General features: G+C 47.6%; 50 protein-coding genes, 12 tRNA genes and 2 pseudogenes (1 of these 64 running past the window's edge). 39 read left to right on the top strand and 25 right to left on the bottom strand.

Annotated features, from left to right (window positions below; all coding sequences use genetic code 11):
• From CWE13_RS04350 to rsxA, 8 genes are all read right to left on the bottom strand, one after another.
• Window positions 1-299 carry the start of an amidohydrolase gene (locus CWE13_RS04350; protein WP_126806262.1) on the bottom strand. The gene continues 1,027 nt to the left of window position 1, outside the view, so the window shows 299 of its 1,326 coding nt (coding positions 1-299); it begins with the start codon at window positions 297-299; the stop codon falls past the left edge of the window.
• Between the two features lie 115 nt (window positions 300-414).
• Window positions 415-1,050, bottom strand: a complete 636-nt coding sequence (gene nth, locus CWE13_RS04345) for an endonuclease III (RefSeq protein ID WP_126806260.1) — start codon at window positions 1,048-1,050, stop codon at window positions 415-417.
• Window positions 1,051-1,114: 64 nt separating this feature from the next.
• A complete protein-coding gene (locus CWE13_RS04340) occupies window positions 1,115-1,813 on the bottom strand; it encodes an electron transport complex subunit E (protein ID WP_126806258.1) in 699 nt (232 codons plus the stop codon).
• Window positions 1,810-2,481 carry an electron transport complex subunit RsxG gene (gene rsxG, locus CWE13_RS04335; RefSeq protein ID WP_126806256.1) on the bottom strand — a complete coding sequence of 224 codons (672 nt, stop codon included), beginning with the start codon at window positions 2,479-2,481 and terminating at the stop codon, window positions 1,810-1,812. The genes CWE13_RS04340 and rsxG overlap by 4 nt, the downstream gene beginning before the upstream one ends.
• A complete protein-coding gene (gene rsxD / locus CWE13_RS04330; protein ID WP_126806254.1) occupies window positions 2,481-3,557 on the bottom strand; it encodes an electron transport complex subunit RsxD in 1,077 nt (358 codons plus the stop codon). Before rsxD ends, rsxG begins: the two co-directional genes overlap by 1 nt.
• Window positions 3,554-5,422, bottom strand: a complete 1,869-nt coding sequence (rsxC, locus tag CWE13_RS04325; protein WP_126806252.1) for an electron transport complex subunit RsxC — start codon at window positions 5,420-5,422, stop codon at window positions 3,554-3,556. Before rsxC ends, rsxD begins: the two co-directional genes overlap by 4 nt.
• Window positions 5,422-6,018 carry an electron transport complex subunit RsxB gene (gene rsxB, locus CWE13_RS04320; RefSeq protein ID WP_126806250.1) on the bottom strand — a complete coding sequence of 199 codons (597 nt, stop codon included), beginning with the start codon at window positions 6,016-6,018 and terminating at the stop codon, window positions 5,422-5,424. Before rsxB ends, rsxC begins: the two co-directional genes overlap by 1 nt.
• A complete protein-coding gene (rsxA, locus tag CWE13_RS04315) occupies window positions 6,015-6,599 on the bottom strand; it encodes an electron transport complex subunit RsxA (RefSeq protein WP_126806248.1) in 585 nt (194 codons plus the stop codon). Before rsxA ends, rsxB begins: the two co-directional genes overlap by 4 nt.
• Window positions 6,600-6,820: 221 nt before the next feature.
• On the opposite strand from rsxA, the gene CWE13_RS04310 reads away from it, so the two are divergent.
• Window positions 6,821-7,360: a phosphatase PAP2 family protein gene (locus tag CWE13_RS04310; RefSeq protein WP_126806246.1), complete on the top strand. Its 540-nt coding sequence runs from the start codon at window positions 6,821-6,823 to the stop codon at window positions 7,358-7,360.
• Window positions 7,361-7,525: 165 nt separating this feature from the next.
• Here CWE13_RS04310 and CWE13_RS04305 read toward each other — a convergent pair.
• From CWE13_RS04305 to CWE13_RS04295, 3 genes are all read right to left on the bottom strand, one after another.
• Window positions 7,526-7,602, bottom strand: a tRNA-Asn gene (locus CWE13_RS04305).
• 31 nt (window positions 7,603-7,633) lie between these two features.
• Window positions 7,634-7,710, bottom strand: a tRNA-Asn gene (locus CWE13_RS04300).
• Between the two features lie 715 nt (window positions 7,711-8,425).
• Window positions 8,426-9,616 carry a pyridoxal phosphate-dependent aminotransferase gene (locus CWE13_RS04295; protein WP_126806244.1) on the bottom strand — a complete coding sequence of 397 codons (1,191 nt, stop codon included), beginning with the start codon at window positions 9,614-9,616 and terminating at the stop codon, window positions 8,426-8,428.
• Window positions 9,617-9,855: 239 nt separating this feature from the next.
• Here CWE13_RS04295 and CWE13_RS04290 point away from each other — a divergent pair, with 239 nt between their 5' ends.
• The 5 genes from CWE13_RS04290 to CWE13_RS04270 all read left to right on the top strand — a co-directional run bounded on the left by CWE13_RS04290 (window position 9,856) and on the right by CWE13_RS04270 (window position 13,751).
• Entirely contained in the window at window positions 9,856-11,283 is a 1,428-nt protein-coding gene (locus tag CWE13_RS04290; protein WP_126806242.1) for an MATE family efflux transporter, read from the top strand.
• Complete coding sequence (uvrB, locus tag CWE13_RS04285; RefSeq protein WP_420837035.1) at window positions 11,252-13,294, top strand: excinuclease ABC subunit UvrB; 2,043 nt, start codon at window positions 11,252-11,254, stop codon at window positions 13,292-13,294. The genes CWE13_RS04290 and uvrB overlap by 32 nt, the downstream gene beginning before the upstream one ends.
• A 110-nt stretch (window positions 13,295-13,404) precedes the next feature.
• Window positions 13,405-13,480: transfer RNA gene (locus CWE13_RS04280), tRNA-Val, on the top strand.
• A gap of 60 nt (window positions 13,481-13,540) precedes the next feature.
• Window positions 13,541-13,616, top strand: a tRNA-Val gene (locus tag CWE13_RS04275).
• 59 nt (window positions 13,617-13,675) lie between these two features.
• A tRNA-Val gene (locus CWE13_RS04270) sits at window positions 13,676-13,751 on the top strand.
• A 74-nt stretch (window positions 13,752-13,825) separates the two neighbouring features.
• Here CWE13_RS04270 and CWE13_RS04265 read toward each other — a convergent pair.
• Window positions 13,826-14,218 carry an MAPEG family protein gene (locus CWE13_RS04265; protein ID WP_126806238.1) on the bottom strand — a complete coding sequence of 131 codons (393 nt, stop codon included), beginning with the start codon at window positions 14,216-14,218 and terminating at the stop codon, window positions 13,826-13,828.
• A gap of 238 nt (window positions 14,219-14,456) precedes the next feature.
• On the opposite strand from CWE13_RS04265, the gene gltX reads away from it, so the two are divergent.
• The 7 genes from gltX (at window position 14,457) to CWE13_RS04230 (ending at window position 18,059) form a co-directional block, all read left to right on the top strand.
• Window positions 14,457-15,881 carry a glutamate--tRNA ligase gene (gene gltX, locus CWE13_RS04260; RefSeq protein ID WP_126806236.1) on the top strand — a complete coding sequence of 475 codons (1,425 nt, stop codon included), beginning with the start codon at window positions 14,457-14,459 and terminating at the stop codon, window positions 15,879-15,881.
• On the top strand, window positions 15,881-16,528 hold the full coding sequence (gene can, locus CWE13_RS04255) for a carbonate dehydratase (protein ID WP_126806234.1): 648 nt from the start codon (window positions 15,881-15,883) through the stop codon (window positions 16,526-16,528). The genes gltX and can overlap by 1 nt, the downstream gene beginning before the upstream one ends.
• A gap of 181 nt (window positions 16,529-16,709) precedes the next feature.
• Window positions 16,710-16,785, top strand: a tRNA-Ala gene (locus tag CWE13_RS04250).
• A gap of 78 nt (window positions 16,786-16,863) precedes the next feature.
• Window positions 16,864-16,939, top strand: a tRNA-Glu gene (locus tag CWE13_RS04245).
• A 25-nt stretch (window positions 16,940-16,964) separates the two neighbouring features.
• Window positions 16,965-17,040, top strand: a tRNA-Glu gene (locus CWE13_RS04240).
• A gap of 27 nt (window positions 17,041-17,067) precedes the next feature.
• A tRNA-Glu gene (locus tag CWE13_RS04235) sits at window positions 17,068-17,143 on the top strand.
• A gap of 157 nt (window positions 17,144-17,300) precedes the next feature.
• Window positions 17,301-18,059 carry an SDR family NAD(P)-dependent oxidoreductase gene (locus tag CWE13_RS04230; protein WP_126806232.1) on the top strand — a complete coding sequence of 253 codons (759 nt, stop codon included), beginning with the start codon at window positions 17,301-17,303 and terminating at the stop codon, window positions 18,057-18,059.
• 147 nt (window positions 18,060-18,206) lie between these two features.
• On the opposite strand, the pseudogene CWE13_RS12605 reads toward CWE13_RS04230, so the two are convergent.
• Window positions 18,207-18,497 (bottom strand): annotated as a pseudogene (locus tag CWE13_RS12605) (2-amino-4-hydroxy-6-hydroxymethyldihydropteridine diphosphokinase); the annotation flags it as partial.
• Window positions 18,494-19,204, bottom strand: coding sequence for an arylesterase (locus tag CWE13_RS04220; protein WP_241973633.1), 711 nt, complete (start codon window positions 19,202-19,204; stop codon window positions 18,494-18,496). The gene CWE13_RS04220 and the pseudogene CWE13_RS12605, both read right to left, overlap by 4 nt.
• Before the next feature lie 48 nt (window positions 19,205-19,252).
• On the opposite strand from CWE13_RS04220, the gene CWE13_RS04215 reads away from it, so the two are divergent.
• Together CWE13_RS04215 and CWE13_RS04210 are read left to right on the top strand one after the other, a co-directional pair.
• Window positions 19,253-19,930 (top strand): ABC transporter ATP-binding protein, encoded by a 678-nt coding sequence (locus CWE13_RS04215; RefSeq protein ID WP_126806228.1) that lies wholly within the window; start codon window positions 19,253-19,255, stop codon window positions 19,928-19,930.
• Window positions 19,923-22,463: an ABC transporter permease gene (locus tag CWE13_RS04210; protein WP_126806227.1), complete on the top strand. Its 2,541-nt coding sequence runs from the start codon at window positions 19,923-19,925 to the stop codon at window positions 22,461-22,463. The genes CWE13_RS04215 and CWE13_RS04210 overlap by 8 nt, the downstream gene beginning before the upstream one ends.
• 154 nt (window positions 22,464-22,617) lie before the next feature.
• Here the strand turns inward: CWE13_RS04210 and CWE13_RS04205 are convergent, their stop codons facing one another.
• On the bottom strand, window positions 22,618-23,517 hold the full coding sequence (locus CWE13_RS04205; protein ID WP_126806226.1) for a TIGR01777 family oxidoreductase: 900 nt from the start codon (window positions 23,515-23,517) through the stop codon (window positions 22,618-22,620).
• A 173-nt stretch (window positions 23,518-23,690) separates the two neighbouring features.
• Between CWE13_RS04205 and CWE13_RS04200 the strand changes: the two genes are divergently transcribed.
• The gene (locus tag CWE13_RS04200) at window positions 23,691-24,779 is read left to right on the top strand and encodes an AI-2E family transporter (RefSeq protein WP_126806224.1); all 1,089 of its coding nucleotides are present in this window, start codon (window positions 23,691-23,693) and stop codon (window positions 24,777-24,779) included.
• Between the two features lie 17 nt (window positions 24,780-24,796).
• Here CWE13_RS04200 and trpA read toward each other — a convergent pair whose 3' ends face one another.
• Genes trpA through CWE13_RS04170 form a run of 6 tightly spaced genes read right to left on the bottom strand, consistent with a single transcriptional unit; the run spans window position 24,797 to window position 31,638 of the window.
• Complete coding sequence (trpA, locus tag CWE13_RS04195; protein ID WP_126806222.1) at window positions 24,797-25,630, bottom strand: tryptophan synthase subunit alpha; 834 nt, start codon at window positions 25,628-25,630, stop codon at window positions 24,797-24,799.
• Window positions 25,627-26,832, bottom strand: coding sequence for a tryptophan synthase subunit beta (gene trpB, locus CWE13_RS04190; protein ID WP_198677889.1), 1,206 nt, complete (start codon window positions 26,830-26,832; stop codon window positions 25,627-25,629). Before trpB ends, trpA begins: the two co-directional genes overlap by 4 nt.
• Window positions 26,833-26,845: 13 nt before the next feature.
• The gene (gene trpCF, locus CWE13_RS04185) at window positions 26,846-28,297 is read right to left on the bottom strand and encodes a bifunctional indole-3-glycerol-phosphate synthase TrpC/phosphoribosylanthranilate isomerase TrpF (protein ID WP_126806218.1); all 1,452 of its coding nucleotides are present in this window, start codon (window positions 28,295-28,297) and stop codon (window positions 26,846-26,848) included.
• On the bottom strand, window positions 28,294-29,298 hold the full coding sequence (trpD, locus tag CWE13_RS04180; protein ID WP_126806216.1) for an anthranilate phosphoribosyltransferase: 1,005 nt from the start codon (window positions 29,296-29,298) through the stop codon (window positions 28,294-28,296). Before trpD ends, trpCF begins: the two co-directional genes overlap by 4 nt.
• Entirely contained in the window at window positions 29,291-29,938 is a 648-nt protein-coding gene (locus tag CWE13_RS04175; RefSeq protein WP_126806214.1) for a glutamine amidotransferase-related protein, read from the bottom strand. Before CWE13_RS04175 ends, trpD begins: the two co-directional genes overlap by 8 nt.
• Window positions 29,935-31,638, bottom strand: a complete 1,704-nt coding sequence (locus CWE13_RS04170) for an anthranilate synthase component 1 (protein ID WP_126806213.1) — start codon at window positions 31,636-31,638, stop codon at window positions 29,935-29,937. The genes CWE13_RS04175 and CWE13_RS04170 overlap by 4 nt, the downstream gene beginning before the upstream one ends.
• Before the next feature lie 541 nt (window positions 31,639-32,179).
• On the opposite strand from CWE13_RS04170, the gene CWE13_RS04165 reads away from it, so the two are divergent.
• The 16 genes and pseudogenes from CWE13_RS04165 (at window position 32,180) to CWE13_RS04090 (ending at window position 46,229) form a co-directional block, all read left to right on the top strand.
• Window positions 32,180-33,058: a PHP domain-containing protein gene (locus CWE13_RS04165; RefSeq protein WP_126806211.1), complete on the top strand. Its 879-nt coding sequence runs from the start codon at window positions 32,180-32,182 to the stop codon at window positions 33,056-33,058.
• A gap of 68 nt (window positions 33,059-33,126) precedes the next feature.
• Window positions 33,127-33,747 carry an L-threonylcarbamoyladenylate synthase gene (locus CWE13_RS04160; RefSeq protein WP_126806209.1) on the top strand — a complete coding sequence of 207 codons (621 nt, stop codon included), beginning with the start codon at window positions 33,127-33,129 and terminating at the stop codon, window positions 33,745-33,747.
• Window positions 33,748-33,807: 60 nt separating this feature from the next.
• Entirely contained in the window at window positions 33,808-34,671 is an 864-nt protein-coding gene (locus CWE13_RS04155; RefSeq protein WP_241973632.1) for a segregation and condensation protein A, read from the top strand.
• Between the two features lie 5 nt (window positions 34,672-34,676).
• Window positions 34,677-35,282: an SMC-Scp complex subunit ScpB gene (gene scpB / locus CWE13_RS04150; RefSeq protein WP_126806207.1), complete on the top strand. Its 606-nt coding sequence runs from the start codon at window positions 34,677-34,679 to the stop codon at window positions 35,280-35,282.
• Window positions 35,279-36,136 (top strand): annotated as a pseudogene (gene rluB / locus CWE13_RS04145) (23S rRNA pseudouridine(2605) synthase RluB); the annotation flags it as partial. The gene scpB and the pseudogene rluB, both read left to right, overlap by 4 nt.
• A gap of 284 nt (window positions 36,137-36,420) precedes the next feature.
• Window positions 36,421-37,581: an agmatine deiminase family protein gene (locus CWE13_RS04140; RefSeq protein WP_126806203.1), complete on the top strand. Its 1,161-nt coding sequence runs from the start codon at window positions 36,421-36,423 to the stop codon at window positions 37,579-37,581.
• A 78-nt stretch (window positions 37,582-37,659) separates the two neighbouring features.
• Window positions 37,660-38,400: an SIMPL domain-containing protein gene (locus CWE13_RS04135; protein WP_126806201.1), complete on the top strand. Its 741-nt coding sequence runs from the start codon at window positions 37,660-37,662 to the stop codon at window positions 38,398-38,400.
• 50 nt (window positions 38,401-38,450) lie between these two features.
• On the top strand, window positions 38,451-38,960 hold the full coding sequence (locus CWE13_RS04130) for a regulatory protein RecX (protein WP_198677888.1): 510 nt from the start codon (window positions 38,451-38,453) through the stop codon (window positions 38,958-38,960).
• A gap of 138 nt (window positions 38,961-39,098) precedes the next feature.
• Window positions 39,099-41,705 carry an alanine--tRNA ligase gene (gene alaS, locus CWE13_RS04125; RefSeq protein WP_126806200.1) on the top strand — a complete coding sequence of 869 codons (2,607 nt, stop codon included), beginning with the start codon at window positions 39,099-39,101 and terminating at the stop codon, window positions 41,703-41,705.
• A 344-nt stretch (window positions 41,706-42,049) separates the two neighbouring features.
• The gene (csrA, locus tag CWE13_RS04120) at window positions 42,050-42,238 is read left to right on the top strand and encodes a carbon storage regulator CsrA (RefSeq protein ID WP_126806198.1); all 189 of its coding nucleotides are present in this window, start codon (window positions 42,050-42,052) and stop codon (window positions 42,236-42,238) included.
• A gap of 214 nt (window positions 42,239-42,452) precedes the next feature.
• Window positions 42,453-42,545, top strand: a tRNA-Ser gene (locus CWE13_RS04115).
• An 83-nt stretch (window positions 42,546-42,628) separates the two neighbouring features.
• Window positions 42,629-42,705: transfer RNA gene (locus CWE13_RS04110), tRNA-Arg, on the top strand.
• A 64-nt stretch (window positions 42,706-42,769) separates the two neighbouring features.
• A tRNA-Arg gene (locus CWE13_RS04105) sits at window positions 42,770-42,846 on the top strand.
• A gap of 155 nt (window positions 42,847-43,001) precedes the next feature.
• The gene (locus CWE13_RS04100) at window positions 43,002-43,283 is read left to right on the top strand and encodes an OadG family protein (protein WP_126806196.1); all 282 of its coding nucleotides are present in this window, start codon (window positions 43,002-43,004) and stop codon (window positions 43,281-43,283) included.
• A gap of 3 nt (window positions 43,284-43,286) precedes the next feature.
• Window positions 43,287-45,095, top strand: coding sequence for a sodium-extruding oxaloacetate decarboxylase subunit alpha (gene oadA, locus CWE13_RS04095; protein WP_126806194.1), 1,809 nt, complete (start codon window positions 43,287-43,289; stop codon window positions 45,093-45,095).
• A 3-nt stretch (window positions 45,096-45,098) separates the two neighbouring features.
• Window positions 45,099-46,229: a sodium ion-translocating decarboxylase subunit beta gene (locus tag CWE13_RS04090; RefSeq protein WP_126806187.1), complete on the top strand. Its 1,131-nt coding sequence runs from the start codon at window positions 45,099-45,101 to the stop codon at window positions 46,227-46,229.
• A 58-nt stretch (window positions 46,230-46,287) separates the two neighbouring features.
• On the opposite strand, the gene CWE13_RS12550 is transcribed toward CWE13_RS04090, so the two are convergent.
• Window positions 46,288-46,461 (bottom strand): hypothetical protein, encoded by a 174-nt coding sequence (locus CWE13_RS12550; protein ID WP_007421092.1) that lies wholly within the window; start codon window positions 46,459-46,461, stop codon window positions 46,288-46,290.
• Between the two features lie 4 nt (window positions 46,462-46,465).
• Complete coding sequence (locus tag CWE13_RS04085) at window positions 46,466-49,180, bottom strand: PAS domain-containing hybrid sensor histidine kinase/response regulator (protein ID WP_126806185.1); 2,715 nt, start codon at window positions 49,178-49,180, stop codon at window positions 46,466-46,468.
• Between the two features lie 87 nt (window positions 49,181-49,267).
• Here CWE13_RS04085 and gshA point away from each other — a divergent pair, with 87 nt between their 5' ends.
• A complete protein-coding gene (gshA, locus tag CWE13_RS04080; RefSeq protein WP_126806184.1) occupies window positions 49,268-50,848 on the top strand; it encodes a glutamate--cysteine ligase in 1,581 nt (526 codons plus the stop codon).
• A gap of 134 nt (window positions 50,849-50,982) precedes the next feature.
• On the top strand, window positions 50,983-51,567 hold the full coding sequence (locus tag CWE13_RS04075; RefSeq protein WP_241973631.1) for a transglycosylase SLT domain-containing protein: 585 nt from the start codon (window positions 50,983-50,985) through the stop codon (window positions 51,565-51,567).
• Between the two features lie 87 nt (window positions 51,568-51,654).
• Here the strand turns inward: CWE13_RS04075 and CWE13_RS04070 are convergent, their stop codons facing one another.
• Together CWE13_RS04070 and CWE13_RS04065 are read right to left on the bottom strand one after the other, a co-directional pair.
• Window positions 51,655-52,947 (bottom strand): HlyC/CorC family transporter, encoded by a 1,293-nt coding sequence (locus CWE13_RS04070; RefSeq protein WP_126806182.1) that lies wholly within the window; start codon window positions 52,945-52,947, stop codon window positions 51,655-51,657.
• An 83-nt stretch (window positions 52,948-53,030) separates the two neighbouring features.
• The gene (locus CWE13_RS04065) at window positions 53,031-53,822 is read right to left on the bottom strand and encodes a cytochrome C assembly family protein (RefSeq protein ID WP_126806180.1); all 792 of its coding nucleotides are present in this window, start codon (window positions 53,820-53,822) and stop codon (window positions 53,031-53,033) included.
• Between the two features lie 189 nt (window positions 53,823-54,011).
• Between CWE13_RS04065 and ffh the strand changes: the two genes are divergently transcribed.
• The 5 genes from ffh (at window position 54,012) to rplS (ending at window position 57,507) form a co-directional block, all read left to right on the top strand.
• Complete coding sequence (gene ffh, locus CWE13_RS04060) at window positions 54,012-55,376, top strand: signal recognition particle protein (protein WP_126806178.1); 1,365 nt, start codon at window positions 54,012-54,014, stop codon at window positions 55,374-55,376.
• A gap of 129 nt (window positions 55,377-55,505) precedes the next feature.
• Window positions 55,506-55,754, top strand: coding sequence for a 30S ribosomal protein S16 (gene rpsP / locus CWE13_RS04055; RefSeq protein ID WP_007421085.1), 249 nt, complete (start codon window positions 55,506-55,508; stop codon window positions 55,752-55,754).
• Window positions 55,755-55,779: 25 nt separating this feature from the next.
• Window positions 55,780-56,340 (top strand): ribosome maturation factor RimM, encoded by a 561-nt coding sequence (rimM, locus tag CWE13_RS04050; protein ID WP_241973630.1) that lies wholly within the window; start codon window positions 55,780-55,782, stop codon window positions 56,338-56,340.
• 11 nt (window positions 56,341-56,351) lie between these two features.
• A complete protein-coding gene (trmD, locus tag CWE13_RS04045) occupies window positions 56,352-57,116 on the top strand; it encodes a tRNA (guanosine(37)-N1)-methyltransferase TrmD (protein ID WP_126807300.1) in 765 nt (254 codons plus the stop codon).
• 31 nt (window positions 57,117-57,147) lie between these two features.
• Entirely contained in the window at window positions 57,148-57,507 is a 360-nt protein-coding gene (gene rplS, locus CWE13_RS04040; RefSeq protein WP_126806176.1) for a 50S ribosomal protein L19, read from the top strand.
• The last annotated feature ends 164 nt before the right edge of the window (window positions 57,508-57,671 follow it).

Below are 57,671 nucleotides of genomic sequence, written 5' to 3'. Positions count from 1 at the left end.
TGGGCGCCACGAAGTATACCAACAACACCGGTATGCGCGATGTCGGTGGTTACCTCTAAACCTAATGCACGCAAATGCTCGGCAACGATACCTGAAGTGCGAAACTCGCGATTACTTAACTCGGGGTGCTGGTGCAGATCACGGCGCCATTCAATTACACGTTGCTCTAATGCATCACTAATAGTGGCATGACGCGCAGAGGAGGTTGTATCGGCGGTAGTGTTTGTTGATTCAGCGTAACTCGTTGTGGCGAAAGGAATTGCCAAAAGTGCGATTAAACCAATAATTGTGAGCTTCATTGTGTTCACTCCAAATGTGTGGGGTTAAGCTCAGTATTGCAGTGCGCCATGGAGAGCGCAACATATTGGCGCTTTCTTCCTCAACGGCCGGTTAATGAACGATGCCTCGAGGCGTTTAAATATCGATTTTTTCTTTAAATTCGCATAAATCTTCAATAATACAAGAGCCACAACGAGGTTTACGCGCGATGCACGTGTACCGGCCATGAAGAATCAGCCAGTGGTGTACATCTACTTTAAATTCGGCCGGCACCACTTTTAATAATCGTTGCTCCACCGCGTCAACATTTTTGCCTTGCGCTAGCTTCGTGCGATTGCTGACCCGAAAGATGTGCGTATCAACGGCAATGGTGGGCCAACCGAAGGCTGTGTTGAGCACTACATTGGCTGTTTTTCGGCCCACACCAGGCAATGCCTCGAGTGCGGCCCGATCTTCCGGCACTACACCATTATGCTTTTCTACCAGAATTCGGCAGGTTTTAATGGTGTTTTCGGCTTTGGTATTAAATAAACCAATGGTTTTTATGTAATGTTTTACTCCATCAACCCCTAATGCCAGCATATCGACAGGGTTATTCGCTACAGCAAATAATGGCCCGGTGGCTTTGTTTACGCCAACATCTGTGGCTTGCGCTGAGAGTAACACCGCGATGAGCAACTCAAAGGGGTTGCTAAAGTTAAGTTCGGTGGTGGGATTTGGGTTGTTGTCCCGCAGCCGCGTTAAAATTTCGATACGTTTTTGTTGATTCATTCGCTGTTCTTTTCTTCAGGTGAATTTTCTTCAGGTGAATTTTTTTCAGATCAGCTTTGGCAGATCAGGATACGTGGGTTACACGAGCGCGTTGTGCTTTCTCTACCGGTGCCTTGGCTAGTTTTTCGCGCTTGCGGGCATCGAGCCAGTTTTTACCTGCAATTAAGAAGCCTAAGCCAATAAATGCTCCTGGAGGCAGAATCGCGATGAGTAGCGGGTAATCAAACTCAATAAGCTGCACGCGCAACGAACTTGCCCATTCGCCAAGTAATAATTCAGCGCCATCAAACAGGGTGCCTTGGCCGATCAGCTCGCGCATGGCGCCAAGTGCAACCAGAACCGCGGCAAAACCGAGCCCCATCATGAGGCCATCGAAACCCGCTTTATACCAATTATTTTTCGAAGCGTAGGCTTCTGCTCGGCCGATAATCGCACAGTTCGTTACGATCAATGGAATAAAAATACCCAGTGCCATATACAGCCCGTAAGTAAAGGCATTCATGGTGAGTTCTACTAAGGTAACAAAAGTAGCAATCACGATAACAAATACCGGGATACGAATTTCGTTTGGCACAAAGTTACGTACTAATGAAACCGTGATGTTAGAACCGACTAACACCAGCAGAGTAGCGATACCTAACCCAAGCGCATTCGTTATGGTGCCGGAAACCGCAAGCAGCGGGCACAAGCCTAGCAATTGCACTAACGCGGGGTTGTTTTCCCATAAACCATCTTTGCTTAAGGTATGAAACTCACTACTCATTCTGTTTGCTCCACAACATCGATTGCCGCGATTTCTGGGTTCTCTGCGTAACAGTTGGCAGGCGCATTAAATAGCGCTTGGCTATTTTCTTGCCCATACCAAACCGCTTTTCGCACCGCATTTACCAGTGCTCGTGGTGTAATAGTAGCACCCGTGAATTGATCAAACATGCCGTTATCGCGGCGTACCGCCCAGCGCGAATCGTTTTCGCTACGTACGCGCTCACCATCAAATGATAATACCCAATCACTTTTCTTCAATTCGATTTTATCACCCAAGCCCGGGGTTTCTCGATGTTGTAATACGCGTACGCCTTGTACCTGGCCGTTTACGTTTATGGCTACCAAAAAGTGAATATTGCCGCTATAACCATCGGTTGCGGTGGCACGAATAGCGAGCGCGTTGCTTTGGCCATCTAATCGTGAACGATAAATGGGTTGTTGCGGCGCGCCTAAGGCTTCAGGTGCGGCAATCAGCGTACAATCGGCGTAGAGGTCGTTATCATGCTGAGCTGCCGGAATGAGCGCGTTTAGGGTGCGCAATAATTCGCTACGTTGCTGTTCCTCGATGCGATCTGCGGTGAGGTATTGAGTAGCCACAACTAAGGAGGTGGCGGCAATCGCAAAGGCCCCGAGAATAAAGCCGTTTTTCTGCATATTTTTTAGCATCAGCTTTCTTCCTTACGATGGCCATAGGTAACTGGGCGCGTATATTGATCGATAACCGGCACACACAGGTTGGCTAAAAGTACTGCAAAGGCCACTGCATCGGGATATCCACCGTAGCTACGAATCACATAAATAAGAACGCCAATGAGTGTCGCGTAGATCAGCTTACCTTTGCTTGATGTAGCTGCCGAAACCGGATCAGTAGCGATAAAGAAAGCGGCAAACATAGTAGCGCCGCTGAACAAATGAATATTTAAGCCCGGTAAAAGATCGGGCGCGAAAATACTGCCGAGAATGGCACAAATGGAAAGGGCACCGAGCATCGCGACAGGGATATGCCATTGAATAACGCGCTGTTGTAAAAGCAGTAAACCACCAAGCAGGTAAGCAAAATTAACCCATTGCCACCCGGCTCCGGCGAAGCCTGTAAATTGCCGGTGCTGCAACGCTTCACTTAGCGTGGCGCCTTGGCTCAGTTGCGTTTTTACATGATCGAGCGGCGTTGCCATAACCACGGCATCAAGCATGGAACCGGTATCGATACGGCGCACCTGTTCGAGGCTAAAACCTTCATTGGTAAATTGAAATAGGAATAAATACAGAGAATCGATAAAGCCGGGCGCGTTTGATGCTAGCCCTGTTGGCGGCATCCAAGCGGTCATTTGCACTGGAAATGAAATGAGTAGCAATACATAGCCGGCCATCGCAGGGTTGAATATGTTGTGGCCAACGCCACCAAAAAGGTGTTTTACCACCACAATGGCAAAGAGCGTACCAATCACAATGACCCACCACGGAGCTAATGGTGGAATGCTTACTGCAAGTAATGCGGCGGTAACGATTGCGGTGTTATCTTGTAATCCCGAAGCAGGTGCGCGATCGCGTGCAATTAAGCATAAAGATTCGGCGGCAAGTGCTACTGCAATCGCCAACGAAAGTTGAAAAATAACGCCCCAACCAAAGAAGTAAAGTTGTGCTAAAAACCCTGGAAGCATAGCAAAAAGCACAAGCTGCATGAGTTTTGCAGTGGTGCGGCGTTGGTGATGATGCGGTGAAGAAGCAATATAGAAACTCATGAGTTTTCGTTACCTTTATTGTTCGTTGCATTCTGCTTATTTTCGCTATCGCCAATATTCTCGGCTTCGAGTTTCGCTAACCGTTCGCGCTCAGCTTTTTTCGCTTTCGCGCGCGCTACTGCCGCGGCCACCGCATCTTTTTTCTCGGTTGTGGCCGGTGTGCTCTCGGCGTTGGCATCGCGTTCTGCCTTTTTCGCTTTCGCGCGCGCTACCGCAGCGGCCACCGCATCTTTTTGCTCTGATTTTGCCGGTTCAACACCGCGATCCTGTTGCGCTTTTTTGGCTTTTACGCGCGCTAACGCGGCTTTCACCGGATCTTGTTCGCCATCCGTAGACGATTCAGTTTGCCGAGCTGCTTGCGCTGCTTGCGCTGCTTTCCGCGCTTCAGCCGCCTTTTTATGTTTCGCTAAGCGCTCTTCTTTTTCGCGCTCGAGCCGTGCTTGGCGTGCTTCAAAACGCTGGCGCGCAATTTCCGCTTTTTGCTGTTCAATGGCTTGTTCACGAATTTCGGCTTTTGCTTGCCGATAATACTGTACCAATGGAATTTGGCTTGGGCATACATAAGCACATGCACCGCATTCAATACAATCCGCAAGGTTATGTTGTTTTAAACCATCGTAATCTTTGGCTTTGGCTAGCCACTGTAATTGCTGCGGTAACAGGGAAGCTGGGCAGGCAATTTCACAGGCACCGCAGCGAATGCAGGCCATTTCTGCTTCGGCGGGAGCGAGTTCTTTTTGCGAGGGCGCCAGAATACAGTTGGTTGTTTTAATCACCGGAATTTGCAAGTTGGTTACTGTGAAGCCCATCATCGGGCCACCCATAATCACCCGCTGCTTTTTTTCTTGCGCCCTAAAACCTGATTGGGCTAATAAATATTCAATGGGGGTGCCTAGTAACGCCCACGCTGTGCCCGGTTGGTGCACTGCTTCACCGGTGATCGTGACTACGCGCTCTAATAATGGTTCGCCATGGTGAATCGCGCGCGCAACTGCAAAAGCGGTACCCACATTCTGCATTAGAATGCCGATATCTGCGGGCAATCCCCGCACTGGAACCTGTTTACCGGTGAGTATTTGAATCAACTGCTTTTCGCCACCGGAAGGGTAGCGTGTAGGTACTATTTTAAGTACCGCCGCAGCGCCTTTGAGTTCCGTAGTGTCAGTATCCGTTGCGTTAGAATCGTGAATTGCGGCGGCAAATGCTGCTGCGGCTTCAGGCTTGTTATCTTCGATTGCAATCACCAGTTGCTTCGCCGAGGTGAGCTTTTGCAGTAAAAGGCTTCCTGCCAGAATCTCACCGGCATGTTCACGCATAAGGCGATCATCGGAAACAATGTAAGGTTCGCACTCCACACCGTTAATAATTAATACATCGATATTGCGCGCACCAGCAACCTTCCGGGCCGTGGGAAAACCTGCGCCGCCAAGCCCGGCAATGCCCATGGCTTGCAAATGTTGCAGCACTTCTCGCTGGCTAATGGCATCGATATTGGCAATTGGTTGCCGGGGATACCAAGCGTCTTTACCGTCGGGTTCCAAGCATAAGGTAAGCCCGGTGAGCCCTGAAGGATGGTTCAACGGATGCTGCTGAATAGCCGTAATGGTCCCCGATGTAGAAGCATGTACTGGTAAACCATTATCAACGCCGGGAATGGTTAGAGGCTGGCCTTTCAATACATAATCGCCCACGGCAACACAAAGCTCACCTGGCTCACCGGCATGTTGACGCAGCGGAATAAACAGAACAGGTGGCAACGGAAAACGCTGAATCGCAGTCATGTTTGCAGGGGCTTTTCGCTCAGGCGGATGAATGCCGCCGGGGAAGCTCCACAGTTTGCTGGTTGCTGAAATATCAATCGCCATTAACTTGCCTTACTCGCCGATTCAGCAGATGCAGCTTTGCTCGCATCTATCACATTTACTGGTATCTGATCGAGCTGCCATTTCCAGCGCTCCGGTTTAGTGGCTACGGGCACCATATCAATACAATCAACGGGGCAAGGCTCAACGCATAAATCGCAGCCGGTACACTCATCAGCAATTACGGTGTGCATTTGTTTGGCGGCACCCAATATGGCGTCAACCGGGCAGGCCTGAATGCATTTGGTGCAGCCAATACATTCATCTTCACGAATTACCGCTACGGTTTTTTGTGCTTCTTCACCGTGCGCCTCGTCTAAAGGCTTGGCTTCGCGACCAAGTAAATCGGCGAGCTGATCAATAGTGGCTTGGCCGCCAGGCGGGCACTTGTTGAGTTCATCACCATTGGCGATAGCTTCAGCATAAGGGCGACAACCTGGGTAACCACATTGACCGCATTGGGTTTGTGGCAACAAGTTATCAATCTGCTCCACGATAGGATCGCTTTCAACGCGGAAACGAATGGCCGCAAAGCCTAAAATTAATCCGGCCACAAGTGCGATGGTGGCCAATGCCATGATACCGATAAACCAACTCATGACGTGGTAACCAACCCGGCGAAGCCCATAAATGCCAGCGACATCAGGCCGGCTAAAATCATTCCGATCGCAGCACCTTTAAATGGTTGTGGTACATCAGCGGCGGCTACACGTTCTCGCAAGGCGGCAAAGAGCACGAGAACTAACGAGAAGCCAAGGGCCGCACCAAAACCATATACAATTGATTGCACAAAGTTGTGTTGCTCATTCACGTTCAATAAAGCCACACCGAGGACGGCGCAGTTGGTGGTAATCAGTGGAAGAAAGATACCCAGTAACCGGTACAGGGTAGGGCTGGTTTTGTGTACAACCATTTCGGTAAACTGCACCACCACGGCAATTACGAGAATAAAGCTCAGTGTTCGCAACGACATTAAATTAAATGGTTGTAGAATATAATGATTCACCAAGTAACTACTCACCGAGGCTAAGGTGAGTACAAAAGTAGTGGCCAGCGACATACCAATAGCGGTTTCCAGTTTATTGGATACCCCCATAAATGGGCATAGGCCAAGAAACTGAACCAACACAAAGTTGTTCACTAAAACGGTAGCAACCAGAAGCAAGAGTATTTCTGTCATCTACAACCTTTTGCTGTATCTGTGCATCGAATGGAAAAGTATGGGGCTATTATCAGGGTTTACGCCCGCGGAAACAACTTACAGAATGTAGGTTTTTCTGGGTAATTAAGCCAAATCCGGTATTTTCCGTAGTAACTATGTAGGCAGCACTTACCGTTTCCAGTAAGATGTGAAATTCAATTCGTAGCCGGGAGGCCGGAAAAAGTGGTGAGGACTCTCGTTTGATCTCTATTTTTAAACGCCTGCGAGCGTTCGATGAAATGACATTTCATTGGTTGTTTCATACAACACGCTCGTTAAGAAAAAGCCGACTTGCCTTTTGGCTTTCACGAAGCGGTGATGGGCCATATTACGCATTGTTCGCTTTGTTAGCAGGTATTGCGGCTTTCGAGGGCAGCATTTTGTTCATTCAGCGCGCGCTACTAGCGTTTGCGTTAGAGATCCCTCTGTTCATTGCATTAAAGAATTTACTCCGGCGCGATCGTCCTATATTGCGCCGTAAAGAAAAAATAGTGTTAAAGCCTGCCGATCGATTTTCATTTCCATCAGGCCATTCCACAGCGGCATTTTTGTTTGCAGCACTGGTCATTGCAAGTTTTCCGGTATGGGCGCCTGTTTTTTACGGATGGGCTACTGCTGTGGCGATTTCGCGCGTTGCTCTGGGTGTACATTATCCAAGTGACGTTATCGCTGGCGCCATTCTCGGTACATCCATTGCAGCTTTCACGCTGACCTTACTGCCAACACCATTAACGGTTTAACCTCGCAAGTACAGAGTTTCTTCATATACCCCGTGTTTTTATTAACGTTGCAGTGAGCGGAATAATGCTGCCTAAGCGCAAACGAACTTATCGTGTGTGCGTTGTGGTAGTCGTTGCTGTAATGGTGATGCTTAGTGGGAAGGGTGTTGCCGAGATGGAGCTCAATGGCTCCCCAGGTTGGATTCGAACCAACGACACATGGATTAACAGTCCACCGCTCTAACCAACTGAGCTACTGGGGAATTGATATTGGGTATTGAGGCGTTAAGCAAGTGGCTCCCCAGGTTGGATTCGAACCAACGACACATGGATTAACAGTCCACCGCTCTAACCAACTGAGCTACTGGGGAATCGCTTAACGGGGCGAGATGTTAATGGCATGGGCTTACGCTGTCAATATAGAAGCTCAACAATTTTTAAAATCGAGGTCTATTTGTGCAGATTTTGAGCGTGTTGATTCTGTTTTAATCTTTGTTGCCCAAAAAGCAAAATATTAGTAGTTCTTTTCTGATTTTTGTGGTTCAGGTGTTTAACAAATTATCCACAATTGGGTTGATCGCTTGATACTCGTGGTTCACAGGATCTTATCCACTATTTCTGTGGATAAAGCTGTGGTTAACTCTGTGGGCGAGCCTATTTTACGGGGGTTATAGCGGATTTATGGCGTAGGTTAAAAACTGGCACGATTTTTATATCCGTTTATTTTCAACAAGTTATAAAAAATAGTTGCGAGAGGTTGGATTTTGCACAGGGTTGGTGCGTAATTCCAACAATATTCGCAAATGCTTGTGTATTACTTTCATTTATTTTCGCAGAAGAATGCTATATTTTCTGCATAGTTAACGCGGAGTGCTTACCAACTTGGTGGTGATTTATACTATCTGCTAAATATGACAGCTTGACTTAATTTGCAGTTTCAAGTTTTAAATTGGCTAATTTTGCGCCATTTTTTCGTAGTGAAAACGAGCGGTTTTGAGCATTTGCCTACACAAAAGCAAAAGGCGTTGGCGATATGAATCGCCAACGCCTTTTTAGTGATTGTAAGATACAACCGACGGGGTTCGTTTATTGGTAATCAGCGGCAAATTTTGCAATTCGCTTAACGGCTTCTGCTAACACTTCACGGCTGGCAGCGAAAGAAAGGCGGAAATGGCCCGGAGAGCCAAATGCTGAGCCTGGAACCAACGCTACGTTAGCCTCACTCAATAAACGTTCGCAAAGCTCTACATCGGTTTCTACGCCCACTTTCGCCATCAAGCCCTCGATATTTGGAAAAGCGTAGAAAGTGCCATCGCCAGCAATTACTTTTAACCCAGGAATCTGGCTTAAGCCTTCAACGAGTTTATCGTGGCGCGCGCGAAATTCAGTAACCATCTCACCGATAAAGCTTTGATCGCCATTTAAGGCAGCAAGCGCCGCATACTGAGAAATCGATGCCGGGTTCGATGTACTTTGCGATTGTACTTTCTTCATTGCTGCAATAATGGCTTTCGGGCCCGCGGCATAGCCGATTCGCCAGCCGGTCATCGCATACGCTTTAGATACACCCGAGAGTATTACGGTGCGTTCCATTAGATCTGGAGCCACCATAGGTAAATTCACAAACGGCGCTTCTGTCCACAAAATATGTTCATACATATCATCGGTGGCAATTAATACCTGTGGGTGCTTACGTAATACTTCCGCTAACGCTTTTAACTCTTCCGCGCTGTAGGCCATTCCGGTTGGGTTTGAAGGGCTATTCAAAAACAGTAATTTAGTTTTTGCGGTAATCGCGGCATCGAGCTGCTCTGCAGTAATTTTATAAGATTGCTCAATGCCAGCTTCTATCACTACCGGCTTTGCGCCTACCAGTAATGTCATGTCGGGGTAAGAAACCCAATATGGGGCAGGAATCACCACTTCATCGCCTTCATCAAGCCAAGCCGTGAGTAGATTAAAGATACTATGCTTGCCGCCAGCTGAAACAAGAATTTGGTTTGGTTCATACTGCAGTTGATTATCGCGGGCGAACTTAGCGCAAACCGCTTTTTTCAACTCAGGAATGCCATCAACTGCGGTATACCGTGTGTGGCCAGCATCGATAGCTGCTTTGGCCGCATCACAGATAAATTTTGGGGTAGTAAAATCTGGCTCACCAACACCTAAACCAATAACATCGGCACCCGCTGCTTTTAATTCGGCAGCTTTTTGGCTAACAGCCAAGGTTGGAGATGGTTTAATAGCATTGACGCGCTTGGAAAGTTTGTAATCCACAAGGCACCTGTTAACGTAGTTTTTTATGAAAAAAAGATGTGAGCACTGGCCGCTAACTATATGTGGAGTGAGGCTAAAAGTCCAGCGGCAGAAATAGCTTGAACGTGGTGTTTATGCGGTAATTCGGGTATAGTATCAGGCTTTCCTAAAGGCTTCACAGAACGTGCGCTGAAGTTCGATTTCAGCAAGTTTTTTGCACGATTCATGTGGCCACCAGCCCAGTAGTTCGAGGAGATGGTATGCGCTCGGCGGCATCCACACAGAAATCACAGCAAATGCTTAATGGCCCGATAACGCCTACCTTGTGGGCAATGACGTGGCCTATGATTGCGGGTGTGGCCACACTCATCAGTTTTAATTTGGTGGATACCTTCTTTATTAGCCTTTTAGGCACTGAATCACTCGCTGCAATTGGCTTTACCTTTCCAGTTACTTTTACTGTGATTAGTTTAACTATTGGTTTAGGGATTGGCACTTCGGCGGTGATCGCCCGTAAGTTGGGTGCCAACGAAGATGAAGAGGCACGCAATAGTGGCAGTACGGCACTGTGGCTTTCTGCCATTTTAGTTGGATTACTGGCGTTATTTGGCTTTATTTTTTCGCGGCCGATTTTCGCCATGCTGGGCGCCACACCGGAAATTCAGCCGCTGATCGATGCTTACATGAATATTTGGTTCTTGGGCGCTATATTTCTAGTGTTGCCGATGGTAGGTAACAGTATTCTGCGTGCCTCGGGTGATACCAAAACACCATCGCTGATCATGGCGGGCGGTGGTTTAGTAAATGCCATATTAGATCCTATTCTGATTTTTGGTTGGGGCCCGATTCCGGCAATGGGAATGCAGGGTGCTGCTTATGCAAGCGTGGGTTCTTGGCTGATCGGTTTTGCTGCGATTATTTATCTTTTGGTTTGGCGCAAGCGTTTAATTGAACCGTTACCACCCGGCTTTATTGATTTTTGGCGTGCATCGAAGCAATTACTCCGCATTGGGTTGCCGGCCGCGAGTGCCAATATGCTTACACCAATTGCAATGGGTGTGCTTACCGCTATTGTTGCAACGCACGGTGCTCCGGCTGTAGCTGCGTTTGGTGCGGGCTCACGTATTGAATCAATTGCATCGGTAGTTATTCTGGCGCTTTCTATGTCGCTGCCACCGTTTATCAGCCAAAACTTTGGTGCCGGTAAGATCCAACGCGTACAAGCCGCGTATAAAACTGCACTCAAACTTATTCTGTTACTACAAGCAGCCGTTTATTTATTAATGCTGGCGCTGCTGCCGGTAATTCAACTCGCGTTTGCGCGCGATGCTGAAGTGGCGCGAGTGCTCGCTTTGTTTGTATGGATTATGCCATTAGGTTATGGCGTCCAAGGTTGGATTATTCTTACTAATTCTTCATTAAATGCACTGCACTTGCCCATGCAAGCGTTAGTGCTGAGCCTAGTGCGTTTGTTTGTTATGTTTGTGCCTCTTTCCTGGCTTGGTAATACGCTTGCCGGTTTGCCGGGAATGTTTGCCGGCGGGGTATTGGCGAACGTAATAACCGCTTGGCTGGCTTATCGCTGGTTTATGCGGGAAACAAATGGGCAAGCAGGGCGCTTAGTACCTGCAAGTGCGGTAGCGACGGCTACCGCGAATGAACCGAAAGGAGAACAGCATGGCGCGTGATTTTAAGCTAGTTTCAGATTATCAGCCTGCTGGCGATCAACCCAAAGCCATTAGCAAGCTGATTGAAAACCTTGATGCGGGCTTAGCACAGCAAACCTTGCTGGGGGTTACCGGTTCAGGCAAAACCTTTACCATGGCAAACGTAATTGCTAGCACGAATCGGCCAACGTTGATTTTGGCCCATAACAAAACGTTGGCGGCGCAGTTATATGGTGAAATGAAAGAGTTTTTCCCGAATAACGCGGTGGAATATTTTGTTTCTTACTACGATTATTATCAGCCAGAAGCCTACGTGCCTACTACCGATACTTTTATTGAAAAAGATGCCTCGATTAACGAGCACATTGAGCAAATGCGCTTATCGGCTACCAAGGCATTAATGGAGCGCCGCGATGTTGTGCTTATTGCTTCGGTTTCGGCTATTTACGGTTTGGGTGATCCGCAATCCTATCGCAAAATGATGCTGCACATTCGCCGCGGCGATATTATTGATCCGCGCGATATCATTCGCAATCTCGCTACAATTCAATACAAACGTAATGATGAAGCCTTTACCCGCGGTACTTACCGTGTGCGTGGGGAAGTGATTGATGTATTCCCGGCAGAATCCGATGATACCGCCGTACGCATTGAAATTTTTGATGATGAAATTGAACGCATAAGCTTGTTTGAACCACTTACCGGGCAAGTACTGCAGGCTGATTTGGCACGTTTCACTGTGTATCCGAAAACCCACTATGTAACGCCGCGCGATAAAATAGTTGAGGCGATTGATCGTATTAAAGAAGAACTTAAAGATCGCCGGGAACAATTTATAGGTGAAAATAAGCTTATCGAAGAGCAGCGTATTCGCGAACGCACCCAGTTTGATATCGAAATGATGTTGGAGCTTGGCTATTGCTCGGGCATTGAGAACTACTCACGTTATCTCTCGGGCCGAGCTCCGGGCGAGCCACCACCAACCTTGATGGATTACTTGCCGGATGATGCTTTACTAATTATCGATGAATCGCACGTTACCGTTTCGCAAGTGGGCGCGATGTACAAAGGCGATCGTTCACGTAAAGAAAATTTAGTTGGTTATGGTTTTCGCTTGCCTTCAGCACTGGATAACCGGCCACTGAAATTTGCGGAATTCGAAGCTATTTCACCACAAACCATTTATGTTTCGGCAACGCCAGGCAACTATGAAGTAGAGAAATGTGGTGGCGATGTTGTTGAGCAAGTGGTGCGGCCAACAGGGCTTATTGATCCGGAAATTGAGATTCGGCCAGTGGCTACGCAGGTAGACGATGTGATGTCGGAAATTCGTATTCGCGCGGCAAAAGGCGAGCGGGTATTAGTTACCACGCTTACTAAGCGGATGTCGGAAGATTTAGCTGATTATCTTGATGAACATGGTATTCGTGTACGTTACTTGCATTCCGATATTGATACCGTAGAGCGTATGGAAATTATCCGCGATCTGCGTTTAGGCGAGTTTGATGCCCTAATTGGCATTAACTTGCTACGGGAAGGCTTAGATATTCCTGAAGTTTCGTTGGTAGCGATATTAGATGCGGATAAAGAAGGTTTCTTGCGCGCGGAACGTTCGTTAATTCAAACCATTGGCCGCGCTGCGAGAAATGTGAATGGCAAAGCAATTCTTTACGCCGACCGAATTACCGGCTCGATGCAACGAGCGATGGATGAAACCGATCGACGCCGAGCGAAACAAGTTGCCTATAATGTAGAGCATGGCATAACCCCGCAAGGTTTGAATAAACGGGTTACCGATGTTATGGATCTTGGTGGTGGTGCAGCGAAACGGAAACGTGATAAAGAACGCGTTGCGGCGGCAGGTGCTGGCATTCGCATTCCAGAATATCGCGATCCGAAAGAATTGATGCAAGAAATTAGTGTACGCGAGAAGAACATGTATCAAGCAGCAAAGGATTTGGAGTTTGAAAAGGCGGCGAAAATGCGTGATGAATTGAAGCAATTGCGTGAACAGTTAAAAACGCACGGTTAATTTCTCGGCGAAATGGTGTAAAAATCGGCAGTTAAGATAAAAGCAGGCAAATTGCGGTTGACAGCTTTCGCCGCATCCCTATAATAGCGGCCTGCAACTCAGCGAAATGTGGATGGTTAGCTCAGCTGGGAGAGCACCGCCCTTACAAGGCGGGGGTCACTGGTTCGAGCCCAGTACCATCCACCAAATTCGCCAAGCGCTGGATTTTAAGCTAGTGTTTTAGGTTAGCATTTAAGAAGTATCCCAGGATGGTTAGCTCAGCTGGGAGAGCACCGCCCTTACAAGGCGGGGGTCACTGGTTCGAGCCCAGTACCATCCACCAAATTTTAATCGCAGTGCTTAAGTAATAGAACGAGCTTTGCGAGTGCAAGCAAGATCCCAGGATGGTTAGCTCAGCTGGGAGAGCACCGCCCTTACAAGGCGGGGGTCACTGGTTCGAGCCCAGTACCATCCACCAGATACAGAAAAACGCCCTTTAAGCGATTAAAGGGCGTTTTTTTATAGCTGATTTTTAGGTGCGCTTACTACACGCTATCCCCAAATTGCCCGGCCAGCCATTACAAAGGCTGCTACTATGCCTACAAGCCATACGAGTGAGCGTATGGTGCTGCGATCATACCAATAGCAAACTAAATAAAGCACACGCGAAGCTACGAATACCCAAGCCAGTGTTATCGCAATTGTATCGGCAGTACCCATGTAAGCAACCGCCAACACTGCACTCGCATAGATAACAAGCGCTTCAAAACTGTTGTAGTGGGCCGCTGTTGCGCGTTCCCCAAAACCAGATAATCCAGCTTGCTGCTTTCTTGGGTTTCTGTTGTTGTAACCACCGGGTTGGCGGTTCATCGCAATCACCAAAGGCGCTTTTGCTAAAAATGGCAGTAGCATTGTAATAAATAAAGTAGTGAATATTATGTTCACAGGGGTGTTCCTCGCTGTGGGATTATCATTATTGTTGTATATAGCCAGTATAGGCTTAGTGTGTTCAACAAACTATCTATTGCTATGAATAGGCCCAGAACCCGAAAGTGGATCAGTGTAGTGGCCTAGATAATTCTGTTATAATTGCGCCCATTCACTAATTTGTGTTCTTCAAACTATGTTCACTAATTAATATTCACAAATTAATGTTCACAAAACACCCACAGGAAAATGAACTATGTCAGTTGTTTCTCGTTTTGCACCAAGCCCCACAGGATATTTACACGTAGGTGGCGCCCGTACAGCCCTTTATGCTTGGCTAGTAGCTCGCGCTGCTGGTGGTAAGTTTGTACTGCGAATCGAAGATACAGATCGCGAACGTTCAACCCAATCAGCGATCGATGCCATTTTTGAGGGAATGCAGTGGCTTGGCCTTACCTGGGATGAAGAGCCTATTTATCAAACCCAGCGTTTCGATCGGTATAAGCAACTTATTGACGCGCTTCTAGCTGAAGATAAAGCATATAAGTGCTATTGCTCCCATGAGCGTTTAGAAAAAATGCGCGAAGAGCAAATGGAAGCAGGCCTCAAGCCTCGTTACGATGGCAAATGCCGCAACTTAACGGCCGAGCAAAAAGCGGAACACGAAGGTAAGCCACACGTAATTCGTTTTCTGAATCCACAAGATGGTTCGGTAGTGTTTGATGATCACATTCGTGGGCGTATTGAGATTGCGAATAAAGAACTCGATGATTTGATTATTGCACGTACCGATGGCACGCCAACTTATAATTTCTGTGTTGTGGTAGATGATTGGGATATGGGCATTACTCACGTTGTACGTGGTGAAGATCATATTAACAATACGCCTCGGCAGATTAATATTTTAGCTGCGTTAGGTGCGCCAATTCCTGAATATGCGCACGTTTCGATGATTTTAGGCGATGATGGCAAGAAACTTTCTAAGCGCCACGGCGCAGTGAGTGTTACTGAATATCGCGATAACGGTTACTTGGCCGATGCGGTAATTAACTACTTGGTACGCTTAGGTTGGTCGCATGGCGATCAGGAAATTTTCAGCCGCGAAGAATTAATTAAAATTTTTAAACTCAGTGATATTAATAAAGCCGCTTCAGCGTTTAACACTGAGAAACTAAACTGGCTAAACCAACATTACATGAAAACCTTGCCAGCTGAGCAAGTGGCGGCTGAATTGGCATGGCATTTTGCTCGCTTAGGGGTAGCCACAGAGAGCGGACCTGAACTGGTCGAGGTAGTCAAACTACAGGCAGATCGTGTAAAAACGTTAAAAGAAATGGCCGAGATCAGCCGTTACTTCTTTGAACCTGTTACGGAATTTGAAGCACAAGCTGCGAAAAAGCATTTGCGGCCGGTAGCGAAAGAAGCCTTGCAAGATATTCGTGATCGTTTCGATGCCATGAGCACCTGGACAACCGAAGCGGTGCAGCAAGCGATTCAAGATACTTGCACAGCGCTTGATATTGGCATGGGCAAAGTAGGGATGCCGTTGCGTGTTGCGGCAACGGGGGGCGGAAATTCGCCTTCACTCGATGCTACATTAGCGCAAATTCCGCGGCACACTGTGGTTGAACGTATTGATCTCGCGCTTGAATTTATTCGTGCTCGCGAGGAGAACAATTAATGCCGAAGATTCGTGATTTACTGGCAAATAATAAAAGTTGGGCGAAATCTCAACTTGAGCAGGATCCGGAATATTTTAATCGTTTAGTGAATCAGCAAAAGCCTGAGTATTTGTGGATAGGCTGTTCTGATAGCCGTGTTCCAGCAAACCAAATTGTGGGTATGGCCCCGGGTGAAGTGTTTGTGCATCGGAATGTGGCAAACCAAGTGATTCAAACCGATTTCAACTGTTTAGCGGTTATCGAGTTTGCGGTGCTCAATCTGCAAGTGAAGCACGTGCTTGTGGTCGGCCACTATGGTTGCGGTGGTGTGCAAGCCGCTATGGAAACTAGCCGCCATGGTTTGGTGGATCATTGGTTGCATCCGATAAAGGATATTTACCGCACTAATGAGCCGAAGTTGTTAAATCTGCCTTACGATGAACGCTTCGATAGAATGTGTGAGCTCAACGTTATTGAGCAGGTTCATAACCTATCAAAAAACCATATTATTCAAGAAGCTTGGGATCGTGGCCAGAAGCTGAGTATTCACGGCTGGTGCTATAGCGTTCGTGATGGCTTAGTGCGTGATTTAGGGGTTACCATTACCGGTAAAGAAGGCTTAGATCCAATTTATCAGTATTATTCTGATGAAGAATCGGATGATTAATTTTTCCGCAATTAGGCCTGAAATTGGGTTGATTTGTTGAAAAACAGATCAGATTGGTAAAAAAATAGGCGAACAGTCAATAAGTCCGAAAAAAAAGTTGACACTTCAGCGGGCTATTCATAGAATGCGCCTCGCTGTCAGGGATGAAGTCCTGGTGGCAAACTGCAAAATCTGGTTATCTGGGGCTATAGCTCAGCTGGGAGAGCGCTTGCATGGCATGCAAGAGGTCAGCGGTTCGATCCCGCTTAGCTCCACCATTTGCTTGTTACGCAAATAGCGTAAATCTCGGCAAATGATAACCAACGTGAAAAGTTTTGCAGCGTAAACAGAAATGCGTCCCCTTCGTCTAGAGGCCTAGGACACCGCCCTTTCACGGCGGTAACAGGGGTTCGAATCCCCTAGGGGACGCCAATCTGCTTACACTCACAAATGCTGCGTCCCCTTCGTCTAGAGGCCTAGGACACCGCCCTTTCACGGCGGTAACAGGGGTTCGAATCCCCTAGGGGACGCCAATTTTGTGATATGTTTTGAAGTGACTAGTCCCCTTCGTCTAGAGGCCTAGGACACCGCCCTTTCACGGCGGTAACAGGGGTTCGAATCCCCTAGGGGACGCCACTTTCAAAGCAAACTCGGTAACTCAAACTGAGCAATTACCGCAAAATAGTTAGAAACAAAATGCCCGCTTTTAGCGGGTTTTTGCGTTTTTGTGATCTGCTTTTTCTAAGAATCCGTTAAGCTATGCATTATTAGGTTTTCAATTGAGGGATTCTCTTTGCCATATTCTCTAGCAGCAACTTCATCAGTATCTTCCGAGCAACCTGTGGCGTTCATTACCGGTGCTGGCCGCCGTTTAGGTTTGCACATGAGCCGAGCGTTGTTAGCGCAAGGCTGGCGCGTTATCGTTCTTACACGGACGCGAGAAGGGGAGCTGGCTGAACTTGCCGAGGAGTATTCAGCGCTTGATATCGTTGTCTGTAACGCACTCAGTGATAGCAGCGTGAACGCGGCTATCGAGTATGTTCAAGAGAACTATCAGCACCTCGATTTCTTACTGCATAACGCTTCCATATACGAGCGCGATAATGCCCATGAGGCTGATTTTAGCGAGTTCTACGATGCGCTCTACCAGATTCATATGAAATTACCTGCGGCGCTGAATCGTGCGTTGGGCCCGTTGCTAGAAAAATCGGTGCGCCCTAGCGGCAATATCATTCACATTACTGATATCTACGCGAGTAACCCGAATCAGGAATACGCGTTATATTGTTCAACGAAAGCGGGGCTGGAAAACTTGATGTTAAGCTTCGCCAAACGCTTGGCGCCGAAAGTTCGCGTGAATGCCATTCAGCCCGGGCCTATTAAATTTTTGCCGGAACATTCAAACAATGAACAAGCACAAGTGTTAAGCGAAACCTTGTTGCCTATCGAGGGTGGCTTCGAAGCGATCGAGAAGGGTATCGAGGCTATTCTCACAAATGAATATATTACCGCTAGTGTGCTCAAAATCGATGGTGGCCGCTCGGTGACCTAAAGCAACCGATGCGCCGGGCAGCACGATATCGATGGTATTATGAGCGCTATTTTGCAGCGCTTGAATAGAGGCTTGCACGTAGGGCTCATTAAAATATTCGTGGCTGCTTTCGGCCACTGTGAAATCAAAACTTTCTTGGCCAAGTAATATATCAATATCAAGTGTTCTATCTTTGTGGCTGCGTTGAGGATCGCTGCGATCACGGCCGTGTTCCATTTCTAAGCGATTTAACCAACTTTTTAGTGCTGTGCTACTTTCATCGCTAGAAATCACCGCGATGGTATTCAGAAAGCCGTTATTTGAGTTGATAGCGCAAGGTTGGGTGCGCACAATGGGGAGCACTAGTACCGTGCCGTAGCGTTCGCTCAGTTCTCGCAATGCGCGGGCAATGTGTTCGGTGGGTGCTAAATTGCTGCCTAAACTCAAATAATAGATCACTGTGCCGCTTCCAGTTGGCCGTACAATGTTTGCGAAACGTACAATGCTTGCTGAACACTAGCAGCAGTTGCCGCACTGGGTTCTAATACCTCGCGCTCAAGTAATTCACGAAGTAACGGCTCCATAATATTGGCAATGATCGGTTGCGCAGCTAGGTTGGGGTGTATGCCATCGTTTTGCATTAGGTTTGAATCAATGGCTATTTCGCGCATAAAAAACGGCACTAGCGGAATGTCCATATCTTCGGCGACCTCATGGAAAACTTGTTTGAACATTTCAGTGTAGCGGCGGCCAAGATTTGGTGGTATTTCAACCTCGCTTAATGCCACTTTAACGTTTCTAGACTGGATGATTGTAATCATCTGCCGTAGATTGTTCTCCATTGTTGTTAAATTAAAGCCGCGAAGCCCATCGTTGCCGCCCAGCTCGATAAATACCATATCAGGTTGGTGGCGTTCGAGAAGATCGGGCAAGCGATTAAGGCCACCAGCAGTGGTTTCGCCGCTAATGCTGGCATTAATTATTTCGAGCTCTGGGTGGTTGGCTTGCCAGTTTCTGGCTATTTCGCTCACCCAGCTATCGGCTTGCGAAAGGCCATAACCGGCGCTTAGGCTATCGCCAAATACCATAAGTGATACGTTTGCATGCGCAGCGCGTATTGAGAACGACATTGAAATGATAATGGCAGCCACACTTAGCATTACCATTTTTGCTAATTTCACGGAACTTAGTTTTGTAAGGAATTTTTTAATCATATGGCCCTAATAGAAGCTTCTTCAGTATCTCGCAATGTTGCAACCACCGCAGGTGAATTGCAAATTCTCTCGCCACTCAGCCTCGCTATTGATGCCGGTGAAGTGGTGGCTATCGTTGGAACCTCTGGCTCTGGTAAATCAACGCTGTTGTCATTGTTGGCTGGTTTAGATTTGCCGTCAACCGGCGATATTACTATTGATAACGTAAAGTTGAATGATTTGGATGAGGAACAACGCGCTATTTTACGTGGCGAAAAAATCGGCTTCATTTTTCAATCGTTTTTACTGATTCAAAGTTTAACGGCGCTAGAGAACGTAATGTTACCGGCGGAGCTGGCTGGCAGCCGTAGTGCTGAGAAACAAGCACGAGAATTATTGGAAAAAGTAGGCTTGAGCGACCGCGTTACTCATTACCCGAATCAGCTATCGGGTGGTGAGCAGCAACGCGTGGCTATTGCCCGAGCATTTATTGGCCAACCGCAGATTTTATTTGCCGACGAGCCTACCGGGAACCTCGATTCTGTTACTGGGGGTAACGTTGAAGCCTTGCTGTTTGAACTAAATCGCGAGTATGGCACCACGCTAGTGATGGTTACCCATGATGATAAGTTAGCTGAGCGTTGCGATCGTATTTTACGTTTAAGCGCGGGTAAGTTGCTGGAGCCGGGCGATGAGTGATAGAGCAGCCGAAGCGAAAGCGGGCAAGCAAATAAATTGGCCAAAGATTTCTTGGCGGCTATTGCAGCACGAATTACGCCGGGGCGAGTTAACCATTATGGCAGCTGCTGTTGCATTAGCGGTTTGTGCAGTGCTTTCGCTTTCGGTATTTAGCGAACGTTTACAACTTGGATTAATGGAACGCAGTGCGGAATTCTTGGCGGCCGATCGTATTCTGCGTAGCCGTGGCGATGAAGTGCCAACGGAGTGGTTGCAGCGCGCGCAGGAAGAGAACGTGGCAAGCGCTCGCCGAGTGACTTTTAATTCCATGGCCTTTGCGAATGATGAATTAGCGCTGGTGGATGTAAAAGCGGTGAGTGACGGCTACCCTTTACGTGGCCATTTAGAAACGGCAGAAGAACCTTTTGCCCAAGGTGAAGTAGCTGAAGGCCTGCCCGGGCCAGGTGAAACTTGGGTGCAAGGCTCGTTGTTTCAACAACTAGATTTAGCGATTGGCGATACCCTTGAAGTGGGCGAATCGGAATTTACCGTTACGCGCGTGTTGAGCCGCGAACCAGATGCAGGTTTTAGTGTGTTTGCCGATAGCCCCACGGTGCTTATTCACTTTGATGAGCTTGCGGCTACGGGTTTAATTCAACCGGGCAGCCGGGTGAACTACAACTATCTATTTGCCGGAGCCCCGGCTGATTTACAGCGTTTCGAAGCATGGCTGTTACCGCAACTCGATGATGTATCGCAGCGTTGGCGGAATGTGCAAGATGGTGATTCACCGCTCTCGGCAGCGTTAGAGCGGGCCGAACGTTTTATGCTACTCGCGAGTTTACTCGGTGTGGTGTTGGCGGCAACGGCAGTAGCCGTGGCGGCACAACGTTATGCGCAGCGTAATTTTGATGCTGTGGCCGTAATGAAAACTCTTGGCGGGCGCAAATCGCAAGTCGCGAAAATTTTCACGCTACATCTCTTATTGCTTACGTCAGCGAGCATTGTGCTGGGCTTAATACTCGGTATTGTGCTGCAAGCTGTTGTGGTTGGCTGGGTAAGTGGTGCGCTCGGTTATGAATTGCCGGCAACGGGTTCGGGCCCTTATGTGTTGGCCATTGCAACAGGGCTTTTGTGCGCATTAATGTTTAGTTTGTATCCGCTACTGCGGTTATTGAAGGTGCCACCGCTACGCGTATTGCGCCGAGATTTAACCGCATCGGGGCTATCGCGTTGGCTACATTGGATTATTTCCGGTGGCACTATTTTCTTGCTGATGGTGATTTATAGTGGCAGCGCCATGCTCTCACTTGCGCTCTTTGCCGGGGGTGTTTTGGCAATGGTGTTGTTGCTAAGTATTAGCCGTTTGTTCATTCGTGCTAGCCGGCAAGCGGGTATGCAAGCGGGAAGCAGTTGGCGGCTCGCGATGGCAGGCTTACAACGCCGCGCCAAAGAAAACAGTATGCAAATGCTGAGTTTCTCGGTGGCGGTAATGCTGTTGTTATTGGTGTTAGCGCTGCGCCATGAGTTGTTAGAAGATTGGCGTGGGCAACTACCGGATAATGCCCCAAACTATTTTGTGGTGAATGTAGCGAGCCAACAAGCTGAACCTATGCAAGCCATGTTTGATCGCGAGAACTTACCGGCAACAGCGATGTATCCCATAGTTCCTGGCCGCTTAACGGCAATAAATGGTACCCCGGTTCGTGATGCGGTGAGTAAAGAAGAGCGCGATGATAGTGAATACCGTGAAGGCTTTGGCCGTGAGCTGCAGTTAACGTGGCAAGCGGATCTCCCAGAAGAAAATACCTTACGGGAAGGCCAATGGTTTGCCGAGGGTGAAACTGGGGTTTCGGTGGAATCGCAAGTAGCCGATCGCATTGGTGTGAGTATTGGCGATGAACTTACTTTTTTAATTGGTGCCGATGAATTTAGCGTGCCGGTAACTAATATTCGTAATGTTGATTGGAACACTATGCAGCCAAATTTCTACATGGTGTTTAGCCCTAACCTTATAGAAAACATGCCCGCAACTTATATCGCCAGTTTTCACTTGCCGGAAGAACGGCGGCCTGAGCTTTATAATTTGTTCCGTGAGTTTCCGCAGGCATCATTGATTGATGTGGATGATATTTTGCAGCAGGTTCGCGATGTTATAAATCACGTATCCTTAGCGGTTACTTTCGTGATGGTTTTGGTGATTGGCGCGGGTGCCTTGGTATTGGTAGCGCAAGTGCAAGCTTCACTGGAAGAGCGCGAACAGGAGCTGGTTATTCTGCGCACGTTAGGGGCGAGGGCGGCATTGTTAACGCGTTCAATCACCTACGAGTTTGTGGTGCTAGGGGCACTTGCGGGGGTAATCGCCACCATTGCCATGGAGCTTTCAATCTTCATGTTGCAAACACAAGTGTTCAATATGGAACCCAGCATTCACTGGCGTTTCTGGATACTTGGCCCATTAGTAGGCGCTGGTGTAGTGGCGCTGCTGGGTTGGTCGGTGTGTTGGCGGCTCTTGCGGCAACAAACGGGGAACTTGATTCGCCAGCTTGCCTAAGGCTAATTCCGGTTGTTCTGAGTTAAGCCAATGTTCGAAAAGCGCGGTGCTTTGGCAGCTACCGCGCTTTTTTATTGCCTAGGCCCTTATTTCTCGGGCTTGGTTAGAGGCTTTGGTTAGCAGTTTTGCCTAGGACCTTATATAGCGGCTTAGACTAACGGCTATAGATTTTAGCTAGTGCAGGCTCGAGTTCTGGGTATTCGAATTTGAATCCGTCGGCTAGTAAGCGTTCCGGGAGCACGGCTTGGCCGGTGAGTAATAAATCGGACATTTCGCCAAAGGCTAAACGCATGACAAACCCTGGCACTCGGAAAATAGCCGGGCGATGCAAAACGTTGGCCAGTGTTTTTGAAAATGTTTCGTTGTTCACAGGGTTCGGCGCGGTAAGATTGTAGGCGCCAGCGCAATCTCGCTTATGCAGCAAGAAATCGATAGCCGCCACCATATCGTGAATGTGAATCCACGACATCATTTGCTGGCCATCGCCAATCGGGCCACCCAACCCAAATTTGAATGGCGGCGCCATTCGCTTCAACGCCCCACCAGAACTTGCTAAAACAATGCCAGTTCGCAATAAACATACCCGGGTTTCAGGCGAGGCCGCTTCGTTCGCGAGTTGCTCCCATTGTTTACAAAGCTGATGGCTAAACTCATCGTGTGGTTTACCGTCAGTTTCTGATACTTTCTTGGTGCCTTGGCGGCCATAGAAGCCTACCGCTGAACCAGAAATAAACACTTCGGGAGGACGCTCGGAGTTTTGAATCAGTGCCGTAAGCTGTTCTGTGATACGAAACCGGCTTTGCTGTATTCGCGCTTTTTGTTTATCGCTCCAGCGTTTTTCAGCAATAGGCTCGCCGGCAAGATTAATCACGGCATCGAAATTATTTAGGTTATCCAACTCAGAAAGTGTGCCTAGCACACGCACACTTCTACCAAGTTTTCGGCTTGCTTTCTCAGGGGTGCGCGAAAGCGCTGTAATTTCATGTTGTTCGCCATACTTACGAATAAAGGCGGAACCTACTAAACCAGTAGCGCCGGTGATTAGAATCTTCATACCGTTCCTCCTCCTACATTATCAGTAGGTTATGTTTTGCATTGGTTTATTGCCGCTAGAATAGGTTTGGCGTATCGTATTCAGTATAGAGCAATTTTTTTATGAGTTAGGGCATAATGCTGCCGAAAAATTAATCTAATTCATGATCTGGTTACCAATACGGAGAACGCCCAATGACAGACCACAACCAAGGTCTTTTAACCAGTAGCCGGTTTTTCTTAGTGGCAGCAGCCATTATGGTTATTCTAGCCAGTATTAAAGCGGCGAGTGTAATTGTTGTACCGTTCCTACTCGCTTTGTTTATTGCTATTGTGTTTCAACCCGCCATTTTCTGGTTTCGGAATAAAGGGCTTCCTCCGGTTTTAGCTACCAGTGCAATTTTCGTTATTATTTTGGTGTTGGGTTCTGGATTTGCCGGCTTGGTAGTGAACTCGGTAAACGAATTTACAGTTAATATGCCGGAGTATCGGGGTAAATTAACAGAGCAATTTCAAAGTTTAGCGGTTGTTGCGGCTCGTTTTAATATTCACCTCGATGCTCAGGTGCTGCAAAATCAACTCGATCCTTCAAGGCTGCTATCCATGTCGGTGAACTTGTTGTCGGGCCTTGGCAACATGATGACCAATATCTTTATTATTCTTCTAATCGTGGTTTTTATGCTCAGCGAAGCGGCCTTAATGCCGAAGAAAATCGCGCTCGCGTTTCCTAGCCCTGAGAAAAAATTATCGCAGATGAGCCACTTACTATTAGCCATCAATAAATACTTAGCGTTGAAAACAGTGATTAGTATTGTTACTGGTATTTTGGTAGGGCTCGGTTTGTGGCTGATGGGCGTAGATCACTTCATTTTGTGGGCGGTAATTGCGTTTTTGTTTAATTACATTCCGAATATCGGCTCCATAATTGCTGCTGTACCAGCGGTGTTAATGGCGCTCATTCAGTTTAGCCCCGCAATGGCCGGTTTTGTGGCGTTGTGGTTTTTGGTGGTGAATGTGGTGATGGGTAATTTTGTGGAACCCAGAATGATGGGCCGCGGCCTGGGTTTATCCACTTTGGTGGTGTTTTTATCGTTGATCTTCTGGGGCTGGTTATTGGGGCCTGTAGGTATGTTGCTCTCGGTTCCGCTTACCATGGGCGTGAAAATTGGCTTTAACGAAAACCCAGGTACGCGTTGGCTGGCTATTTTACTCTCCGGCGATGAGGTGCGGCACCTTGATGCAGAAGATGCCGAACCCCGCCAAATAGAACAGAAAAAAGAATAAAATTTACGGTAAAGCGGCTACTTTTCAGTAGCCGCTTTCATTTCTTCCACAAACACACCCAACTTATTAAGCATGTTCGGAACATCCTCAAGGTGTTCCGCAATAATCCGCACAATGGCCGAGCCACTAATGGCACCTGCAGCGCCCGCTGCGATAGCGGCTTGCACGTGTTCTGGTTTGGCGATACCGAATCCGAGCAGCGGTGGGGCGCCACCGGCATCACGCAGGGCTTGAATCAGCTCAGCAGCAGGCGCCGCAGAAGCTTGATTATCACCGGTTACACCAGAGCGGCTTAGCAAATAGATATAACCTTCACTAGCCGCTGCAACTTTCGCAAGGGTAGTAGGGGAAGCATCGGGTGGCGCAATAAATATGGGCTGAATACCGGCGCCATGGGCTGCAGTAATAAAGCTTGCCCCTTCTTTTACCGGCACATCAGCCACCAACACAGAATCAACGCCCGCTGCCGCTGCTTGTGCATAAAATGCATCGGCTCCGTTGGCCACCACCAAGTTGCAATACACCAATAGGCCAATTGGAATTTCTGGGTAATCGGCGCGTACGCGGGCAATTAAATCAAAACATTGTTGTTTCGTTACATGATGCTTCAATGCGCGAATATTTGCCGCTTGAATTACCGGGCCATCGGCCACTGGATCAGAAAAGGGTAAACCTAACTCAAGGGCATCGGCACCGTTTTCGATAAGCGTACGAATAATTTGTTCGCTGGTGGCTAAATCAGGATCTGCGAGCGTTACGAACGGCACAAACGCACCTTGATTTCGTTCAGCTAATGCTCCGAACATTTTGCTATAACGTTGCTGTTCTTGGTTCACGTTTTTTGCATTCATACTTCACCTCCTTGTGCCTGCATTGCGAGTATTTTTCGCACGTGATCAATATCTTTATCACCACGGCCTGATAAGTTTACTAACAAGATCTCTGGCTTAGTGCTGGTTTGTGCACGTTTAATCGCATAGGCCAAGGCATGCGCTGGCTCCAAGGCTGGAATAATACCTTCTGCACTGGATAGAATTTTGAAAGCATCAAGGGCCTCTTGGTCGGTTACGCTGGTGTATTGCGCGCGGCCGATAGAATGTAAATGTGCATGCTGCGGGCCCACGCCCGGGTAATCAAGGCCAGCCGATACCGAGTAGCTCTCTTCAATTTGGCCATCACTATCTTGCATCAAGAATGAGCGGCACCCGTGCAATACACCCGGCTTACCGGCACTTAAGGTAGCACCATGTTCACCACTTTCAATGCCATGGCCAGCAGGCTCCACGCCAGTTAAGCGCACACTTGGTTCATCAATAAATTCAGCGAACATACCAATGGCATTTGAACCACCACCTACACAGGCAATGACTTCATCCGGCAAACGGCCTTCCTGGGCAAGAATTTGCTCTTTTGCTTCCGCACCAATCATGCGGTGGAATTCACGCACAATCGTTGGGAACGGGTGTGGTCCTGCCGCAGTGCCTAAAAGATAATGAGTGGTCGGGTAGCTCGCTGTCCAATCCCGCATCGCTTCGTTTACCGCATCTTTTAAAGTGCCGCTGCCGGCATCAACAGGCACTACTTTCGCGCCCATCAGTTCCATGCGAAACACATTCGGTTGCTGGCGTTCAGCATCTTTCCGGCCCATGTAGATAATACATTCAAGCCCAAGTAAGGCGCAGGCTAGTGCGGTAGCTGTGCCGTGCTGCCCGGCGCCGGTTTCGGCAATAATCCGAGTTTTCCCCATACGCTTTGCCAACAAGGCTTGGCCTAACACTTGGTTAGTTTTATGGGCACCACCGTGCAGTAAATCTTCGCGCTTCAAGTAGATTTTAACCGGCGAACCTTTGGTTAAGTTCTGGCACAAGGTTAACGGCGTCGGGCGGCCTAAATAGGTGCTAAGAAGGTTTTTAAATTCGGCCTGAAACTCCGGATCATTTTGCGCATCAATAAACGCGCGCTCCAATTGATCTAGCGCTGGTAGCAGAATCTCTGGCACGAATTGGCCACCAAAATCCCCGAAGTAGGGGCTTAAAACTTGTTCTGAACTCATCGTCATAACCTCGTTAATATAACCGAATCGTGCGAAATGCTTGTTGCAACCATGCCGGATCTTTGTGGCCCGGGTGGCGCTCTAATCCTGAATTTATATCTAAGCCACGGCAGCCTTGAGCGGCTGCGCTGGCTATATTCTCTCTGTTTAAACCGCCGGCGAGCTGAATTCTCTGCCGTTGCTCTTGAGCTACCGGTAACAATTGCCAATCAAAAGTGTGGCCGCTGCCACCGCGGCCATGATCAAATAAAACGCGGGCAACTTCTGGCGCAAATGCGCTGGTGCTCAAAGCAGGTTGCTGCGCTTGCACACTATGTGCATGCCAAATTTCAATTAATTTGGTGTTTTCGTGTGCTTTAAACAACTGACCCAGCTCAGCAATAACGCGATCATCGATTACATCGTGCAATTGCACGGCACTTAAGTTTAGGTGAATAGCGAGCTCGGCTATTGCTTGTGCCGATTCTGTAGCGCCGATATCTGCATAATCCTCGAGGCTAAACACACCGACAAAATTCAACCCAGTAACGTGGCAAATCTGTTCGGCGTTCGCTTGTTTAACAGCGCGAGGAGAACGCTTGGCGAAAATTAAGCCTGCATACACGGCACCGGCACTTCGAGCCGCCAGAGCTTGCGCTTCGCTGGTGATGCCACACACTTTATGCTCACCATAAATTAGCGCCCGACAAGCCAAATCAATATCATCTTGCGCGGTTAACGCGCCACCCACTAGAAAACCATCAACATGCGGGCTAATGCTGCGCACTTGGCTGTTTTGCTCAATACCTGATTCGGCAATGAGCAACGCATTTTCTGGAGCAATCGCAGCTAGTTCTTGGCTACGGTTTAAATCCACAGAAAGATCGCGCAAATTGCGGTGATTAATACCGATTACCCGCGCTTTTAACGCCGCTGCGCGATGCATCTCGTCGGCATCGCTCACTTCCGTAAGAACATGCAGGCCGAGTTGGTTTGCGCGGGCGGCTAGTGTGCGGTATTCATCATCAGATAAAACCGAAAGCATCAGTAAAATTGCATCGGCGCCGAAATAACGAGCGAGATCGACTTGATAAGTACTGAATATAAAATCTTTACACAACACCGGTGTGTTTACTTGCGCGCTTACGGCTTGCAAGTATGCGAAATCCCCTTGGAAATAATCAGGCTCAGTAAGCACGGATATGGCCGCTGCGTAGCTAGCGTAAACTCGAGCAATAGCTACCGGATCGAAATGTTTTCGAATGAGCCCTTTTGAGGGAGAAGCTTTCTTACACTCTAAAATAAATTGCGCACCGGGCGCTGCTAGTGCGGCCGTAAAATCACGTACTGGCCGCGAGCTAGAAAGGGCACTTGCGGCAATTTCAGCTTCTGGGTAATGTTCGCGCATCGCCTCTAGACGCTGTTGGCGCTTAGCTACTATTGCTTGCAGCACTGTGGGCGTATCGGAATGAACTACAAAGCTCATGCTTTAAATTCCTCTTGCATGCGTTGCAAATGTTCGGCTGCTTCACCGCTCGCTAAGTGATCAAGTACATCGCTTGTCGCGATTTTCAAGCTATCGGCGTTGCCTGTAAGGTAACGCACGGCCGCTGCATTCATGGCAATCGCGTTCGCGTGTTCAACTTTACCGCGACCATGAAATACATCTTGTAACATGCGCGCATTTTGGTTGCCATCGCCGCCTCTGAGGCTTTCTAAATTCGCTTCCTGAAGGCCGAAATCAGCAGGGGTTAGTACGTATTCACATAATTCACCGCCGTTAATCTCCACTACTTTAGTGGGGCCATGTAATGCTATTTCATCCAGGCCGCTACCGTTCACTACCATGGCGCGTTCGCACCCTAAAAGTTGCAATGTTTCTGCCATCGGTAGGCATAAATCTGGGGTATAAACGCCCAGCAGTTGCGCTCGCGGGCGGGCAGGGTTTAGCAGTGGGCCGAGTAAATTAAACAACGTGCGGGTTTTCAGTTCTTGCCGCACTGGCATGGCGTAGCGAATACCGGGGTGATAATGCGGTGCGAACAAAAAGCAAAAGCCAAACTCATCAAGCAGCACTTTGTTTTCATCCGGTGATAAATCAAGTGGCACGCCAAGTGATTCTAAAACATCAGCAGATCCTGATCGCGAAGATACGCTGCGATTGCCGTGCTTTGCCACTTTCAAGCCCATACTAGCGGAAACTAACGCTGCCGCAGTAGAGATATTGATGGTGTTACTGCCATCACCACCGGTGCCGCAGGTATCGGCCACCGCGTAAGAAAGCGCTGGAAACTTTTTACTGCCGTTCACTAAAGCGCGCGCGGCCCCCGCTATTTCCGCCGGCGTTTCGCCACGTACTTTCAAAGCAATGAGCATGGCGGCAATTTGATTTTGCGTAAGTTGGCCCGCGATTAAATGCTGGAATAGTTTGGTGGTTTCATCCATCGACAACACTTCGCCGTTAATCACTTTAACGAGTTCAAGCATTTGCTTTCTCCTGCATTAAAAATTCAATACTTTGTTGCAATAGCTGCACACCGTCAGTTGTCATAATGGATTCCGGGTGAAATTGGAACCCTATACTACGCTGTGTAGCATGATAAAAGGCCATTGGAATATTATTTACCGTAGCGATAACTTGTGCTTCGCTTGGCACTTCAATGGCCATTAACGAGTGATATCGAGCTACCGGTAGTGGGTTTGATAAACCGGCGAAAATAGGATGTTCAATGCAATCAATATGGCTCGTTTTCCCATGCACGGTTTCAAAGCAGCGATCAACAACACCACCTGCTTGCTGAATCAGTGCTTGAAAGCCCAAGCAAATACCGAGCATAGGATAAACGCCATTTGCGTGCTGGATAATTGGCATCAGATTGCCAGCGTCGGTTGGGTGCCCGGGCCCTGGTGATAAACATAATAGTACGGGGCCGGCAGCGGCTTGCTCAGCCAAACGTGCGGCAATAAAATCGGTACTTACGGTGTTACGATAAACATCTAAACCAAAGCCCATCTGTGCCAATTCATCAACCAAGTTATAGGTAAAACTATCGAGGTTATCGATGAAAATAATATGGCCTTTGGCTGCTTGTGTATTCACAGCAGTAGTTGCTAATTCGGCGCTCATGCGTTTACCTCGCTCGTAATGGAAAGGGCATGATTGGCGTTAAGAATAGCTTGTATCACGGCGCCTGCTTTTTGTTCGGTTTCGGCTACTTCCGCATCAGCATCGGAATCGAATACAACCCCAGCGCCGGCTTGCACAATAGCTTTGCCATTTTTTACGTAGGCAGAGCGAATCACAATACAGGTATCCATATCACCAGCGCCGTTCAGATAGCCCACAGCACCACCATAACTGCCCCGGCGACAACCCTCGGCGCCACGAATAAGGCTGGCGGCACTAATTTTCGGCGCGCCAACTAACGTGCCCATATTCATGCATGCGCGATACGCATCGAGAGCATCGAGATCATCGCGCAAGGTGGCCACAACACGCGATACCAAGTGCATGACGTGGGAATAGCGATCTACCTTCAATAAATCAGCTACATATCGGCTGCCAGTGCGGGCAATACGGGCCAGATCGTTGCGCGCTAAATCAACCAGCATCATGTGTTCCGCTAGTTCTTTTTGATCTTGGCGTAGGGCAAGTTCAATGCGGGAATCTTGATCTGGTTTAATGTTACCCGCCGCATCACGCGCGCGGCTGCGAGTGCCGGCTATCGGATAAAGCTCTACCTGCCGATTGCTCGCGGTGAATTTCAGTGCTGATTCTGGCGAAGCGCCAAAAAGTTCAAATTCAGCGGTGCGCATATAAAACATGTAGGGGCTTGGGTTGTTTTTCTTCAGCTCCGCGTAGCTACTTAACGCATTTGCGCATGGTAAGGTGAAGTTGCGCGAGGGCACAACTTGGAAAATATCACCGGCGGCAATGTGTTTTTTCATATCCAGCACAATCGCTTTGAATTCTTCTCGTTGCGGATGGCTATTAACATTGGCGAAATCTAGTTTTACGGTAGTTCTGTTTTTACCCACAGGTGCGGTTGTTGCGGGTGAAAATAAATTAGAACCACTATTAAAAGGTGCCTGCATGCGGCTCATCAGTTCGCCCAGGCGTTGGCAGAGCTGCTGGTGCCGCGTTTCGGCGTTATCGCCGCTAGCAAGTATACCAAGCAACTCGGTTTGCTGGGCCTCGTGGTCCATAATCAGCAGGGTTTCAGCTAAGTAGAATTGATAATCGGGGCAATCGTTGATGCCTTCCGTTACTTCAGGGAGCTGCTCAAAAGTTGCCAGTAAATCATAGGCGAAAACACCGGCTAAAAAGATAGCGAAAGGATGCGGCTGCAACGACGTTAACTTTTGCTGCAAAGTACGCAATGGCAGGGTATTTGCCGGTGCGGCTAGGCGTTCTTTCTCGGTTAAATTGCTGGCGGGCAAAGCAAATTCGAATACACAGCGACCCTTATTGGCTTTGGCAGTGCTAGCTTCGGAAGCGCTTAGAAATTCCTTTAGTTCGTTTTGCAACCAATTGAGAATACAGACGCCGTTATCACTTAAGGCCGTTACCGTAACCTGTTGGCCTTGGCAAACAAGCTTCATTGAGGCATCTATCATAAACAGGCTTTTTAGGTTCTGGCGTGAATCGATCTCGGCTGATTCCAAAAGAATATGCTCGCCACCGGTGTGAGCAAGGCGTTTTAATACATCAACCGGATCGGCTTGATACTGAGTAGCTACAGAAATAGGAAATAGGTTTCCCAGTTTGTTAAGTTCACCTTCTTCAACGTCACTCTGTGGCGTGCTGGTTGTTCGATTCCCAAGCATGATGGTTCGGCATCCCTTTTTTTATTTAGTAACGGCGTGTGTGATAAACGCGTTAGCGTGCTCGTTTAAGTGTTTCTGTTACCCACTCAGCGGGATGCTAAAATAGCAAAACCCGCTTCGTAAGCGGGTTTTGAATGAATTTCTGTTTTCTAATTTGCTTTATAAAAAGCGCACAGACGCATCCACTACCCGCGAAGGAAGTGCCACCACCAATGATGTTGTACAGATGCGAATGGTTTCATGCTGTGCGTCTCTCTATAAATCTTTACAACTTGCTATAAGTTGTACGTGAAAATGAATACATGAACGATAACGGCAGACCCAAAATCTGTCAATAGGTTTTTCAAAAAGCATCACGATTCGTGCAGGAATAGAGCGCCACAATAATGGTTTTGTGTGGTTAAAGCGCGTATGATGAGGCTATTAAACTAGCACAATTATTGCACAGCATTTGCTGCAGCTAGGTGTTGCAATAGCGTGCACAAAAGCATGTGTTGATAATGAGTTAAGTGCTTGATGGATTCTAAACTGAGGAGTGACCATGCAAATTGATTTACATTGCCATACCACTGCCTCTGATGGTGCATTAACGCCGGCAGAAATGGTGATGCGTGCGGGCGTCATGCAAATCGATGTGTTAGCCATTACTGACCATGATTCTATTAGTGGCTTTCAGGCCGCAAAAATAGCGCGAGAAGAGCAAAAGTTAAAACGCCTTGAGTTGATTCCGGGTGTTGAGTTCAGCACGACATGGGAAGGGTTTGAGATTCATATTTTGGCGTGGCAGTTTTCGCTTGAGCATCCGGCTCTAGTGCGTTTGCTTGCAGAGCAACGTGAGCGGCGGCACCTTCGTTCTGAGGCGATTCATGCCAAGCTGATAAAACAAGGTATTGCGGCTGAGAAGCTACCAGCAGCAAGGCCAGAATCATCTGCTAAAAATCAAGACGGCAACCAAGATGGCAATGTAGTAACCCGGTTGCATTATGCGCAAGCGCTATTTGAGCATGGTTACTGTAACTCGGTGCAAGATGCCTTTGAAAAATATTTGGGTAAGGGCCAGTGTGCATACGAAAAACCGCAATGGTGTTCAATGAGTGAAGCCGTAGCGGTAATCAACGCGGCAGGCGGTGTTGCCAGTATTGCCCATCCTTTAGCCTATGATTTAAGCAATAAATGGTTGCGGCGGTTAATTGCTGAGTTTAAAGATTCGGGTGGGCGTGCCATGGAAGTGGTCAGTGGCCAGCAAAGCCCAGAACAGCGTCGATGGCTAACTGAGTTGGCGGTTGAATATGAGCTACTGGCATCGGTAGGTTCTGATTTTCACTACCCAGGGCGTTATCGTGAACTGGGGCGGAATTTAAAAATGCCCGATGAGTTAACACCAGTGTGGCATGATTGGCCTGAAATGCAGGGGTTATAATGCGCGTAATGGCTGATAAAATGAGTTGAGTATTAATTGTTGAATAAAAAGAGAAAAGGAACGCGAGGATGAGCCAGTTTTTTCAAATCCATCCGGATAATCCCCAGAACCGGCTAATCGTGCAGGCGGCTGATATTATTCGCAAGGGTGGTGTGGTGGTATATCCCACTGATTCCGGCTACGGCATTGGCTGCCAACTGCAAAATAAAGAAGCGGTTGAGCGAATTTTGAATATTCGCCAGCTTGGCAGTGAACATAATTTTACTTTGATGTGCCGCGATCTATCGGAGCTTTCGGTATATGCCCGAGTAGGAAACCAAGCGTTTCGCTTGATCAAAAATAACACGCCTGGCCCTTACACTTTTGTACTGATGGCAACGAAAGAAGTGCCGAAACGGTTAATGAATCCAAAGCGAAAAACTATTGGTTTGCGGGTTCCTGATAACGATATTGCGCAAGCACTGTTGGCGGAATTACGCGAGCCGATGATGTCGACCACGATGATTTTTCCCAATGAAGAATTTGCCGAACCAGATCCGTATGAGATTCGGCAGCGCTTAGAGAAATTGGTGGATTTAATTATTGATGGTGGCCACTTAATGGAAAAACCCACTACCGTAGTTGATTTGGTAGATGATGAAGTGGAAATTATTCGTGTGGGTGAGGGTGATCCCAGCCGTTTTAGCTAATATAAGCGGGGTTCTTGATAAGCCCGCAATATGGATAGATAAATAGTTAGGAAGCAGCATTTGGTTACTGAGCAACAATCGTTACCCTTAGGGTTTGTGCGTGGTGAACCGGTTTTTGAACAACCGGAGGATTTATATATCCCGCCAGAAGCACTTGAACTCATGCTTGATTTGTTCTCGGGGCCAATGGATTTGCTGCTGTATCTTATCCGCAAGCAAAAAATGGATATTCTCGATTTGCCGATTCTACGAATTACCGAGCAATATATGGTGTACGTAGATATGATGCGCGAAATGAAGTTAGAGCTGGCGGCGGATTACTTATTAATGGCAGCCATGTTGGCTGAAATTAAAAGCCGAATGCTATTACCGAAGATAGCTACGGACGAAGACGAAGAAGATGATCCGCGCGCCGAACTCGTTCGGCGCTTGAAAGAGTATGAAATTGTGCGCAGTGGTGCCCATGAGCTGGATACCCAACCACAACAAGAACGTGATTATTTCATCGCCAATGCCGATACTGATGCTCGCGATTTAGCGGGACATGCACCGCCCGATGTGGCGTTGGAAGAGCTGAGTTTGGCGCTCTTTAAGGTGATGCAACTGGTCGATGTGCAAGCGCACCACCAAGTAAAACGCGAAGCGCTTTCTACCCGCGAGCGCATGAGTAGTATTCTGGAGAAGCTGCAATCGAAAAAAAGGATTGAGTTCTCTCAGCTTTTCGAAACAAATGAAGGGCGTTCTGGGGTTGTTGTGAGCTTTTTGGCGATTTTAGAGCTAAATAAAGAAGGTTTAATTGCGCTTACCCAGGCAGAATCATACTCAGTGATTTATGTTGTTAGTAAATCTGGTGATCGCGATACAGAGTATGCGTCGGTTGAGAATCCGAATGCAGATATCGTAACTGCCGCAGTTGAGGAATAGTTGGGATGATTGCAGACAAACAATTAAAGCAACTTGTGGAAGCCGCAGTATTTGCCGCTGAAGCGCCGGTTACCCTTGATCAATTGCTCGGTGGCGTGCTTGCTGATTATCGTTTGAATCGCCCGCGTATTCGGCAAGTGTTGGATGAATTAAAAGACGATTATCGTGAACGTGGCATTGAGCTGGTAGAAGTTGCTTCGGGTTACCGGTTTCAAACGCGTGCGGAATTGGGCCCAGCGCTCGTACACATGTGGCCAGATCGCGCTCCGCGATATTCGGCAGCACTTTTAGAAACCCTAGCCTTAATTGCTTGGCGGCAGCCGGTTACCCGTGGCGAAATTGAAGCGGTACGTGGGGTTTCGGTAAGCACACAAATTATGAAAACCTTGCAAGAGCGGGGCTGGGTAAAAGTAGTAGGCCATAAAGAAGTGCCCGGCAGGCCTGCGCTGTACGCCACGACCAAAGCATTTTTAGATTATTTTTCGTTACAATCTGTAGCCGATTTACCCGCTTTAGCGCAGCCTCGTCCCGAGCTTGAGCTAGATTTGGAAGGTGTTACAGATACCAATGACACGCGGGAGCGTGGCACAAAAGAGGAAGAAAACCTGTGAAAGACACCGAAAAGTTACAAAAAGTATTAGCGCGTTCAGGCCATGGCTCACGGCGTGAATTAGAAACTATGATCAGTGAAGGCCGGATTCGGGTTGATGATCATGTTGCTACACTCGGTGAGCGGGTAACTGCTTCAGCGGATATTCGTATCGACGGTCACCAAGTAAAAGTGCGGAATGCTGAAGAGCAACCTTGCCGGGTTTTGGTGTACCACAAACCCGAAGGTGAACTGGTAACCCGAAAAGATCCGGAAGGCCGGGCAACGGTTTATGAGCGTATGCCTTATGTGAGCACTGCGCGTTGGATCGCCATAGGCCGTTTAGATATCAATACATCGGGCTTGTTGTTAATGACAACCGATGGTGAATTGGCGAACCGCTTAATGCACCCGAGCTACGAAGTGGAGCGTGAATATGCGGTGCGTGTTTTCGGTGAAGTTGGTGAAGCGCAGATTCAGAAGCTTTTGAAGGGCGTTAAATTAGAAGACGGTGTTTCCAAGTTTAAGAAAATTAAGCGCCGCGGCGGCGAAGGTATGAATCAGTGGTTTCATGTGATTCTTACCGAAGGCAAAAACCGAGAAGTACGGCGGTTGTGGGAATCGCAAGGCTGTACAGTAAGCCGTTTGATGCGCGTGCGGATGGGTGATTTAGTGTTGCCCAAAGGCCTTGTTCAAGGGGGCTGGATGGAGCTACAAACCGAGCAAGTGAATTATTTACGCCGTTTGGTAGAGCTTCCTTTAATTGAATCAGCGCCGGTAATTACCGATGAAGAGCAGCGCCGGCAATTGAAGCAGGCACGCCGCGGTAGTATGCGTCATCGGAAGGAAAATCCAGTAGGTCGTGGTGGCCGTCGTTTATCAGCGCAACCGGATGGCGTGGAGCAAGAAAGCGCTGGAAGAGGCGCTGCAGGTAAAGATAACGCACGTAAAGACAACGCCGGTAAAGACAATAAACGCTCTGAATCAATGAGTGCGCGCGCGCACTCGCGAAACGTGAAACGTGAAGAAGAATCTAATGTAGGCCGTAAACCTTCCGGTAAGCCTTCTCCACGTAGCCGCAATAGTGGTAAAGGTCAGGGTAAAGGTAAGCCGCAACGGCAGCATCAGGGTAATTCAGGTAGTGGGAAGAAGTAGTCAGTATGAGTAGCGCATTATCAGCAAATGAAACAAGTTCGATTCAACTTCGTACTGAATGGAGCGAGAGCCGCAGTGTATGGTTACGCTGGCCTTATCGCGAAGAAATTTGGCCGCAACGGCTAGGCGAATTGGCACCGGTTCAACAGGAGTTTTTACGCCTGTTGCAGGTACTTGCCGAAGCGCGAATCCCGGTGAATTTGCAGGTTGCGGTAGGCCATGTTGATAATGTGCGTTCTGTTTTAGCGGAACAACCCTTTACCGAATTATTGACTATTCAGCTCCATGAAGTGGCCTACGGTGATGTTTGGCTGCGCGATTGCGCGCCCTTTATTGCTGAAGGGGTGCAAACCGAGAAACATGCTTCCGCTTGGCATTTCCAGTTTGATGGTTGGGGGGGCATTGATGATCAATTCAACCATGATATTGAAGCCAGAAACTGGTTGAGTGAAAAACTGGGTTTGCTGAATGCTGGCGCTGGTGTTGCGAACGATAACATGGTTCTTGAAGGTGGCGCTTTGCACCATGATGGCGAAGGTACAGCGATTGCCTGTGCTGGAAGTATCTTATTTCGCCCGGGTAATGATGGCTTAACGGCTGCCGAGTTTCGGCAAAAATTACACGGTTGCTTTGCTATTGAAAAAGTACTAATGGTGCCAGGGCGTTTGGCGGCCGATGAAACGGGTGGCCACGTTGATAACTTAGCAGTGTTTATTGCTCCGGGTGAAGTGGCCATTGCTTACACCGATGATGCCAGCCACCCTGATTACGCAACTTGCCGCCGAGTGTTCGATTTCTTTGCAGATGCTATTGATGCACATGGCCGCGCCTTTGTAATTCATAAGCTACCGTTGCCTCGAGCACCACGGTTAAGTGCTGCGGAAGCAGTGGATATTAAGCAGCGCCATGGCGTTCGTCGGCGCATTGCCGGTATGCCTTTGATGGCCAGTTATGTGAACTTTTTACGCATTAACATGGGCGTTGAGCACCTTAGCGCTGGTTCTACAGGTAAATTAATTGTAATGCCCGGCTTTGGGCTGCCTTCTGATGAAGTAGCACGGAACCTGATGGCGAAATGGTTGCCTGATTATCGAGTAGTAACGGTACCGGCTCGTGGATTGTTAGTGGGTGGTGGTGGTTGGCATTGTGCTAGCTTTGCTTACTGAGCTTTCACGTTAGTTGGGGTTATTGTTCGCAGGTTGCATTTCGCATCAAGAAGCAAATCCAGAACCAAGGAGCACAAAATGAATACGTTGAAGATTAAAGATTTTGCATGGCTGAAAGCATCCAGCATACTTTTATCCTTTGCTGCCTTGGTGGCTTTAACTGGGTGTGGGCAACCGCATACTGCTAACCATCACCCTGCAGGGAATGTATCTGATAGTGTGCAGGTTCAGGCTACTGGCTCAGCGCAAGGTATTCCTGATCAAGCGCTATTGCGTTTCGTTATTGTTGAAGATGGTGATGAGCTAGGTGTGTTGAAGCAGGAAGTGGATGACACCACCAGCACATTTTTGGACGTGTTAGCGGAACTGAACGTACCTCGCGAGAATATTAGTTCTTGGCAGGTAGCGGTAACGCCGCGTTACAACTATCGTGATGGCCAACAAGAATTTTTAGGCTATCGTGTGAGCCGTTCGGTTGATGTTCAACTGGATGATATTTCAGCATTTGACGTTGTGATTGATCGTGCGTTAGCTGCGGATATTGGCCGCGTAGAGCAAATTCGTTTCCAAGTAGCGGATCCAGCGCCACTGTATGCTTTAGCGCGCGCAGATGCAATGGAGCAGGCGTGGCAAAAGGCAGAGGAACTGGCGAGCGCCAGTAACCGGAGTATTGCTCGGGTACAAGAAGTAGTTGAGCACGGTTCGGCGCCGGCTGTTACTGAAGGTATGATGGCGCTGAGAAGCTCTGCGGATTCCGCTACTGAAGCTGGCCAACAGAGCTTGTCGGTATCGGTGAGTGTTAAGTTTATTCTTGAATAAAATACCGATTCGGTGCACTGAATTATTGTGATGCAGCTAAGACTAGTAGAATGAATCGATATCCGAAGCCGCCAAAAGATCCAAGCGATGAGAGTGCGATTGAGCACCGCGCCGTGGATCTTTTAAGCCGCCGAGAACATAGCGAGTATGAACTGCGGCGTAAGCTTGAGCACAAGGGCTTTGCTGTAGATGCGGTAAAACGCGTTTTAGATCGCTTACAAGAGCGACAATGGCAATCAGACGAACGTTTTGCCGCTAGCTTTTTTCGACAACGGGTAGAGCAAGGCTACGGACCACTGCGCATTCGTATGGAAATGAGCCAGAAAGGGCTTTCCGATATTGAAATTGAAACTGTTTTCGCAGAAAGTGCGCCGGATTGGCGTGAACTGGCGAAAGAACGATACCAACGACGCTTTGCTAGAACTGCGCGCTTCAAGCAATTGGAGCCGAAGGAAAAAGCAAAACGGCAGCGATTCTTAGCGCAACGCGGATTCACTGCAGAGCAAGTGTACGCGGCGATTTCAGCCGCAGAAGATGATGACGAAGTGGCTGTTTTCTGAGCCCTCGCTGTGATAATCTACCGCCTTTATTTTCTTCTGTTCGATGCACCTTTTTACACACGGGTTGCATGCGAACGAACCTGATTAAAAATCTATATCATTAATCGTTAGATACGAACTCAAGGCAGGATAGTATTTATGAGCATGACAAGTGCCGAAATCCGTACGGCTTTTTTGAACTTCTTCGCTGAGCGTGGCCATCAGGTTGTGCAAAGTGCTTCGTTGATTCCCGGTAATGATGCAACTTTACTATTCACGAATGCCGGAATGGTGCCGTTCAAAGATGTGTTTTTAGGTACGGATAAGCGTAATTATACCCGCGCCACGAGTTCTCAGCGTTGTGTGCGTGCGGGTGGTAAACACAATGATCTAGAGAATGTGGGGTATACCGCACGCCACCATACCTTCTTTGAAATGCTCGGAAACTTTAGTTTTGGCGATTATTTTAAGCGCGAAGCTATTCAGTATGCGTGGTCTTTTTTAACCGAAGAGTTAAAGCTGCCGAAAGAAAAGCTCTGGGTTACCGTATTTGAAGAAGATGATGAAGCTTACGATATCTGGGCCGATGAAATGGGTGTTCCGCACGATCGGATAAGCCGTATTGGTGCCAAAGATAACTTCTGGCAAATGGGTGATACCGGGCCATGTGGGCCGTGTTCTGAAATTTTCTATGATCACGGTGAAGAAGTTTGGGGTGGACCTCCAGGTACTCCTGAAGAAGATGGCGATCGCTACATTGAAATCTGGAACTTGGTTTTCATGCAGTTTAATCGCCAAGCCGATGGTTCTATGGAGCCATTGCCTCAGCCTTCGGTGGATACCGGCATGGGCCTTGAGCGAATTGCTGCGGTGTTGCAGCATGTTCATTCCAATTATGAAACCGATACTTTTGTGGCGTTAATCAAAGCCGCTGCCGAAGCTGTGGGTACTGACGACCTTTCCGCGCAATCGCTGCGCGTAATTGCGGATCATATTCGCTCGTGTTCATTCTTGATCGCCGATGGTGTGTTGCCCTCAAATGAAGGCCGCGGCTACGTGTTGCGCCGCATTATTCGGCGTGCCGTGCGCCACGGTTCGAAGTTAGGTGCGAACCAAGCGTTTTTCTACAAATTAGTTACCGAGCTAGTTAATTTAATGGGAGAAGCATTCCCTGAATTGGTTGGTGCACAAGAGCGTATCGAAAAAGCCTTGTTACAAGAAGAACAGCAATTTGCGCGCACACTCCAGCGTGGTATGAGCCTGTTGGAAGAAGAAGTGGCAAACTTGCCGGAAAATGGCACTTTGGCTGGTGATGTGGCCTTTAAACTCTACGATACCTATGGTTTTCCATACGATCTTACCGCTGATATTTTGCGCGAGCGCGGCTTTGGTTTAGATCAGGCTGGCTTTGATAAAGCGATGGCTGAGCAGCGAGCACGGGCACAGCAAGCCTCGCAATTTGGTGCCGATTATAACGAGCGCCTAAAATCTGATGTAGTTTCCGAGTTTGCAGGCTATAGCGCTTATGAAAGTGAATCGGCTATCGCCGAGATTTTTGTGAACGGCGATTCGGTTACGGAATTAGCCGCTGGCGAAGAAGGGATAGTAGTGCTGAGTAGCTCACCATTCTATGCTGAAAGCGGCGGGCAAGTAGGCGATGTGGGTGTGTTCGAGGTTGCAGGTGAACCCGTATATACGGTTACCGATACACAATACATTGGTAAAGCCATTGGCCATCACGGTATTGCGGATGTTACGTTAAAAGTGGGTGATAGCGTACTCGCGGTGGTTGACGACGAACGCCGCTGGGCGATTCGCCGGAATCATTCGGCTACTCATTTAATTCATGCTGCGTTGCGCAATGTTTTGGGTGAACACGTGGCGCAGAAGGGTTCATTGGTAAATGAACAACGGCTGCGTTTTGATTTCGCGCATCCAAAAGCGGTGACATCGGCTGAACTACAAGCGATTGAAGCACAAGTAAATGAGCAAATTCGTTTGAATGTTCCGTTAACGACTGATGTATTGCCGATTGAAGAAGCGAAAGCGCGTGGTGCGATGGCGTTGTTTGGTGAGAAATACGCGGATGATGTGCGAGTAGTGCAAATGAGTGATTACTCACTCGAACTTTGTGGCGGTACCCATGTTGAACGTACCGGTGATATTGGTGGTTTTCGCATTGTTGCAGAAGCAGGCATTGCTTCAGGTGTGCGCCGTATTGATGCAGTAACGGGCGCAGGCGCGGTGGCTTATAATTTGGCGCAACAGCAAAAACTAATGGAAGCGGCGAGCTTGTTAAAGAGTGATCCCGCGGCGCTCGCCGATCGTATAGAACAAATGTTAGGGAAGCAGAAGCAACTTGAGAAAGAACTTGCTGAACTACAGAAACAAGCATCTGCCCAAGCGGGGGCTTCGTTAATCGATCAGGCGCAGGATATTCACGGTGCTAAAGTGATTGTTGCGGAAGTACACAATACAGAAGCCAAAGCTCTACGTGAAATGGTTGATGATTTGAAGAACCGGCTTGGAGAAGGGGTTGTTGTTTTAGGTCTACGCCAAGATGAGAAAGTAAGTTTGATCGCCGGCGTGACAAAGGGCTTAACCAACCAAGTGAAAGCGGGTGAGTTAGTTAATGTTGCTGCATCTCTGGTAGGTGGTAAAGGCGGTGGGCGTCCTGATATGGCCCAAGCTGGTGGCACCGAGCCAGAGAATCTAGAGCAGGCTTTAGTGGAAACATTAGCGTGGTTGCGTGCGAATTTAGCATAAGCGCTTACACCAGTTAGCGTGTATTTTGCTTCAGTAACCGCAACTATCTGAAGAATCGTGTAAAGATCTCGGATTAAAGGCCTCAATCGAGGGCGGTTACTACATTATTTCAAGCGCTGTGCTAAGCTTGATTCAGGAAACGAAATGAATTTCGTTGATTGATTGATAAGCTGTTTAAGCCAGCGTAGTTAAGTTACTTTAACGACAGGGTAGTTTGGAAAATTGCGGCTAAATATGAAGATTGTCATATCGCGAAATGTAGGGAAGTTGATACTATGCCCAAGCTTCTGTTTTAGTGCGTCACGTTGGGTCGCACGAGAAGCTAACCTGAAAGGAGCAGATGGATGCTAATTTTAACGCGACGTGTCGGAGAGACATTAATGATAGGCGATGACGTCACTGTCACTGTCTTAGGCGTAAAGGGAAACCAAGTACGCATCGGTGTTAATGCTCCGAAAGATGTTTCAGTTCATCGTGAAGAAATCTATATGCGAATCCAAGCTGAGAAAGACGATTCTGCCAGTAACGAATAAGTTTTTGTTGGCTAGTTTTCACAATTTTTTATAGAAAAGATAAAGAAAAAGAAGCCGGCGCTGCCGGCTTTTCTTTTGGTTATTTTCTTAAATACGACAACAAAAGTGGTAAAATTTAGGCATAATGCTTAAATATGCCGCAGTCGGTAGGGTAAAGATAAAAAAGCGTTTGACATGCTCGCTCAAATCGCTATCATTCGTGCCCACAAGTTGCGGTGAGGTGGCCGAGCGGCTGAAGGCGCTCCCCTGCTAAGGGAGTATAGGGTTTATAGCCCTATCGAGGGTTCGAATCCCTCCCTCACCGCCAGTTTTGAAAAGATGATGCATTTTAAAAATTAGAAGCATGTTGTAACACACGCATTTATTTTTTATTAGAATTCATTATGTGACGCGCTCGTAGCTCAGCTGGATAGAGTACCTGGCTACGAACCAGGCGGTCGGAGGTTCGAATCCTCCCGAGCGCGCCAATTCAAAACTTTGCAAACAACTTGTGTATAATGTTCGTTAGAACATGTTCAATAGGATCAATACGCGCTCGTAGCTCAGCTGGATAGAGTACCTGGCTACGAACCAGGCGGTCGGAGGTTCGAATCCTCCCGAGCGCGCCATTGATTCCCCCTTTTGCAATCCTTTATTGCTTCTCGCTATACCCCTTATCACTGCTCTGCATGGGATTAGACCTTTTCTTTCCTGTGTGCGCACTTTACAATTGCATAACAATTTTAAACGCTAGTCGATAAAGCACTTGTTGCTGGGGCGTACTATGTCTGATTTGTTTGCTGATACATTTGAAATTATGCTCGCCGGAATGGGGGGCGTATTTATATTTCTGATTCTTCTTACTTTTGCTGTAGGGCTACTTACCAAACTCTGCCCAGAAATCACAGCGCCGAAGGGCGGTGTGGATGCGCAAACACCAGCAAAAGAAACACCCAACGTTGCATCTTCAGATAATGCCTCTGCGGCAGCAAAGCTTGCTGCAGTTACCGTTGCGGTTCAAAAATATCGGCAGGCGCGAGGAAGCGCTGCGGACCAACAGGAGTAATTCATGTCTAAACCTCTTTTATTAACCGAGCTGGTACTTCGCGATGCCCATCAGTCACTTCTGGCAACCCGTTTACGTATCGACGATATGCTACCGATTGCGGAAAAGCTCGATAAAATTGGCTATTGGTCTTTAGAGACATGGGGCGGGGCCACGTTTGATTCTTGTATTCGTTACTTGGGTGAAGATCCGTGGGAACGCTTACGTGAGCTTAAAAAAGCCATGCCAAATACACGCCAGCAAATGCTATTGCGTGGTCAGAATCTTCTAGGCTATCGCCATTATGCCGATGATGTGGTGAAGCGTTTTGTGGAACGTGCGCGTGTGAACGGCGTTGATGTTTTCCGTATTTTCGATGCGATGAACGATGTCCGCAATTTGAAAACCGCGATTGAAGCAACCATTGCCAATGATGGCCATGCGCAAGGTACGTTGTCGTATACGGTGAGCCCAGTACATACGCGTGAACGCTGGGTAGCAATGGCGCTTGAGATGGAAGCGATGGGGTGCCATTCAATATGCATTAAAGATATGGCTGGCTTGTTACGCCCGTATGAAGCCGAAGCGCTCATTACCGATCTAAAAGCCAACTTAAAAATTCCGGTGGCGATGCAATGCCATGCCACAACAGGATTAAGCACCGCAACCTATCAAAAAGCGATTGATGCTGGCATTGATATGCTGGATACCGCTATTTCTTCAATGAGTATGACCTACGGCCACAGCGCTACTGAAACCTTGGTGGCGATGGTAGAGGGCTCGGAACGCGATACCGGTTTAGATTTAGTGGCGCTCGAGGAAATTGCTGGCTATTTCCGCCATGTGCGGAAGAAATATGCGCGTTTTGAAGGCTCATTGAAAGGTGTTGATGCGCGCATTCTATTGGCACAAGTTCCCGGCGGTATGTTAACCAATATGGAAAACCAACTGCGCGAACAAAAAGCGTTGGATAAGTTTGATGAAGTGCTGGAAGAAATTCCGCGTGTTCGTGAAGATCTTGGGTTTATTCCATTAGTAACACCAACTTCGCAAATTGTTGGCACCCAGGCGGTTTTGAACGTACTCACTGGCGAACGCTATAAATCAGTTAGTAAAGAAACAGCGGGCGTTTTGAAAGGTGAATATGGCGCTACCGCGGCGCCTGTGAATGCTGATTTACAAAAAACCGTGTTAGGCGACGCCGAGCCAATTACCTGTCGACCAGCTGATTTGTTGGACAATGAATTAGATAGCCTCACTAAAGAGCTACAAGAAAAAGCCAAAGCGGACAATATTCGGTTAGCCGAAGCAGAAGTAGATGATGTCCTCACCTACGCTCTATTTCCACAAGTGGGCTTGAAGTTTTTGAAGAACCGGGATGATGCTTCTGCTTTTGAACCAGCACCGGGTACTGAAAAAGAAAAGCCGGTACGGAAATCGGAAACCGGTGATAACAGCATTGAACGCTACGATGTTTGTATCTCAGGCGAGTGCTTTTCTGTAGAAGTAGGGCCTGATGGAAGCTTAAAAGCTTCTGAACAGGCTCAGGCACCCGCAAAAGAGCAAGATCAGCAAAGTGCTCCAGCACCTTCTGAAAAACCAGCAAGCGGCGATTCGCGGCCTATCAACGCACCATTATCGGGTAATCTTTGGAAGTACCAAGTGAAACCTGGCGATAAGGTGCAAGCGGGCGATGTTGTGGTGATTTTGGAAGCCATGAAAATGGAAACAGAAGTACGCTCTGAAATTGCTGGCACGGTAGCTGAAATTACTGCGCGTGAAGGCGATAGCGTGATTTCCGGTGATGTGTTGTTAACCTTGCAAGGAGCCTAGGTTTTGGAAACATTAAATACCTTGTGGGCCACAACTGGCATTGCGTCGTTGTCGTTTGGCGCTCTGGTTATGATTGTTGTTGGGCTATTGCTCATTTATCTGGCCATTGTGCATAAATTTGAGCCGTTGTTGTTATTGCCTATTGGCTTTGGTGCCGTACTTACCAATATCCCGCTAGCAGGAATGAATGAGGCTGGTGGGGTTTTATACACACTGTATAGTTCAGGTGTTGCTACAGGGCTCTTCCCACTGCTGATATTTTTAGGCGTGGGCGCGATGACCGATTTCAGTGCGCTGTTGGCGAATCCCCGTATGTTGTTGCTCGGAGCTGCGGCACAATTTGGTATTTTCGCTACCCTAGTTGGGGCTGTAGCGCTTAATTTAGTGCCGGGAGTTGAGTTTACCATTCAACAAGCGGCGGCGATTGCCATTATTGGTGGTGCTGATGGCCCTACCGCTATTTATTTGTCATCACAATTAGCCCCTGAACTGCTTGGTGCTATTGCTGTGGCCGCATATTCATACATGGCTTTGGTTCCGGTATTGCAGCCTCCGATTATGCGTTTGCTGACCACGAAAAAAGAACGTGAAATCAAAATGGTGCAGCTGAAACCAGTGTCAAAACGGGCAAGGATACTATTTCCATTAATGGTACTGATACTCACGTTCTTATTGTTACCAACAGCGGCACCACTCATCGGTATGTTCTGTTTTGGTAACTTAATGCGTGAATCAGGTGTAGTTGATCGCCTAAGTAAAGCGGCGCAAAACGAACTTATTAACTTAGTCACTATTTTCTTAGGGCTTGCCGTAGGTGCACAGCTCACAGCGGGTTCCTTCTTAACAGTGCAAACCTTAGGTATTTTGTTACTCGGGGCTTTTGCTTTTTGTTTGGGCACCGCCGCTGGCGTTTTGATGGCGAAGCTCATGAACTTAGTGAGTAAGCAAGAAATTAACCCGCTAATTGGTGCGGCTGGTGTATCGGCTGTGCCAATGGCTGCGCGCGTAGTGAATCAAGAAGGCTTACGCGCTAACCAACATAACTTTTTATTAATGCATGCGATGGGGCCAAACGTTGCTGGCGTACTTGGTTCTGCGGTAGCGGCAGGTATTTTGTTAGCATTAGCGGGATAAACTATTACACCAATAAAGCGCTAGGTGTATGCTTACCGTGTACTGATAATGCTCTGGTTCACAAGTTGGTGAGCCAGAGCATTACTGTATAAAAGGCGGCGATAACGGCGCTAATGACAATGATATAAATGTAACCTTGCTTGCCATCACGAATTCGATGACCGCGCATTTGTAGATAGAGTGTCCAAATTACGCAGAGCAACAGGGGAATGAGGAAAAGAAATCGAATCATAATATTACTCCGGTGGTGCTTTCGAATTAGCTTCTGTGGTATCGGTTTCCAAGTTATCTGCTTCCAAGCTATCTGCTTCCAAGTTATCCGCCTCCAAGCTACGAAGATCTTGAGCGGCTTGTTCAGCGTGATCGAGCAAGGCTTCTAAGCCACTGATTTGGTCGGCAATTAAACCCACATCTCGTTCGGTTACTGCATTCTCTAAACTTGCTGCTTTGTCGGCCAACGCCTTTAAACCTAAGTTTGCTGCCGCACCTTTCAACGAATGAAAGTAACGACGTGCATTATCATGCTGACCGCGGCTAATAAACTCGGATACTTTGATAGCACTGCCGCGATAACTACTCACTAAATGATCAAGCAATTTAGTATAAAGTTCAACGTTGTGGTTAATTCGGCTCAACGCCTGCTCTAACTGAATACCACGCATTTGTGGGTATCGGTGCGGCGCTTCCGGTGTTTTCGCTTCTACTGCTGGCTTCTCGCAATGTTCGTATGGGCCAGGAATAGCCCATTTACTAATTTGCGCGAGTAACAGCGATTCATCAATGGGTTTAGGGATATGGCCCTGCATGCCCGCCGCAAGCGATTTTTCGGCATCACCACTCATCGCGTTTGCCGTCATGGCCAATATCGGTAATTGCTGATAGCTGTAGAATTGGCGAATTTGCTCAGCGGCTTGATAGCCATCCATTACCGGCATTTGAATATCCATCAATACAATCGCGTATTGGTTTTCTTGCACCATGCTAACCGCAATTTCACCGTTCTCGGCAATATCAACATTGAAACCATGCCCGTTGAGCATTTCACGAGCTACGTGTTGATTAATTTCGTTGTCTTCAACAACCAATAGTGGTGCGCCTTGCAGGCCCTCGGGAATACTCTGTGCATTTGCCTCTGCGGCTTGTTGTTTACGGCTGCCGAACATAGCACCGGTCATTACTCGCGCTAGGGTTGCGGTGGTGTACGGCTTGGTAATGAAATCATCGGTACCCACTTGCCGAGCCTTTTCCGCCAACTCTTCGGCATAATAACCTGTTGCGAGAATCATTTTCGGTTGTTTTTCGGCTGGAATTTTTTGTTTAATACGTTCAACTAGTTTTAGGCCGTCCATTCCCGGTAGGCGCCAATCAATGAGCATGAGTTGATAAGGTGTTCCTTCTTCAACGGCTGCAATTACCTGCTTAATGGCTTGTTCGCCACTATGGCAGGTGTATGCGTCCATCTGATAGGAGCGTAAGGTTTCTTTTAGCATTTCACGGGTACTGGTGTTGTCATCGACAGCGAGCACGCGAACTTGGCGCAATTGCGACATTAATAACTGATGATGAGAACTATCTTGGCTCTCTTGCAGCGGTAATACCAACTCAATAAAGAAATTAGAGCCTTGATTAGGGCTGCTACTTACACCAATATCACCTTGCATCAGGGTAACGAGCCGACGGGAAATCGTTAAACCTAATCCAGTGCCACCAAACTTACGGGTGGTTGAGGTATCGGCTTGGGTAAAGGCTTGGAATAACTTAGCGGTTTGCTCGGCGGTCATGCCAAGGCCGGTATCTTTTACTTCAATACGTAGCCAAACTTTATCATCACTGCGATCGAGCAAGGTGCAGGACACATTAATTTCACCGTCGTCGGTGAACTTTATGGCATTGCTAACAAGATTGATAAGAACCTGTTGTAGCCGCAGCGGGTCGCCCATAAGCATCGTAGGAATATTTGCGGGCAGGTTAATGATGAACTCTAAGCCTTTATCGTAGGCTTTGTAGGCGAACATGTCAGCCAAGGTGCCAAGCACCTCATCGAGATCAAAGGGAATACGTTCGATGGTTAATTTATTGGCTTCGATTTTTGAGAAATCTAAAATATCATTAATAACCCCAAGCAAGGCTTGCGACGAAGAATCAATTACTTTCACATAGCGTTTTTGTTTATCCGTGAGCTCGGTTTTTAAGGCTAAGTTCGCCATCCCCACAATTGCGTTGATAGGTGTACGAATTTCATGGCTCATGTTGGCGAGGAAATCGCTCTTGGCTAAGTTCGCGGTTTCAGCAGCGGCTCTCGCTTCTTCAGCGGTTTCACGGGCCCGAGACATTTCTTCGGCTGCGCGCTTTATGCTGGAAATATCGTAATAGCTACCCAGAATCCCGATGATCTCGCCGTACTCATCGTATAACGGCACACTCGAATGTTCGGCCCAGCGCACGTGCTCGAGCGAATCATCGTTGAGGTTAAGTTGAATGCGCATTTCTTGATTGCAAGAAGGCATTTGCTGGATAAAGGTTTGTTCATCGCGGGCACGCAACTCAGGATTTTGCGCGAGTAGCGGCAAATCAGCATCACTTAAGCCATGTAGCTCTTGTACCGATGAGAGGCCAAAATCACGCAAAAATCCCGGGTTCGCGCCAACAAAACGCAGATCTTTATCGCGCCAATAAACCCGGTTCGGAAGATCATTGAATACTTGCTGCAGCAATTGCGTACTTGAAGTAGAAAAAAACTCGGGTTTTGCCGAGCCTGTATTTAAGGTGCTTTCGCGATAGCCACGCCATGTTTGCCAGCCGTAAATTAAGGCCATAATTAGCAGAATAACGGCCACAATGGCAGGAATAGGGGCAGGCATAAACAGAATTGCAACGCAGCCAAGGATATTCCAAAGCCAATAGCTATGATGCAATAAAACCCAAATTCGAGAGCGTGGTTTTGTTTTCAAGCTGTATTCCTTTCGCTGCATTTTGCCGATGAATGTGGCACACTAATGCTTATCATATCAGACAATTTCCGGGATGTTGCCTTGTCAATGAAGCAAACCATTCGTTTAGAGCAATTCGAGCACGCAGAAATTCGCACTGCATTGGCAAAAATGAACCGTGGTATCGAGCGTGAAACGCTGCGTATTACCAGTGAGGGGCAACTTGCTACAACGATGCATCCTGCGGCTCTCGGCGCAACTTTAACCCATCCATTGATTACTACTGATTATGCCGAAGCGTTGATGGAATTCATCACGCCGGTTAGCACCTCTATTCCTACTACATTGGCGCAATTGCGCGATGTGCATCGCTTTAGTTATAAGCATATTGGCGAGGAATATTTGTGGCCTTTGAGCATGCCTTGTTATTTGAACGATACCAGCGATATTCGCCTAGCTCAATTTGGTAAATCGCACGTGGGTACAATGAAAACGGTTTATCGCCAAGGCTTAACGCACCGCTATGGTGCCGTAATGCAAACGATTTCAGGTGTGCATTTTAATTGGTCGGTGAGTGATGAACTTTGGCCTTTATTGGCCGCCGAGGATGGTAGGGAAAACAACGCCGATTACCGCTCAGAGCGATACTTTGGTTTGATTCGTAACTTTAAACGCTGGGCGTGGGTTATCCCATATCTATTTGGCGCCTCACCGGTGCTCTGTAAATCTTTTCTAAAACACAGCTCTGCCGACCTTAATTTCCATGAGTTGAGCTCAGGAATGGTGTATGTTCCGCATGCAACATCGTTGCGAATGAGCGATTTGGGCTATACCAACAAAGAACAAGCCGCGTTAAAAATTACCTATAATTCGCTGGACGATTATGTGGCAGGTTTACGCCGAGCTGTATTCACGCGTTCCGAGCAGTTTGCCAATATTGGTGTGCAAGATGGTGATAATTGGCAACAATTGAATGCCAATATTCTACAAATTGAAAATGAATTCTATTCACCGATTCGGCCAAAGCGGGTAACTGAATCAGGAGAAACGCCTACGCAAGCTTTGGAGCGCGCAGGTATTCAGTATATCGAAGTACGCGCTCTGGATGTGAACCCGTTTACGGCGGTAGGTATTAGCGCCGAACAAATGCGTTTCTTAGATTTATTTTTATTGTATTGTTTGTTCACCGATAGCCCAGAATTGAATATTGAATGTCAGCAGGCAACTGAGAAAAATGTGAACAAAATTGTCCTGCGAGGCCGTGAGCCAGGCTTAACACTTACAGATGAAGCAGGCGAGCATTCAGTGCAAGATCGTTTAGCGCACCTGTTTGCTGAATTAGCTAAGATAGCCGACGTGTTAGAGGATGAAGCTACTGAATATCATAGTGCGCTGCAAACCTTCGCTCCTGCTATCACGGACCCAGAAGCAACGTTTTCCGCTAAGTTGTTTCGCATGTATGAAGAAGCGAGCAAGATGTTCCAACATGTTGGTATGCGCTTAGCGGTTGAATATCGCGATGCTTTAAAGAATTCAGAATTTGAGTATTATTCCGAATCTGATTTTCAGAAAATGGCGGCAGAATCATTAGCGGAGCAGGCCGAAATAGAAGCCAAGGATACGGGAAGTTTTGGTGATTTTTTAACGGCTTATTTTCAACGCGCATTGGATAAAAAAAAGCGCGCCTAAAAAGGCGCGCTAACCAAACTTACCAAGGGATCTAACACATGAAAACTCTACACATTAACTCTGAACATGTGGATAGGGAAAAGTTCCGATTGCCTAGAAAAAAATTTGCGATGCGTGCTTTAGTGGTACTTTCAATGGTTGCAATAACTGCTGGTTGCGCAACCGCACCACCACGAGATCCTGAAAATATCTGCAATATTTTTGAAGAGCGCCGCGATTGGTGGCGCGCTGCAAAATCAATGAATGAAGAGTGGGGCGTGCCGATTCACGTGCCGATGTCGATCATGTATCAAGAAAGTTCGTTTAAACATAATGCAGCGCCACCACGAAAATATATTCTTGGATTTATTCCGTGGGGGCGAATCAGTGATGCTTATGGTTATGCGCAAGCAAAAACAATGACCTGGGATGATTATATTCGTGAAACCGGAAATCGCCGTGCGCGCCGCGATAACTTTGGCGATGCTATGGATTTCATTGGTTGGTTTATGGATAAATCACAGCGTATTAACGGTGTTTCCAAGTGGGATGCCTACGCTCAATATTTGAATTATCACGAGGGTTGGGGTGGTTATCAGCGCCAAACGTACTTACAAAAAGAATGGTTGGTGCAAGTTTCACGCCGTGTGGATGCGCGTGCTATTACTTATGCACAGCAACTGAATCAGTGTGAAGATAAATTAAACCGAGGCTGGTTCCGTCGTTTATTCTTCGGTTAATTCTTAACGAATTTTTGAGTCATAAAAAGGGCGTTCATTACAGAACGCCCTTTTTATTGGCAACGAGTTGGCGCAATAAATCCGTATTTATTTGCCTAATAGTTTGCGCCGCTTCTTCGTTTGCGGCTGAATACGAACTTTCTCAATACGGTTATCATTTACCGACACAATTTCAATAGCGTAACCGGAAATACGAATACACATTGGATATTCAGGAATATCGCCAAACTCTTCAATAATTAAGCCATTCAAGGTTTTCGGGCCATCGATGGGGAGTTCTATTTTTAACTCTCGATTTAAATCACGTAAATTCACCGTGCCTTCCACTACAAAGCTGCCATCAGCTTGCTTATCCATGTGTTCGTGGCTTTGGCCGCCAATAGTGGTGGTAAATTCCCCGACAATTTCTTCTAGAATATCTTCAAGGGTAACTAAACCTTGAATATCGCCGTATTCGTCAACGACAAGGCCGATACGTTCTTTGTTGCGTTGGAACTTCACCAGTTGCACATTGAGTGGCGTGCCTTCCGGAATAAAGTATATATCGCGAGCGGTGCGCACCAGTGAAGCTTTATCTGGGTCTACTTGTGTCCGGGTAAGCAAGCGCAAAACATCACGTGCATGCAAGAACCCAATCGCATCGTCGATTTCACCGCGGTAAAGCAATATTAGGGTGTGTTGCATATGATTGAGCTGGCGAATAATCGCCGGTAATTCATCGTTGATATCAATCGCTGCAATTTCGTTGCGCGGGATCATAATGTCATCAACAGTAACTTTTTCTAAATCGAGAATACTGATCAACATTTCTTGGTGGCGCGAGGGTATGAGTGAACCCGCTTCGTGCACCACGGTTCGTAATTCTTCTGCGCTCAAGGTATCACGGCCGGCTGATTTTGGGTTTATCCCTAATAAGCGCATGATATTGTTGGTAATAAAATTAACGGTAGCTACTAATGGATAAAAGATTTTCATTAGCGGCGAGAGCAACAACGAACTTGGGTATGCCACGCGTTCTGGATGCAACGCAGCAATCGTTTTTGGAGTAACTTCGGCAAATATTAGAATAACGAGGGTAAGGATAACGGTGGCAATAGCGATACCGTAATCACCGTACAAGCGCATACCAATAATAGTGGCAATTGCGGAGGCAGCGATATTAACCAAGTTATTGCCGATTAGAATCAAACCAATTAGGCGATCTGGCCGATCGAGCATCGCTGATACACGCTTGGCACCCTTATCGCCACCTTGCGCTAAGTGCCGTAGTTTGTAGCGATTTACCGACATCATTCCGGTTTCAGAGCCAGAAAAATAGCCTGAAACAACGATAAGAATAAAAAGTATTAGAAATAATGTACTTGTAGCTATGTCGTTCAAGAGAGAACCCTGTGGTTTATAGTAAGACTCTTAATGTAGGGATAGCAGTGGCGAAGTCAAGCCTAACGCATCATTTTAGCCGATTAGCTAATGATAATATCACGTACAAAGCGGCTTCCAAAGTAGCCAAGCACTAATAGTACGCTAGCAACTATGGTGTAGTACACCGCAATGCGGCCACGTAGCCCGCGCCAGTGGTGAACAACAACGATGGCACCGAAACTTAAACACGCAGCCAATGAGAAAATAGTTTTGTGTAGCTGACCACGGGCGAAAATATCATCAAGGTAGAAAAAGCCAACAATGATAGCGAAGGTAAGTAACACGGTACCAGCGGTGAGCAAGCGGAAAAAATATTGCTCTACAGACATCAACGAAGGCATGCGCTCGGAAACTGCTTTTACGCTATGGGTTTTCAGTAGCCGATTCACGTAAAGCAATTGCACACCATATAATGTAGCTAATGTAAGAATGCTCGATGCTAACAAGGCTAAGCTGATGTGTAGTGCGAATACTGGGGTCATTTCTAATGGCCGACCAACATCAGCGGGCACGATATACAAGGCGACTAAGCTCATCGCAGCGAGTGCAAAAATAGATGGCCGTAGCAAGAGGCTCGCGGGTTGTTCACCCCGTAAACTATTAAATAGACAAATAAGCCACGTAATGATGGCTAAGGTAGTGAACAAGTTTATTTTTACTAATGCAGTTTCCGTTAAAACAGTGGCTACCACTACGAAGTGGCCAATCAGGGCCAATATTGAAATAATAAGGGTGCGCCGCTGCATCTTCTGCGGTGAACTGATACGCTTACTCACCAGAAAGCCAGCAACTAAATAGGCCACAATGCTAAATGTAGTGAACGCTGTGAGCATTAGTAATTAAATCCTTGTTATCAGTTAACGCAATTTTCGCAAATAAAGCGCAAAATTTCGCGTAATTGAACGCGGCGTAAGAAAAATACGCGGAAAATATCAAAATAAAGGAAGAGTATAGGCTTGTAAATCACCAAACCCAACCTCATTCCGTTATAATACCCGAAACTCGGCTTACAGGAAGATAGTATGTTTGAAAACCTGAGCGATCGTTTATCGCAAAGTTTACGCAATATCAGCGGACGCGGGCGATTAACCGAAGATAATATTAAAGATACCTTACGCGAAGTGCGCATGGCGTTGCTCGAAGCGGATGTGGCGCTGCCGGTTGTAAAAGAATTTATTGGCAAAGTGAAAGAGCGGGCACTGGGTGTTGAGGTAAATAAAAACCTGAACCCGGGCCAGGTTTTCGTGAAAATCGTGCAGGCAGAATTAGAAGCGGCGATGGGCGAAGCCAATACGCCACTGAATTTAGCCACACAGCCGCCAGCGGTAATGATGATGGCGGGCTTACAAGGTGCGGGTAAAACCACCAGTGTGGGCAAACTTGCGCGTTTCTTGAAAGAAAAGCAGAAGAAAAAAGTTTTAGTAGTGAGCGCCGACGTTTACCGCCCTGCAGCAATTGCGCAGCTGGAACGTTTGGCAGCCGATGTTGATGTGGAATTCTTCCCATCGAGCATTGATCAGAAGCCAGTAGATATCGCGAACGCGGCGATTGATTATGCGCGCAAGAAATTCATTGATGTAGTGTTGGTGGATACGGCTGGCCGATTAGCGATTGATGAAGCCATGATGGCAGAAATTAAAGCGCTACATGCGGCCATTAAGCCTATCGAAACCTTGTTTGTTGTGGATGCCATGACCGGGCAAGATGCGGCGAATACGGCGAAAGCCTTCGGTGAAGCACTGCCTTTAACCGGGGTGATATTAACCAAAGTTGATGGTGATGCGCGCGGTGGTGCCGCGCTTTCTATTCGTTATATCACTGGCCAACCAATCAAGTTTTTAGGGGTTGGTGAAAAGAATGATGCATTAGAACCGTTCCATCCTGATCGTGTGGCTTCACGGATTCTAGGTATGGGCGATGTACTCTCGCTTATTGAAGAAGTGGAATCGAAAGTAGATCGGGCGGAAGCCGAGAAAGTTGCCAAGAAGGTAATGAAGAGCGGTAAGTTTAGCCTCGAGGATTTTCGTCAGCAGTTGCAGCAAATGCGCAGCATGGGCGGCATGATGGGGTTAATGGATAAATTGCCAGGCATGGGCCAAATGGCCGGAAAAATGCAAGGGCAAATGGACGATAAAGTAACGGTTCGTATGGAAGCGATTATTAGTTCGATGACGCCAAAAGAACGTGAGCATCCAGATTTAATTAAAGGCTCACGGAAACGCCGAATTGCTGCTGGCTCTGGTGTGCAGGTGCAAGATGTGAACAAATTACTGAAGCAATTTTTGCAAATGCAAAAAATGATGAAGAAAATGAAAGGCGGCGGAATGGCGAAGATGATGCGGCAAATGGGTGGCAAAATGCCTCCGGGAATGTTCCCCGGCCGTTAAGAATCTGCTCAAACCCTCAGTTTTACTTGCGTTTACGCGAAAAATACGTAGAATAATGCAGCCCCCTGACCTAGTGTCGGGTGGGTTTCTTTAACCTTTGAAAACATTGAAAAAGATAGGATAACGGTAATGGTAACCATTCGATTACAACGGGGTGGCGCTAAAAAGCGTCCATTCTACCAAATGGTAGTTACCGACAGCCGAAACGCTCGTGATGGGCGTTTCATTGAGAATGTCGGTTTCTTTAACCCGGTAGCTCGTGGCCAGGAAGAAAAAGTACGTGTAGATCTAAACCGTGTTGAACACTGGGTAGGTCAAGGCGCACAACTTTCTGAGCGCGTAGCTAAGTTGATCAAAGACGCGCGTAAAGCTGCGTAATCAACAAACCGGTACACAACTGAATATGAGTGAATCTCAAGCAATGGCAGAACAGCAAACTCAAGATAATGAGAACGTAGTAGTAGGCACCATTGGTGCAGTTTACGGAATCAAAGGATGGGTGCGCATTAATGCTTACACTGAGAATCAAGAAGGCATATTCGATTACAGCCCGTGGCTAATTGGCCGCAATGGGCAGTGGCGCGAGATCGAAGTGAGCCAATGGCGTTGGCATAACAAAGATCTGGTAGCACGTTTGGCGGATATTCAAGACCGAAATACTGCACAGCAGTATACGGGTTTGGAAATCGCCGTTCCGGCAGCAAAGTTGCCGGAGCTTGCAGAAGATGAATTTTATTGGCGTGATCTTGTAGGGCTTCGTGTTGTAAATACTGAAAATTACGATATGGGCACTGTGAGTCATCTGTTATCTACCGTGGCGAATGATGTCTTGGTAGTAACAGCCAACCATAACGATGCGTTTGGTAAACGTGAACGCCTAATTCCGTTTTTACAATCACAGTACATTGTGAAGGTTGATGCAGAAGAAGGCCGGATAACGGTAGATTGGCCAGCTGATTTCTAATGGCTGCTAGTTTGCATGTGGGAGTTGTATCTCTCTTTCCGGAAATGTTCAGTGCGATTACTGAATACGGCGTAACTCGGCGGGCGGTACAAGAAGGCTTACTTTCGGTAACCCCTTGGAACCCACGAGATTATGCAACAGATCGCCATCGCACCGTGGATGATCGCCCTTATGGCGGTGGCCCCGGAATGCTGATGATGGTTGCTCCGCTACGTGCCGCAATACGCGATGCCAAAGTAGGAGTTCAGCAACAAGCTGGCGTGGAACCAAAAGTGATTTACTTATCGCCGCAAGGCCGCAAGTTAGATCAGCAAGGTGTTCGCGAACTCTCTCAACATAAAGCGTTGGTGCTAGTTGCGGGTCGTTATGAAGGTATAGATGAACGTGTGATCGAAACCGATATTGATGAAGAGTGGTCGATTGGGGATTTTGTTCTCAGCGGCGGTGAGCTCCCAGCAATGGTGATGATTGATACGTTAGCGCGCGAAGTGCCAGGTGTTTTGGGGCATCAAAATTCAGCAACGGAAGATTCTTTCGCTGATGGATTATTAGATTGCCCACATTATACACGGCCTGAAGTTTTGAACGGCAAGCAGGTTCCGTCGGTGTTACTTAGCGGTAACCACGAAGAAATAAGGCGGTGGCGGTTGCAACAAGCCCTAGGGCGAACGTGGCAGCGGCGACCTGAACTCTTAAATAACCTAGCTCTGACTGACGAGCAGCAAAAACTGCTAGATGCATTTATCGAAAGTATCGATTCGCAGCAGCAGGATTAGCTCGGGTAGTATAATCTAGGCGGAGAAAATCATGGCTAAAGTAAGCAAGAATATTATTAAGTTGCTTGAAGATGAGCAGCTAAAGCAAGATCTCCCGGCGTTCGCTCCGGGTGACACTGTTGTCGTCAATGTAAAGGTTAAAGAAGGTGAGCGTGAGCGTGTACAGGCCTTTGAAGGCGTTGTAATTCGTATCCGTAACCGTGGTTTACACAGTGCATTTACAGTTCGTAAAATCTCGAACGGTGAAGGCGTTGAGCGTACTTTCCAAACGCACAGCCCACTTATCGCGGGTATCACCGTGAAACGTCGTGGTGCTGTTCGCCGTGCGAAACTGTACTATCTACGTGAGCGTAGCGGTAAATCTGCTCGTATCAAAGAAAAGCTTGGTTAAGCTTCTCTTCGAGCATAAAAAAGGCCCTCCGGGGCCTTTTTTTGTGGTGCGCCGGGCACGGCGCGTAGCGCCTTGACAGGCGCTGTTCCTGTGCAGGTGGTGCTGGCAGGATGACTTGGAGGTGTGAGTCCTCTGTGAGCCCGGTAAGGGGAATCACTAGCTAA

The organism is Aliidiomarina shirensis (genome assembly GCF_003987345.1).
Taxonomy (GTDB): domain Bacteria; phylum Pseudomonadota; class Gammaproteobacteria; order Enterobacterales; family Alteromonadaceae; genus Aliidiomarina; species Aliidiomarina shirensis.
Note: the sequence above shows the minus strand (reverse complement) of the source record. Positions and strands in the feature narration are given on the sequence as shown.

What these genes read in the sequence shown, in the direction of transcription:
- trpB (WP_198677889.1), bottom strand. Translation starts at nt 26,832, where the DNA reads ATGAGTTCAGAACAAGTTTTAAGCCCCTACTTCGGGGATTTTGGTGGC.
- trpA (WP_126806222.1), bottom strand. Translation starts at nt 25,630, where the DNA reads ATGAATGCAAAAAACGTGAACCAAGAACAGCAACGTTATAGCAAAATG.
- rpsP (WP_007421085.1), top strand. Translation starts at nt 55,506, where the DNA reads ATGGTAACCATTCGATTACAACGGGGTGGCGCTAAAAAGCGTCCATTC.
- CWE13_RS12550 (WP_007421092.1), bottom strand. Translation starts at nt 46,461, where the DNA reads ATGATTCGATTTCTTTTCCTCATTCCCCTGTTGCTCTGCGTAATTTGG.
- rsxB (WP_126806250.1), bottom strand. Translation starts at nt 6,018, where the DNA reads ATGAGTTGGTTTATCGGTATCATGGCATTGGCCACCATCGCACTTGTG.
- can (WP_126806234.1), top strand. Translation starts at nt 15,881, where the DNA reads ATGCCGAAGATTCGTGATTTACTGGCAAATAATAAAAGTTGGGCGAAA.
- alaS (WP_126806200.1), top strand. Translation starts at nt 39,099, where the DNA reads ATGAGCATGACAAGTGCCGAAATCCGTACGGCTTTTTTGAACTTCTTC.
- CWE13_RS04135 (WP_126806201.1), top strand. Translation starts at nt 37,660, where the DNA reads ATGAATACGTTGAAGATTAAAGATTTTGCATGGCTGAAAGCATCCAGC.
- CWE13_RS04290 (WP_126806242.1), top strand. Translation starts at nt 9,856, where the DNA reads ATGCGCTCGGCGGCATCCACACAGAAATCACAGCAAATGCTTAATGGC.
- trpD (WP_126806216.1), bottom strand. Translation starts at nt 29,298, where the DNA reads ATGCTTGAACTCGTTAAAGTGATTAACGGCGAAGTGTTGTCGATGGAT.
- CWE13_RS04140 (WP_126806203.1), top strand. Translation starts at nt 36,421, where the DNA reads ATGAGTAGCGCATTATCAGCAAATGAAACAAGTTCGATTCAACTTCGT.
- ffh (WP_126806178.1), top strand. Translation starts at nt 54,012, where the DNA reads ATGTTTGAAAACCTGAGCGATCGTTTATCGCAAAGTTTACGCAATATC.
- rsxA (WP_126806248.1), bottom strand. Translation starts at nt 6,599, where the DNA reads ATGACAGAAATACTCTTGCTTCTGGTTGCTACCGTTTTAGTGAACAAC.
- rsxD (WP_126806254.1), bottom strand. Translation starts at nt 3,557, where the DNA reads ATGAGTTTCTATATTGCTTCTTCACCGCATCATCACCAACGCCGCACC.
- rplS (WP_126806176.1), top strand. Translation starts at nt 57,148, where the DNA reads ATGGCTAAAGTAAGCAAGAATATTATTAAGTTGCTTGAAGATGAGCAG.
- CWE13_RS04100 (WP_126806196.1), top strand. Translation starts at nt 43,002, where the DNA reads ATGTCTGATTTGTTTGCTGATACATTTGAAATTATGCTCGCCGGAATG.
- CWE13_RS04340 (WP_126806258.1), bottom strand. Translation starts at nt 1,813, where the DNA reads ATGAGTAGTGAGTTTCATACCTTAAGCAAAGATGGTTTATGGGAAAAC.
- rsxC (WP_126806252.1), bottom strand. Translation starts at nt 5,422, where the DNA reads ATGGCGATTGATATTTCAGCAACCAGCAAACTGTGGAGCTTCCCCGGC.
- CWE13_RS04165 (WP_126806211.1), top strand. Translation starts at nt 32,180, where the DNA reads ATGCAAATTGATTTACATTGCCATACCACTGCCTCTGATGGTGCATTA.
- uvrB (WP_420837035.1), top strand. Translation starts at nt 11,252, where the DNA reads ATGAACCGAAAGGAGAACAGCATGGCGCGTGATTTTAAGCTAGTTTCA.
- gshA (WP_126806184.1), top strand. Translation starts at nt 49,268, where the DNA reads ATGAAGCAAACCATTCGTTTAGAGCAATTCGAGCACGCAGAAATTCGC.
- CWE13_RS04175 (WP_126806214.1), bottom strand. Translation starts at nt 29,938, where the DNA reads ATGAGCGCCGAATTAGCAACTACTGCTGTGAATACACAAGCAGCCAAA.
- oadA (WP_126806194.1), top strand. Translation starts at nt 43,287, where the DNA reads ATGTCTAAACCTCTTTTATTAACCGAGCTGGTACTTCGCGATGCCCAT.
- csrA (WP_126806198.1), top strand. Translation starts at nt 42,050, where the DNA reads ATGCTAATTTTAACGCGACGTGTCGGAGAGACATTAATGATAGGCGAT.
- nth (WP_126806260.1), bottom strand. Translation starts at nt 1,050, where the DNA reads ATGAATCAACAAAAACGTATCGAAATTTTAACGCGGCTGCGGGACAAC.
- CWE13_RS04065 (WP_126806180.1), bottom strand. Translation starts at nt 53,822, where the DNA reads ATGCTCACAGCGTTCACTACATTTAGCATTGTGGCCTATTTAGTTGCT.
- CWE13_RS04170 (WP_126806213.1), bottom strand. Translation starts at nt 31,638, where the DNA reads ATGCTTGGGAATCGAACAACCAGCACGCCACAGAGTGACGTTGAAGAA.
- CWE13_RS04220 (WP_241973633.1), bottom strand. Translation starts at nt 19,204, where the DNA reads ATGGTAATGCTAAGTGTGGCTGCCATTATCATTTCAATGTCGTTCTCA.
- CWE13_RS04205 (WP_126806226.1), bottom strand. Translation starts at nt 23,517, where the DNA reads ATGAAGATTCTAATCACCGGCGCTACTGGTTTAGTAGGTTCCGCCTTT.
- trpCF (WP_126806218.1), bottom strand. Translation starts at nt 28,297, where the DNA reads ATGAGCTTTGTAGTTCATTCCGATACGCCCACAGTGCTGCAAGCAATA.
- scpB (WP_126806207.1), top strand. Translation starts at nt 34,677, where the DNA reads ATGATTGCAGACAAACAATTAAAGCAACTTGTGGAAGCCGCAGTATTT.
- CWE13_RS04215 (WP_126806228.1), top strand. Translation starts at nt 19,253, where the DNA reads ATGGCCCTAATAGAAGCTTCTTCAGTATCTCGCAATGTTGCAACCACC.
- rsxG (WP_126806256.1), bottom strand. Translation starts at nt 2,481, where the DNA reads ATGCTAAAAAATATGCAGAAAAACGGCTTTATTCTCGGGGCCTTTGCG.
- CWE13_RS04210 (WP_126806227.1), top strand. Translation starts at nt 19,923, where the DNA reads ATGAGTGATAGAGCAGCCGAAGCGAAAGCGGGCAAGCAAATAAATTGG.
- gltX (WP_126806236.1), top strand. Translation starts at nt 14,457, where the DNA reads ATGTCAGTTGTTTCTCGTTTTGCACCAAGCCCCACAGGATATTTACAC.
- CWE13_RS04200 (WP_126806224.1), top strand. Translation starts at nt 23,691, where the DNA reads ATGACAGACCACAACCAAGGTCTTTTAACCAGTAGCCGGTTTTTCTTA.
- CWE13_RS04075 (WP_241973631.1), top strand. Translation starts at nt 50,983, where the DNA reads ATGGTTGCAATAACTGCTGGTTGCGCAACCGCACCACCACGAGATCCT.
- rimM (WP_241973630.1), top strand. Translation starts at nt 55,780, where the DNA reads ATGAGTGAATCTCAAGCAATGGCAGAACAGCAAACTCAAGATAATGAG.
- CWE13_RS04160 (WP_126806209.1), top strand. Translation starts at nt 33,127, where the DNA reads ATGAGCCAGTTTTTTCAAATCCATCCGGATAATCCCCAGAACCGGCTA.
- CWE13_RS04130 (WP_198677888.1), top strand. Translation starts at nt 38,451, where the DNA reads ATGAATCGATATCCGAAGCCGCCAAAAGATCCAAGCGATGAGAGTGCG.